This is a genomic window from Streptomyces sp. NPDC058195 (assembly GCF_042883525.1).
Lineage (GTDB): Bacteria > Actinomycetota > Actinomycetes > Streptomycetales > Streptomycetaceae > Streptomyces.
In genome coordinates this window covers 1-57,111 of the sequence record NZ_JBHVVM010000011.1, presented here as the reverse complement: position 1 = coordinate 57,111, position 57,111 = coordinate 1, and the positions used below count along the sequence as shown (strand labels likewise).

Here is a 57,111-nt window from a genome sequence, read left to right as displayed (position 1 = left end):
CCTCGTTGATCCGCATCGCGCCGAGCTGGGCGGTGAACCCGGCGCCCACGGTCGCGGAGAGCGCGAGCCCGGCGACGAGCGGGGCGATCTCGCGGGTGTTGAAGTAGGCGGAGATGAAGCCGGTGAACGCGGAGGTGCCGATCTGGTTGAGGGCCGCGTACCCCTGGAGTCCGACGACGGTGCCGGTGAAGAGGGTCATCGCGACCATCACACCGATGGTGCCGCCGATGACGCCGAGACCGCCGCTGCCGAAGGCCACCTCGGCCAGCAGCCGCTGGACCTCGCGCAGATAGCGGCGCAGGGTCCGGGGGATCCAGATCAGGGCGCGTACGTAGAAGGTGAGTTGTTCGCCGGATCGGTCGAGCCAGCTGAGCATCGACATCGGTCAGCTCCCCTTCGCGGGGACGATCTGGAGGTAGATCGCCGTGAGGACCGTGTTCACGAAGAACAGCAGCATGAAGGTGATGACGACCGACTGGTTGACCGCGTCGCCGACGCCCTTGGGTCCGCCGCGCGGGTTGAGTCCCCGGTAGGCGGCGACGATGCCCGCGATGAAGCCGAAGATCAGCGCCTTGACCTCGCTGATGTACAGGTCGGGCAGCTGGGCGAGGGCGGAGAAGCTGGCCAGGTAGGCGCCGGGGGTGCCGTGCTGGAGGATCACGTTGAAGAAGTAGCCGCCGAGCGTGCCGACCACGGAGACCAGGCCGTTGAGCAGGACGGCGACCAGCATGGTGGCCAGGACCCGGGGGACGACGAGGCGCTGGATCGGCGAGACGCCCATGACCTCCATCGCGTCGAGTTCCTCGCGGATCTTGCGGGAGCCGAGGTCGGCGCAGATGGCCGAGCCCGCGGCGCCGGAGATCAGCAGGGCCACGATGATCGGGCTGGCCTGCTGGATGACGGCCAGGACGCTGGCGCCGCCGGTGAACGACTGGGCGCCGAGCTGCTGGGTCAGCGAACCGACCTGGAGGGCGATGACGGCGCCGAACGGGATCGACACGAGTGCGGCGGGCAGGATGGTGACGCTGGCGACGAACCAGAACTGCTCGATGAACTCCCGTACCTGGAAGGGCCGCCGGAAGACCTCACGGCTCACCGTGGCGGCGAGGGAGAACAGCTTCCCGGTCTCGCGGAGCGGGGCGAGCAGCCGGCTCGGCTGCTTGCGCGGCGCGGCCCGCTGCTCCTGGGGCCTCGGTACGTCCGCGGAGGACGGTTCGGGGGGCGGCAACGGCATGGGGGCCGTCATGGGCGCTCACCGCCGGCCGCCGGGGTGTAACTCTTCATGATCGCGGTGCGGGCGGCCTCGGGCAGCTGGCCCATCATCGACATGACCCGCTCCCGGCGGCGCAGCGCGGCCTGCCGTACGGGCATGCCGGGCGAGGGCTCCAGCTGCGGGACGACGGTGCGCGGCGCGTTGGCGGAGCTGATGCCGACCCCGTAGCCGCTGACCTCCTCGGCGGCGAGGGTGGCGGCGTCCTTCTCCTCGGCCATCCCGATGGGTCCTTCGCGGCGACCGGCGAGGAACTGGGAGACGACCGGCAGATCGCTGGTGAGCAGTACCTCGCGGGGCCCGAAGGTCACCAGGTTGCGGCAGAACAGCATCCCCATGTTGTCGGGGACCGTGGCCGCGATGTCGAGGTTGTGGGTGACGATGAGCATCGTCGCGTCGATCTGGGCGTTGAGGTCGATGAGCAGCTGGGAGATGTAGGCGGTGCGGACCGGGTCGAGTCCGGAGTCGGGTTCGTCGCACAGGATGATCTGCGGGTCCAGCACGAGGGCGCGGGCCAGTCCGGCACGCTTGCGCATACCGCCGGAGATCTCGCCGGGGAGCTTGTCCTCGGCGCCGAGGAGACCGACGATGTCGATCCGCTCCATGACGATGCGACGGATCTCCGATTCCTTCTTGCGGGTGTGCTCGCGCAGCGGGAACGCGATGTTGTCGAAGAGCGACATCGACCCGAAGAGAGCACCGTCCTGGAACATGAGCCCGAAGAGCTTCCGGGTCTCCATGATGTCGCGTTCCGGACTGTTCACCATGTCGACGCCGTTGATGAGAACGCGTCCTTGTTCGGGCTTCAGCAGACCGATGATGGATTTCAGGAAGACGGTCTTTCCCGTACCGGAGGGACCGAGCATCACGCTCACTTCTCCGGCGGGCAGCGTGAGGGTGACGTCCTGCCAGATGTTCTGCTTGCCGAAGGACTTCGTGAGGCCTTCGACGACTACTTCGATTCCCATCGGCCCTCCTTCGAAGTTGTGGTGAACGAACTCATCTGTCAGCGCTCCGGCTCTGAGAAATCCAATGGCGGCTCGTCACACATGCACCAGGAGGCGCACACGCTATGTCCGTCGAAACCGCCAGGACAAGCCGTTGAGCAGCGGAAATCGACGAATCTGGGGTGCGGCGCGAAGTACTTGTCACCAAGTGACAAACCCGTTCGGCGGCTTTGTCGAAAGGTGCGCAAGCCCTCCGGCCCGCAGATAGGGGCCCGACGGCCGGCGAGGCCGGGTCCACCCGGGCCCCGAGGTACCGGGCGAGCAGCCGTGGATGCGTTTCCTCGCTGCTCAACCGGGACGCTACGACCCGGTAACCTTCTTAGCAATACTGGATCGTAAACTTTCTGTGGGCTGAAACACGTTCTCGGCTCTTTTTGTTGTCCGGTGAGCATTCGACCTCATTCGCTTATGCATAAGTGAGTGGGTTCGGTGTGCCGGCCGGAAGGCCCGTCACATACGTCCGCCCCACCCGGAAGCAGCCGGGTGGGGCGGACGAAGAGGCGGAACGGGTATTACTGGAGGAACGTGACCTGGTATTGGCCCTGGAATCCGGCAGGATCCCCGGTGTTGATGAGACCCGCGCAGCCGGAGGCGCTCGCGACTCTGATGCCGGTTCCGTTGGTCACGGCGAAACGGCTGGTCGTCTCGTCGAACGAGGCGTTGCCGAGGGCTCCTGATATCACGGCGGTACAGGTGCCCAGAATCGAGTCGAAGGCCAGGGATACCCGGAAGCCCGGCACTACCCCTTGCTGGACGCCTCCCGACGAGGACTGCGGGGAGAACGCGGCACCACCGGACAGCGTCGCCTGGCCGGTCATACCCAACGGGCCCGTACACGTCCACGCCGCCTGCGCGATCGCGTAGTCCGCACCCGACGCGGTGCTGGTGTCACAGGTGACGGCTCCGCCCGGCAGCCGGAACTCGGCCGTGGATCCGGGTAAGAGCTTCGCCGTCCAGCTCCGGGCGAGCGGCACGGGGGCCTCGCCTGCGGAGGCGGCGTACGCGGAAGGCACCGCCGCCGCGGTCAGCGCGCCGACCGCCGCCGCGCACCATAACCGTCCGGTCCGGTTCCTCATGAGCACCTCGCCCCTTCCCCGGCTACTTCGCCACGCCCGCGTGCCAGTTCTCCGACAGGAGCCGGCCCGCGTTGGGCGCCGACGCTCCCGGCAGGGCCAGGCCCGCCGTGTAGGTGGCGGCGTTGTTGAGCGTGAGGCTGTTCTTGCCGGAGGCCGAGGGGAGACCGGTCTTCAGGTTGACCGCCCAGTTCAGCTCGCCGAGGGTCAGCGGACCGCAGCCGCTCACGCCGGGCACCGCGAAGGCCGCGTCCCCCTGCGCGTTGCCGGTCAGCTCGATCCGGTTGAGGAAGCCCCCGGTGTTCGCCGTGCCGTCCGCGTCGAAGCGGCGGCTGCCGATGGCGGGCTGGGTGAGGTTGCGCGGGCTCAGCACGATGGGGTCGGAGGCGGTGCCGATGTAGCACTTCGAGCCCAGGAACGGGTTCTCCAGGTGGATGCGGACCGGGATGTTGACGATCGTCTTCCCGCTCTGCATGCCAGCCGTCAGGTCGAAGTTGGTGGGGGTACCCACCGACTGCACCGTGGCGACGACACGGTTGAGGTTGTTGTCCGTCAGCTGCTTGCAGATGTCGGAGACCACCGGGATGCCGCTCGGGCACATGATCCCGAGCAGTCCGCCGGGGATCTCCGTCGGTGCTCCCACGATCGATCCGCCCGCGGCCGGGACGACCTTGGACGCGCCGGTCGACGTGTTGCGGATGATGCCGAACTGAAGGTCGTTGGCACCGGTCGTCGCCTCGGTGTTGCCGAGCTTGATGGAGCCGCTCTCGGAGTGCGAGGACACGCACATCGCGATGTCGGTGACACCGTCCGCGGCCAGCATGGCCGGGTCGTCGACCGGACAGCGGCTGAACGGCGCCCAGTTGCCGTTCATCCCCTGCGCGGAGACGGCGCTCGCCGGTGAGGTGCTCAGCGGGATGCCGACGGCCACCGCCGCCAGCGCACCGAGGAGGGCGGGTCTCACGCTTTTCGAAGCAGCTCGCATGGTTTGTCAGCCTTTCTGGGAAACGGGGCAGCACGTACGGAGAAACGGTCGGCGCGTGCCGGGGAACGGCCGGCACGGGGTGCGGAACGTCAGCGTTCGGGGGTGGGCTTCTGCGGCTCGGGGCAGTTGGCCGGGGCCCCCTCGACGCAGAGCGGGGACTGCATCATCTTCGTGTAGTTGTCCGGGCTGGAGAGCGAGGCGATGAAGAGGTTGTCCAGGTCCTCCGTCGCCCCGCACCCGGAGAAGGGCGGCACGTCCGGGTACCCGATCAGCGGCCCTCCGTTCTTCACCGTGTAGCCCTTCGAGCCCTGCCGCCCGGTCTCGCCCTGGCCGACCAGCTCCAGCTGCATCGGAGTGGCGCTGCGGCAGTTGGGGCCGACGTCCAGCGGTTCCCCGTTGACGGACACGTCGTACAGACGCAGGCTCACCGGGACCACCGCGGTGGTCGTCTCCTTGTACTGGCCGTTCGCGTCGGGCACGGAGTCACCCATCGTCGCGATGGAGATCCGGTCCTCCAGGGACAGCTCCAGCTTTCCCGTCGTCGGCATGAAGCCGAAGGTGAGGAACGTGGCCTCGGCGGGCGGCATCTGGGGCTTGCCCTGATAGTCGAGCGTGCCGTCACTGACCAGCCAGCTCTTCATGGCCGTCCCGCACCTGAGGAAGGAGACCGAACTGTTGAGATTGAGCCGGAGGTGTCCGGGGTCCTTGAACTTCACGGCTCCGTCGAGTTTGTTGACGTTGCTGTAGCCAGCCATGTAGCCGTGCGCCGGCTTCGGCACCTGCGGGATCGGGCCGGTCACGACCGTGCAGCCGTCGGGTACGGGGACGCCCGCCGACGGGGCCGGGCCGTCCGCGTCCGCCCGAGCGGTCGCGGACCGGTCGGGGAGCACGTCGCCGGACAGCTCGGGCGACGTCCCGCCCGGAGGCGTGGCACCGGCCGGCCGGGGAACCGCGACGGAGGCCAGCTCGGCGCTCTGGTCCGGATCGGCCCGGCAGGTGACGGACCGCGGTGACGGCACGTCCCCGGAGCCCTTGGCGTCGCGGACGGTGAGGCCCACGTCCAGCTGTCCGGCGGAGAAGATCACGTCGCCGCTCGACCTCGGAGTGATCGTCGGCACCTCGCCGGTGGCCCGCAGGGCGATGTCCCCGGTGTCCGGGACGGCGGTCTCGGCGATGGCCAGCCCCTGCCAGGGCACCTCGGTGCCCTCGCCCCGCTGGGAGACCTCGGTGAGCAGCCGCGCCGATCCCGAGACGAGCGGCGACTCGATCCCCGGCAGGTCGGCCAGGGCCGCGCGCGGCAGCGCGAAGGAGAGGGACACGTCCTGCGGCTGGATCTCCGTCCCGACGCCGGAGCTGACCGGCAGGTCCGCCTCGACGTGCACCGCGACCGGCTGCGTACCGGACGGCAGGTCACAGCTGTACGCGATGTCCGCCTCGGCGGTACGGGTGTCCGCCGCCGATCCCGTGCCCGGCATGAAGCCCGCCACCAGCGCCAGCACGCCTACCGCGGCGACCCGCACGGTGGTACGGGCCGGTCCCCGGCCTTCCGCCTCGGTCCGCTCGTCGCGAGGGGCTCTGATTCTCATCTCGACATACCTGCTGTTCGTCTCGGAATACTGCGCTCGACGCGGGGAGGGCGCGCACGGAGCAGCGACGGCGGGCCGCGGAACGGAGGCGAACCCCCCGCTCCGCGGCCCTTCGTTGCCGCTGTCGGCGCGCCTGCCTCAGGAGAAGGTGATGGACAGCGGGGCGGCGACCTTGTACGTCGCGTCGAACGTGGCCGAGTCACCCGCGTTGAGCAGACCCGCGCAGTTCGTGGCGCTGTCGACCTTCAGACCGGCACCGTTGTTGATGTCGAGCTCGTTGGTCGCGTTGTTGTACGTCACGTTGCTCACGGTGCCGCTGATCACGGCGTTGCAGGTCCCGAGGATGGTGTCACCCACGAGGTTGACCTTGACCCCGCTCAGGCTTCCGGAGGTGATGCCGCCGCTGTAGGTGCTGGCGTTGATGCTGATGGTCGAGCCAGCGGCGAGCGAGGCCTGGAAGCTGGATCCGAGCGGTCCGGGACACGGGGTGGCCGCGGATCCCCAGATGACCGAGGTGATCTTCGCGATACCGGCGCCGGTGCCGTACGTGCCGTTCACGGCGGTGCCGCTGGCGGAGGACACCGAGCAGTCGACCTGCTGGCTGGTGTTGGTGTCGACCAGGGTCGCCACCGTTCCCGACTTGAGCGACGCGGTGAAGCCGCCGCCCGCGATGGAGTTGTTCACGGTCCACCCCGCGAGGGCGGTGGCCGAGGCGGACGTCGCGGCGAAGCCGAGCGCGGCGGCGGCGACGGTGGTGGCGAACAGGGCGCGGCTGAAGGTCTTGCTCACGGAACTTACCTCCGGGAAGTGGAGTTGGACGTACCCGATTACCTCGCTCCGGAGCCGGGGAATGGCTCGCTACGAGGGCGGCTCACATCGTGGAACGCAGAAGTCGATGGACTCGACTGCGTGATCGAACTCCGTGCGGCTCGAACGTTACGAGCCAGTAGACCGACGCGGCAATACCCGGCGCAGAAATTCCGTGGACGGGTCCGCAAAAGCATTCTGCCTTAGCGACAACTCAGCAGATCGCCACGATTTTCTATCCGAAAGTGAGTAGTTACGGCCGTGTCATATGCCCCTCGGGGGGTCCGACACTCATCACAGACACACTGGGCGAGGACCCGCCCGCCCTTCGAACACCCTGCTACCGGTCAGTAAGATCACGGTCGGCGCGGCCGGATCACGCTCCGGCCAGGCACGCCCCGTCCCGTCGGTGCCGTACGCCCGGCCGCCGCGGAGCCCCGGCCCTGGCGCCACCGAACCGGATGCGCCCCTTCCGGCAGAGCTCCGACGAATTACTATTCCAGCCCGTCGGCCACATCCCCGGACCGCGAATCCGGAGCATTTCCCGGGCGAGTAATTCACGGCCCCGAATACGCGCTTCCGCCGCAAGCGCAGCGGCCCGCACACCCCTTGACCGCACCACTCCGGGCGGATGCCCACCAGTCGCACGAATCCCCACCAATCCCCCGTCCGAAAGCCCGTTACCCACGGTTACTTTCTTGTCGCCCCCGGAGTAGTTGTCCGAAAAACATTGTCTTGAAGTGAGCAGTCGTGCCCCACCTGCACCGAAGCGCCACAACGAGGCCGAGATATGTTCTCCTTGCACTTCGATCTTGTCGAAGTAGTGGGCACGGCCGCTGACTTGGTCTATCTTCATCGCGGACTTGGTACGCACCTGATCGGTTCGTGGGAGCGCTCTCCCCCGCCTGACCCCCCACCGGGCGCCGGATAGACGAGGGGACAGTCATGCCAGCACTCATACAGCCGTCGGACACGGGGGATCCGCTCGGGCCGCTCCCCCAGGAGTTCGCCGCCATCATGCGGCCCGAACTGCCGAGCCTCATCAAGGAGATCGGCGTCGAGGTCACCCGGGCCTACCCGGAGTACGCCCGGCTGCTCAGCGGCCCCAACGGGCAGGCCATCCGGGTCGGTGTGGAGCAGAGCCTCTCCTCCTTCGTCGACCTGGTCGCCGAGCCGACCGCGTCCACCTCCCTGCGCGACGACATGTGCCGCCGGTTCGGCCGCTTCGAGGCGTACGAGGGGCGCACCATGGAGACGCTCCAGGGCGCCTACCGGCTCGGGGCCCGGATCGCGCTGCGGCGGGCGAAGAAGGTCGGCCGGAGCTACAACTTCTCCCCGGCCCTCATGCTCAGCTTCGCCGACGCGCTCTTCGCCTACATCGACGAGCTGGAGTCCCTGTCCCGGGAGGGCTTCCTGGAGGTGCAGTCGCAGACCGGCGAGCAGAGCGAGGCCATGCGCCGCCGGCTGCTGCACCTGATCCTCGCCGGGCGCCCCGCGCCGCGCAGCGCCATCGCCGAACTCTGCGAGCAGACCGGGTGGACGCTGCCCGAGCAGGTCACCCTGGTCGCCGTACGCCCCCCGGCCACCCTGGACCGGGCCGTGGCGGACCGCGACGTACTGGCCGATCTCAGCGATCCGCAGCCCCACTTACTCATCCCCGGCCCCTTCGACGAGGCCCGAAGACACATGCTGGACGAGGCGCTCCTCGGCACCCACGCCGCGATCGGCCTGACCGTACCCACCGCCCTGGCCTCGGACTCGGTCCGCTGGGCCCGCCGCGTGCTCGAACTCGTCGACACCCAGGTCATCGACGACGCTCCCGTCATCCTCTGCGAGGACCACCTCACCACCCTGTGGCTGCTCTCCGACCCGGTGCTGGTCGACCAGCTGGCCCAGCGAGAACTCGCGCCGATCGCCGCCATCAGCGCCACCCGCCGGGAGCGGCTGGTCGAGACCCTGCGGATCTGGCTCGACACCCGGGGCACCGCGGCCCACATGGGCGAGCTGCTGGATGTCCATCCGCAGACGGTCCGGTACCGGATGCGCAATCTGGAGTCCATCTTCGGTCACCAACTGACCGATCCCGAGAGCCGGTTCTCCACCGAGGCCGTGCTGCGGGCGCTCCAGCTGCGTTCCCGTGGCGAGGAATCGACGCCCTGACCCGGCGTTCAGCCGGAGCACGATCCTCTCCCCACGTCAACTTACCTGCGGGTAACGCGAAATAGACGGTCACTCTCAAACGGTTGCCACACGGAGACGTTCTCAACGAGAAACCCGGAACCACGTCCCGTACACATGGAGGGGTCGGCCGCCGTACCCGGCGGCCACGCCCCACACGCCTCCTGGTCGACCATTCCGAGAGGGAACCACCCATGACCGCCTCACACCTGCTCGTCCCCGTGCCGATCCCGGACCGGGTCGTCGCGCTGATCGGGTCCTGCATTCCGCCGCACATCCTCCAGGCGGAGTTCGACGCCGCGTGCGCCGCACGCGAGGCGCGCGGATACCGGGGCCCGCTTCTCTGCGACGAGGACCGGGCCGACCGCGAGCAGGCGCTCTCCGAACTGGCCCGCGCCAACAAGGTCCTCGCCGCGCACCACCCCCGGCTTCCGGTGCGCCCCGACAGCTGCTGGTGAACACCCCCCGGGGAGAATGCCGGGCATCGGTCCACCGCCCGCAGCTCCGCACCCTGGAGGAACCCTCATGCCCGCCGTACCGCGCCCGTCCGTCCTGTACGTCACCGACCTCGCCTACCCGGCACGCGGGCGGCGCTACTGCGACGAGGACATCCGTCTGACCGCACGGCTGCGGGAGGATTTCGACATCGCCCTGTGCCACCCCCAGGCCGCCGCCGCACTGCTGGACGGTTTCGACACGGCCGTCATACGCAACAGCGGTCCGGTGCTGCACCACCAGGAGGCCTACGAGGCGTTCCGCGCGCGGGCCCGGGAGCTGGGCACCCGGGTCTACAACCCCTTGCACGGCCGCGGTGACATGGCGGGCAAGCAGTACCTGGTCGATCTGAGCCGGGCCGGACACCCGGTGATCCCGACGGTGGACCGGGCGGCCGACCTGGCCTCGCTGCCCGAGGCAGCCGCGTACGTGATCAAACCGAAGCTGGGCGCGGACTCGGTCGGGCTCCGGTTCGTGACGCAGCCCGCGCTGCCGGAGAGCGAGGACGGCACCCTGCTCGTCCAGCCCCGGATCGACTTCCGCTACGAGGTGTCCTTCTACTTCATCGACCACGACTTCCAGTACGCGCTGTACGCGCCGGACCCGGAGCAGCGGTGGGCGCTGGAGCCGTACGCGCCGGACGCGGCGGATCTGGCGTTCGCCCGCGGCTTCGTGGAGTGGAACAGCCTGGACCAGGGCATCCAGCGGGTCGACGCCTGCCGCACCGCGCAGGGTGAGCTGCTGCTCGTCGAGCTGGAGGATCTCAATCCGTATCTCTCGCTGGACCGGGTGGACGCGTCCGTACGGGAGGCCTTCGCGGCCCGGATGGTGACCTCGCTGCGGGATCTGCTGGCCTGACGCCTCGTCCGGCCGTCCCCCGCATGCGCGGGGCACCGGCCGGTGTGAGGGTGCAAGCGTGACCACTGCCAGCGAGACCGCCCCCGCCGCGCGGAGTACGGCGGCGCCGACCGTGCTCGATCCGCGCCGCCGGAACATCGTCTTCGCGACGATCGTGCTGGGCATCCTGCTGGCCGCTCTGGACCAGACGATCGTCGGCACGGCGCTGCCGACGATCGTCTCGGATCTCGGCGGCGCCGCCCACATGTCCTGGGTGGTCACCGCCTATCTGCTGGCGGAGACGGTGGCGACGGTCCTGGTCGGCAAGTTCGGCGACCTCTTCGGGCGGAAGATCATCTTCCAGCTGTCGGCCGTCATCTTCATCACCGGCTCGTTCCTCTGCGGCCTCGCGACCAACATGACCCTGCTGATCGTCTGGCGCGGTCTCCAGGGCATCGGGGCGGGCGGACTGATGGTCACGTCGATGGCGCTGATCGCCGATGTGATCCCGCTGCGCGAGCGCGGGAAGTACCAGGGCGCGATCGGTGCGGTCTTCGGAGTGTCGACGGTGGTCGGGCCGCTGCTCGGCGGGCTCTTCACCGACCATCTGAGCTGGCGCTGGGCCTTCTACGTCAATGTGCCGATCGCGATCGCGGTGGTGATCGCCGCGGCCCGGACGATCCCGTCCGTCAGAGCGGCGGGCCGCCCCGTCATCGACTACCTGGGCATCGCGATGGTCACGGTCGGCGCGAGCGCGCTGATCCTGGCGACGAGCTGGGGCGGCAACGAGTACGCCTGGGGCTCGCCCGTCATCCTCGGGCTCTTCGCGGGCGGACTCCTCGCACTGGTGCTCTTCTGCCTGGTGGAGTTCCGGGCGGCGGAGCCGATGCTGCCGATGCGGCTCTTCAGGAACCCGGTGTTCACCGTCTGCTCCGTGCTGAGCTTCATCGTGGGCTTCGCCATGCTCGGCGCGATGATCTTCCTGCCGACGTATCTCCAGTACGTGGACGGCGACTCCGCGACCCTGTCCGGGGTACGGACGCTGCCGATGGTGATCGGACTGCTGGCCGCCTCGGTCTTCAGCGGCAACGTGGTGTCCAGGACCGGCCGGTACCGGGTGTTCCCCCTCGTGGGCTCGGCCGTCATGGCGGTGGGGCTGTATCTCCTGTCCCGGATGGGGCCGGACACCGGGGTGTGGCTGGAGTCCCTGTACATGCTGGTGCTCGGCGTCGGCATCGGGCTGGCCATGCAGGTGCTGACCATCGCCGTGCAGAACACGGTCGACTACACGGACCTGGGTACGGCGACGTCGGGCGTGACGTTCTTCCGCACCCTCGGCAGTTCCTTCGGCACCGCGGTCTTCGGGACGATCTACGCCAACGCGCTCAAGCCCCGTCTCACCGACGGCATCACCGCCGCGGCGCGGGCCGGCGGCGATCCGGCGACGCTGACGAAGGCCGCGCAGAGCCCGGCCGGGCTGCACGCCCTTCCCCCGGACCAGTCCGCGCCGCTGGTCCAGGCGTACGCGGACAGCCTGCACACCGTCTTCCTGTGGACGGTGCCGGTCGCGGTACTGGGGCTGGTCGTGGCGTTCTTCCTGAAGGAGGTGGAGCTGCGCGACACCGCGCGGGCGGGCTCCACGGACATGGGCGAGGGCTTCGCGCAGCCCACCACCGGTGACTCGGCCCGGCTCCTCGAATTCGCCGTGGCCAAGATCCTGCACGGGGCCGGGCCGGAGACCGCCCGCCGGATCGTCGCGGACTCGGACACCCGGCTGGACATGGCGGGCGCCTGGGCGGTGATGCAGGTGGAGCTGTTCACCCGCATGGTGGGCCACGCGGGGCTGCGGCTGATCGCGGCCCGGCACCGGCTGCCGCACGAGGTGCTGGTACCGGTCTTCGACCGGATGATCGAGGAGGGCTATCTCACCGGTGACGGCCATCTGTTCGCGCACACCGCGGCCGGGCGCCGGGAGGCGGAGGTGATCACCGAGGCGTGGGCGCGGTGGCTGGGCGAGCGCCTGGACGAGCACGGGGCGCGCCCGGACGACCAGCGGCTGCGGGCGGCGGTGGACGTGATCGCCAAACGGCTGCTGGCGGAGGATCTGGAGCAGGCGCTGTCGCCGTCGCCGGAGAAGGTGCTGGCGGGAACGGGGGGCTGACGGGGCCTGCCGGAGCAACGGCAACCGGGCGGGGCCCGGCGGCGGGGGCCCGGCCCGGTCCTCGCGCGTCAGTCGACGAACTCCCCGTCCGCGTAGACCCAGGCGCCCTCGTGGCGGACGAAACGGCTCTTCTCGTGGAGGGTGCCCGGCTGCCCCCGGTCGGTGAAGTGCGCACGGAAGGTGACCGTGCCCGTGGTGTGGAACGCAGTGCCGTCGGTCGTCTCCAGCACCTCCAGGCGCACCCAGCGCGTCCCGGGATCGAAGTCGACGGCGGGCGGCCGGGTGCCGGGGTGCCAGCTGCGCAGCAGGTACGCCTCGTCCCTGACGACGAAGGCGGCGTACCGGGAGCGCATCAGCGACTCGCAGGTCGGCGCGGCGAGCATCCCGGCGTGCAGACGGCCGCAGCACTCCGCGTACGGCGCGGGCAGGCCGCACGGGCACGGGGACTGTGCGGTGACCGCGGGGGTCCGTGCCGCAGGGGTGGCGCTCCGGCCGGATCGTGTGGTGCGTCGTGACATGCGTCCATTGTGGCCCGCGCGCCGGCCCGTCCGCGGCCCCGGGGTCAGGGCTTGCGGGCCACGCCCGCGTAGCCGGGGATCGGCTCGTCGCCGGGGACGTCGACGGCCTCACCGAGCTCGGGGTGCCAGTCCGCCGAGAGGGAGAGCCCGGGGTCGACGAGGTCGAGGCCGTGGAAGAACCCGGCGACCTCGGCGTGCGAGCGCAGCCGCAGCGTCATCCCCCGGGACCGGTACATCGCGGACGCCTCCGCCGCCCGCTCGGGGGCGAAGTCGCCCGTGGTGTGCGAGAGCACCAGGTAGCTCCCGGAGGGGAGCCGCTCGACCAGGCGGTCGACGAGTTCGGCGGCGCCGTCCTCGTCGTCGACGAAGTGGAGCAGGGCGAGCAGCGACAGGGCGATCGGCTGGCCGAAGTCGAGAACCTTCCCGGCCGCCTCAAGGATGGTCTCCGGCCTGCGGGCGTCGGCCTGGATGTACTCGGTGGCACCCTGCGGGGTGGAGCGCAGCAGCGCCGCCGCGTGGGCGAGGACGATGGGGTCGTTGTCGCAGTAGACGACGCGCGCGTCAGGGGCGGTGCCCTGGGCGATCTGGTGGAGGTTCGGCTCGGTCGGTATGCCGGTGCCGATGTCGAGGAACTGGCGGATGCCCTGCTCGGCGAGCCACCGGGTGGCCCGGTGCATGAAGGCGCGGTTCACCCGGGCCATGTCGCGCCCCCGCGCGTCGAGGGCGAGCAGCTGGCGGGCCATTTCCTCGTCGACCGGATAGTTGTCCTTGCCGCCGAGGAACCAGTCGTACATCCGGGCCGGGTGGGGCTTGGTCGTGTCGATCTCAATGCCTCGGGGGTCGTGCCCGGTCATAGCGCGCTCCATGGGTGCAGAGGTCGGCGAACAACAAGAGTCTGCGGCCGACGCGGGCCGCGCCGCTGAGGATTGGGGCAAGAAGTCCGGTCCGGTCCCGGAGACCCGCGGCACGCATCCGGCCCGTCCCGGCAGGGGACCGGTGGCTCAGGTGAACAGGAAGTCCGCCTGGCCCGACTTGGCCCCCTGGACGAAGGCAGCGATCTCCCGGGGGGTGTAGATCAGGGCGGGCCCGTCGGGGTCCGCGGACTGGCGTACGGCGATCCTTCCGTCGGACAGCTTCATCGCCTCGACGCAGTTGCCCCCGTTTCCCCCGCTCCACGGCTTGTGCCAGCCCTCGGTGCCGAGTTCGGCGGCCGGCATGCCGTTGTAAATGGGATCCATCACAGCTCCTTGCGGAAGTCCCGGAGGATTTCCTTCGTGCGTGGTGCAGTCGCGGCCTGAGCCGCCATGCGGTCCATGACTTCGAGGTAGGAGGCCACCTCGGGGCGCGCGTCGAAGTAGACGGCGCCGGTCAGGTACTCGCTGTAAACCATGTCGGGCAGTTCGGGGACGGCGAAGCGGAAGAGGACGAACGGCCCGTAGGTGCCCGGGTGGTGTCCCGTCGAGAACTGCGCGATCTGCAGCGTCACATGCGGCATCTCGGTCGCGTCGAGCAGCCGGTCGATCTGCGCGCGCATGGCCTCGGCACTGCCGACGGGGCGGCGCAGCACCGTCTCGTCCATGACCACCCACAGCTTCGGCGCGTCCGGGCGGGTGAGCAGGGACTGGCGCTCCATCCGCAGCGCCACGTGGCGCTCGATGTCCTCGGGCTTGGTCTGGCCGATGGCACCGGTACGCATCACCGAGCGGGCGTAGTCCTCGGTCTGGAGCAGTCCGGGGACGAAGTGCGGCTCGTACATGCGCAGGAGGCTCGCGGCGCCCTCCAGGCTGACGTACATGCTGAACCAGTCGGGCAGCACGTCGTGGAACCGCTGCCACCAGCCCGGCCTGTTGGCCTCCTCGGCGAGTTCCACGAAGGCGTCGGACTCGTCGTCGGACACCCCGTACGCCTTCAGCAGCACCTGCACGTAGGGGATCTTGAGCGCGACCTCGGCGGTCTCCATCCTGCGGATGGTCGCGGGCGCGACTCTGAGCACCTTGGCGGCCTGGTCGCGGCTCAGGCCGACGCGCTGCCGCAGATCCTGCAGGCGCTTGCCGAGAACGACCTGACCCACGGTCGGGGCGGACCGCGGTTCGCTCACTTCAGACCTCCCCATGCGCTGTTTGCGAGCAGTGTGCCATGCGCGGGCTGACCAGAACACAGCCACTCTGAAAATTTCAGAGTGCCCCTTGCCAAGTGTTCACGACAGGGGGAGAGTTGGTGAGTGAACCAGTTCACGAAGTCGCGCCCGCCCTCATTCGCATGGGGAAGCGGAGCGTGATACAGCCCCCACTGTGAGGAATCGGTTGTGGCACCTGGCAGTGCGCTCATCCCCCGGCTCATGGATCTCTGTCCCGGGACGGAGGCGCTCCGGTACTGCTTCGCCCTGCCCGCGCACCCCGAGTCGGTGGCCGGTGCGCGCAGACTGACCCGGGCCCGGCTCGACCAGTGGCGGCTCGACGCCGACACCCACGAATCGGCGGTCCTGATCGTCTCGGAGCTGGTCACCAACGCCGTGGTGCACACCATGAGCTCCCGGGTCGTGTGCGAGCTGCGCCGCCTCGACAGACGGCTGCGGATAGCCGTGCAGGACCAGGGGCACCAGCCGGGCGGGCCCCGGCTGCGCCATGACTCCGACGACGAGCACGGGCGCGGTCTGCTGCTCGTCGACGCGATGTGCGGTGCCTGGGGTTCGCGCGACGCGGGCAACGGCTCGGGGCGCATCGTCTGGGCGGAGCTGGCACACGGCCCGGGGTTCCCATGCTGAAGAACGCGGTGTCCCATCTGCTCGCGGGTCGGCGGGTGCCCGGACCGAGGCCGCCCAGGACGGTGCGGCTGCCGGTGCCCCCCTCGCTCTCGGCGGAGCTGGGCTGCGACGCGGTGGGGGTGCCCGCGCGGTACGGCTTCCGGCTGCTGTCCCATCTGCCGCGTACCGGCTGTGTCTTCGCGGAGGCCGACCGCTGGTGGTGGATCGTGCCCGCCGGTTCCGACCTCGACCTCGGCTGGCCCCCGCAGACGGCCTACGCGAAGGGGGCCTTCGTCCCCGCGTCCCGGCCCCGGCTGATCCACCTGCCGGACTCCCCCACGCCGTACACGCCGCCGATCCCGTTGTTCCTGATGGTGTGCCAGGTGATGGGTGTGACGCCGTCATGGGAGTCGTCGGGAGCCCCCTCGGGAGCTCCCTCGGGGGACGAGCGCGCCATCTCCGCCCTCTGACCCGACCGGGACGTCGCGGATCGACCGGCCACTTCGACCGCCCCGGACCCCGGTCACGCTGCGTTGTCAGTGGGTCGTTCTACTGTGGCACGACTGATCGAAAAGCCCGCGGCGGAGCGGGCTGCGGGCGGAAGGGGGCGGAGTCGTGCGCCGCTGGGAATATGTCGAGGGCAGTACGTCGAAGTTCTGGGAGACCGGGGCCGAGGGTGCCGTGGTGACCGTCCGGTACGGGCGGTGCGGCAGCGACGGACGTACCCAGACCAAGGAGTACGCCTCCCCCGGAGCCGCCACGGCACAGGTCGCCAGGACGATCGCCGAGAAGGAGAAGAAGGGGTACCGCGAGGTCGGGGCTCCGGCCGCGGCGCCGGCCCCCGCCGGGGCGCCCGCCCCCGCCACGGCGGCGGGCGTCCCCGCTCACGCGGACAGCCCCGCCGTTCTGCCCGACGAGGACACCTTCACCCTGCCCGCCGCCTGGAAGCGGGTGCTCCACCCGCGGCGCGGCGGAACGCGCCCCGCCCCCGCCAGGACGAAGCCGGAGACGCTCGGCCTGCTGCGGGCGAGGATCACGGACGAGGCCGCCTGGATCCAGGAGTTCATCGACTCGCCGCGTTCGGACGCGCCCTTGGCCGAGGCGCTGCGGGCCCACCTCGACGGCAGTCCCTCACCGCTCGGCGCGGCCGCGCTGACCGCGATCCTCAACGGCTCCGGCTGGGCGGAGTACTGGGCCGACCGGTACGGCCTGCCGTTCGCCGCACGGGCCGCCACCGAGGTGTTCTCGGTCGACGCCGGCTGGCGGCAGAGCGGGCGCAGCCGCACCGAGGCCCGGCTGCGGGCCCTGCCCGGCCCCCGTCCGGCCTACTGGGCCTGGCACCACCGCGCGCCGATCGACCAGGTCCGCGCCCTGCTCGCGGTGGCGGACGAGGACGTCTACCGGGCCGCCGTCGGCGCGCTCGCCCCGTGCCGTACCGACACCGTGCGCAGAATCGTCGTCTCCTACCTGGTGCCGAGCGAGACCGGCTGGGTGGACGAGCTCTGCGTGGACCCCGGAGTCCACGCGGAGCAGGACCGCACCCTGCGCTCCATGGTGTTCAGCTCGCTGTACGCGGCCGACCAGCTGGCGCTGCTCCCCTACCGTCCCGACCTCACGCTCGGTCCCGCGATGGTCGCCACGGTCGCCGAGGGGGTCGGAACGGCCATCGCCGGACCGCTGGCCACGGCGCTCGACGGCAACCACTACTACGCGGACAGCATGAAGCTCGCCGCCGACTCCCTGGCTGAGCTGCCCACCGACGAGGCCTTCCGCGGGCTGCTGGCCCACGCGGACTCCAAGCACGTGCTCCCCTCGCTCCTCGAAGCCATGCGCCGTTACCCGGTGCGCGCGGTGCGCCTGCTGGCCGCCGAGGCGGACGGCCGGCCGGCCTCGTCCTCCCGGTCGCTGCAACTGCTGCGGAGCCATGTCGGCGCCCAGCGCGAGGTGGTGTCCCTGGCACTCGGCGGCCTGGCGCCCGAGGTCGTGGAGATCGTCGAACCGCTGCTCAACCCGGTGGGCCTGATCCCGGACGCGCCGCTGGACGATCTGCCGTCCCTGCTGACGGCACCGCCGTGGTCCCGGCCCCGTACCGCCGCCAAGCCGACGGTCGTGACCGGCCTGAGCGCGGTGTCCGAGCCCTCCGTGGCCTGGCTGCCCGGGGAACAGGCCTCCTGGGCGGCCGCCTCCACCTGGTACACCAGCAAGCGCGGCGGCGACCTGGAGGAGACGCTCGACGCCGTGCGCCACGAGCCCTCCGGGGACGCCCTGCGGCCCGCCTGGGCGTTCGTCCACGGCCCCGAGGAGGCGGTCGCCCCGCTGCTCAGCGTCTGGGATCCGACCGATCTGTGGGAGGGTGAGGACACCCTCAAGCCGATCGCCGCCCGGTTCGGCCCGGCCGCGCTGCCCCTTCTGGTGCGCGCCGTACCCCGGCAGCCCGGCACCCTCGCCCCGCTGCTCCTGCCCTTCGTCGATGTGCACGTCGCCCGGCACATGGCGGACTGGGCGGTCCGGCTCAAGTCCACGGCGACGACCGCCCGTTCCTGGTTCGCCCGGCACGGTGCCGCGGCCGCCCCGCTCCTGGTGCCGGACGCCGTGGGCAAGGCGGGTGCCGCGCGGCGGGCCGCCGAGCAGGCGCTGGCGCTGATCGCCTCGGTGCACGGCGACGACGTGGTGCGCGAGGCCGCCCGGACGTACGGCGCACAGGCGGCGGGCGCGGTGGAGGAACTGCTCTCCGTGGACCCGATGGAGCGGGCGCTGCCCGTCAGGATGCCGGTGCTGCCGGGCTGGGCGAACCCGGCGGTGCTGCCGCAGATCGTGGTCCGGTCCGGTGGCGCGCTGCCGGTGTCCGCGGTGCCGCACGCCGTGATGGCGCTGGCGCTGTCGAAGCCCGGCGAGGTGTACCCGGGCGTCGACGCGCTGACCTCGACGGCCACCGCCGCCTCGCTCGCCGAGTTCGCCTGGTCCCTGTTCGAGCAGTGGCGGCTGGCGAACATGCCCGCGAAGGAGTCGTGGGCCCTGCACGCGCTGGGTCTGCTGGGTGACGACGAGACGGTCCGCCGGCTCACCCCGATCATCCGGGCCTGGCCCGGCGAGGGGGCGCACCACCGGGCCGTCGAGGGCCTCGATGTGCTGGCGTCCATCGGCAGCGACGTGGCGCTGCTGCATCTGCACGGCATCTCGCAGCGGGTGAAGTTCAAGGCGCTCAAGGTGCGGGCCCAGGAGAAGATCGCGGAGGTCGCCGCAGGGCTGGGGCTGACCGGGGACCAGCTCTCCGACCGCCTGGTCCCGGACTTCGGTCTGGACGCCGACGGCTCGACCGTCGTCGACTACGGCACCCGCTCGTTCCGGGTCGGCTTCGACGAACAGCTGCGGCCGTACGTGCTGGACGCCGACGGCAAACGCCGCAAGGACCTTCCCAAACCGGGGGCCCGGGACGACGCCGAGCTCGCCCCCGCCGAGCGGAAGCGGTTCATGGCGCTCAAGAAGGATGTCCGTACGGTCGCCTCGGACCAGGTCCGGCGGCTGGAGGCGGCGATGGTGGGCGGGCGTTCCTGGACGGCCCAGGAGTTCCGGGAGCTGTTCGTCGGAAACCCGCTGCTGTGGCACCTGGTGCGCAGGCTGGTGTGGCTCAGCGGTACGCCGGGCGCCGCGCCCACCGCGTTCCGGGTGGCGGAGGACCGTACGTTCGCGGATGCCGAGGACGAAGCCTTCGCGCTGCCGGACGACACCACGGTGCGCCTCGCGCACCCGCTGCACCTGGGCGAGGAGCTGGCCGCCTGGTCCGAGGTGTTCGCCGACTACGAGATCCTTCAGCCCTTCCCGCAGCTCGGGCGCACGGTGTTCACCCTGCCCGAGGAGGAGTCCGGCGCGTACCGCCTCGCCCGGTTCGAGGGGCTGAAGGTCCCGGTCGGGAAGGTGCTCGGGCTGGAGCGGCGCGGCTGGCGGCGCGGGGTGCCGCAGGACGCCGGGGTGGAGCGCTGGATCTCCAAGCAGCTGGCCGACGACTGCTATCTGGTCATCGCGCTGGATCCCGGGATCGCGGTCGGTGTGGTCGACATGTTCCCCGAGCAGACCCTGGACACGGTCTGGCTCGACGACCAGCCCGACGACCACTGGCGGGTCCGCGACCACGCGCACCGCTTCGCCGGGCTGGACCCGGTGACCTTGTCCGAACTCCTCGGCGACCTGGCCGATCTCACCGAGGGCGTCGCACCGTGACCGTCGACGACAGGCACCCCGCCGAAGCCTTCGGCGGGGACGCGGCCCCCGTGCAGCGTCCCCCGGCCGAGGTGCGGTACGCGGACGAGCTGGCGGCGCTGCGGGCCGAGGACCGCGACCCGCGCCCGCCCGGCTGGGAGCTGAGCCTGCGTGCGGCGCGCCGGTTCGTCATCGGTGACGCGGAGCGGGGGATCGGCCGGAAGTTCGTCGGCAATCCCTCGCTGGTGGACCGGGCACTGGTGACGCTGGCGACGAACCGCGGGCTGATGCTGGTCGGTGAACCGGGCACCGCCAAGTCGCTGCTGTCCGAGCTGATCGCGGCGGCGGTCAGCGGGGATTCGACGCTGACGGTGCAGGGCGGCGCGGCGACCACCGAGGACCAGATCAAGTACGGCTGGAACTACGCGCTGCTGGTCGCCGAGGGGCCGTCCGTCCGCTCGCTCGTCCCGGCCCCGATGCTGCGGGGCATGGCGGAGGGCAGGCTCGTCCGGTTCGAGGAGATCACCCGCTGTCCGCTGGAGGTGCAGGACTCGCTGCTGTCGCTGCTCTCCGAGCGGGTGGTGGCCATTCCGGAGCTGACCGGGCCGCAGGGCATGGTCTTCGCCCGGCAGGGCTTCAACGTCATCGCCACGGCCAACACCCGGGACCGGGGCGTCAACGAGATGAGTGCCGCGCTCAAGCGGCGGTTCAACTTCGAGACGGTCTTCCCGATCCCGGACCTGGACACCGAGCTGGCCCTGGTGGAGGCCGAGGTGACGACCCTGCTGCGGCGCTCCGGTGTGGAGCCGCCGCCGGACCGGGATGTGCTGGAGGTCCTGGTCGGCACGTTCCGGGAGCTGCGCGCGGGAGTCGGCGGGCAGGGCGGTTCCGGTGGTGGCGCCGATCGCCCCTCGGCGGTGATGAGCACGGCGGAGGCGGTGTCGGTCGCCCATGCCGTGGGCGTACGCGGCTGGTTCCTGCGCGGCGAGCCGGGCAGTGCCGCCGATGTGGTGGCCTGTCTGGCGGGGACGGCGGCGAAGGACAGCCCCGAGGACCTGGCCCGGCTGCGCCGGTATCTGGAGCAGGAGGTGCCGCGCCGCGGCGGTCCGCGCTGGAAGGCCCTGCACGACGCGCGCCATCTGCTGGCGGACTGATGTCCGCGGTGTTCCTGGGGGTGCGCCACCACTCCCCCGCCTGCGCACGGCTCGTCGAGCGGACCGTCGGTCAGCTGCGGCCCGCACACGTGCTGATCGAGGGCCCCGCGGAGATGAACGGGCGGCTGGACGAGCTGCTGCTCGGACACGAGCTGCCGGTCGCGGTGTTCAGCCACTACCGGGACGGCCAGCGGGCCTCGACGTCCTGGGCCCCGCTGTGCGACTACTCGCCGGAGTGGGTCGCGCTGCGGGCGGGGCGGGCGTCGGGTGCGGCGGTCCGTTTCATCGATCTTCCGGCCTGGCACCCGGCGTTCGCCGAGCGCAGCAACCGCTACGCCGACGCGGAGGCCCGGTACGCGGAGGCGACACAACGGCTGTGCCGGAGCTTCGCGGCCGATTCCTCCGACGCCCTGTGGGACCGGTTGTTCGAGGTTGAGCCGGACGGCACGCTCGCCGAACGGCTCGACGCCTACTTCGCGCTGGTCCGCGGTGACGCGGAGGCCGACGCGGGCGACCGGGCCCGGGAGTCGTACATGGCGGCATGGGTACGCGCGGCGGTCAAGGCCGCCGGTGACCGGCCGGTCCTGGTGGTGACCGGCGGCTTCCACCAGCCCGCGCTCCGCGCGCTCACCGCGGCCGGCACGGCGGACGGCGGGGACGGTGACGGCTGGGAGCTGGGCGCGGACGGGTGGCCGCTGGTACCCGCCCCGCCCGGGGAGTCCGACGCCGGGAGCTTCCTGGTGCCGTACTCCTTCCGGCAGTTGGACGCCTTCGCCGGGTACCAGTCCGGGATGCCCTCGCCCGGCTACTACCAGCGGGTGTGGGAGGCGGGTCCTGAGGCGGCGGCGGAGGGACTGCTGCGGGCGGTCGTCGAGCGGCTGCGGACCCGCCGGTTCCCGGTGTCCACCTCCGATCTCATCGCGGCCCGGAGCCTGGCCCAGGGGCTCACCACGCTGCGCGGCCACCCCCGCCCGGCCAGGATCGACGTGCTGGACGGCCTGGCGGGTGCGCTGATCACGGACGATCTGGACGGCCCGCTGCCGTGGACGGGCCGGGGCCCGCTGGCGGCGGGGAGCCATCCGGTGATCGTGGAGATCATCGCGGCCTGCGGCGGCGACCGTGCCGGGCGGCTCCATCCCCGCACCCCGGCCCCGCCCCTGGTGCACGACGTCGCGGCGCGGCTGGCCGCGCTGGGGCTGGACGGCGGCCCGGAGACCACGTACCGCCTCGATCTCACGGACGCCACCGGTCTGGAGCGCAGCCGGGTGCTCCACCGGCTGCGGGTGCTGGGCGTTCCCGGCCCGGTACGGACGGCCGGACCCGCGCACGGCGTGGACCCGGTGTTCACCGAACGCTGGGAGACCCGGACCACCGAGGGCCGCGAGGCGGCACTGGTGGAGGCGGGGGCGTACGGGGCCACGCTGGCCGGGGCGTCGGCGGTCGCCCTCGCCGAGCGGGCCGGGCGCGCCACGACGGATGCCGGGCTGCTGGCCGGGGTGCTGTTCGACGCCGTGCTGTGCGGCACGGACGGCGTCCCGGACGAGCTGCTCGGGGCACTCGTCTCCTGCGTACGCGGGGTGAGTCAGATCGGCCCGCTCGGTGAGGTGCTCGCCACGGCGCTCGGGCTGTGGCGGCACGACCGGGTCTTCGGCATGGCGCGTGGTCCGCTGCTCGGCGCCGTGATCGACGGGGCGGCGGTGCGGCTGCTGTGGCTGCTGGAAGGGGCGCGCGGCTCCTCGGGGGTGGACTTCGCCCGGCTGCGGGCCGTCGTCGCGGTGCGGGACGCGGCACGGTACGCACCCGGACTGCTGTCCGTCACTCCGGCGGCGGTGGCGGCCGTCGCCGGGCGGATCGCCGGTGATCCCGGGGCACCGGTCGATCTGCGGGGCGCCGCGCTCGGACTGCACCGCTCCCTCGGCCCCGTGCCGGACGGGACGGGAGACCCGGCGAAGGCGGCGCGTGCGGTGGCCCGCTCCGGTACGGACGCACTCGGCGACTGGCTGTCCGGGCTGTTCGCCCTCGCCCGCGACGAGCTGACGGGCGTCGCGGGGGACGACGCGCCGGGCGGCCGGTCCGGTTCGCTGGTCGAGGCACTGGACGGACTGGTCCGCGCGCTGCCCGATGACGAGTTCCTGGCCGGGCTCCCGGCGCTGCGTCAGGCCTTCTCGTTCTTCCCGCCCCGCGAACGGGAACGGATCGCCGCCCGCCTGATGGAGGCCCGCGGGGTGCGCGGCTCCTCGCGCGCCCTGCTGCGGACCACCGCGGACCCCCTGCTGATCGCCCGGGCCCGCGCGCTGGAGGAATCCGTCTCCCGCACGCTGGCCCGCTACGGACTGGAAGCCACTCCATGAGCACGCCCGCACGAGCGGCCGGCCAGGGGCCCGGGAACGGCCCCGGCACGGTCCCCGACGAGGGACTGGAGCGCTGGCGGCTGATTCTCGGCTCCGCCGCCGAGCGGCACACCGGCACGCCACGACCGCAGAACGCCGACCGTGACGCGGCCCTCGCATGGCTGTACGGCCGCGATCCCGACCTCGCCCGCAGGGGGGTGCGGCGTCCCGCCACCGCCAGGGAGGGCGGCGACGGGCCGTCCGCACCGAGCGCGGTCGACTGGCTGGACGACATCCACCGGCTCTTCCCGAAGGAGACCGTCGAGCGGCTGGAGCGCGACGCGGTCGAGAAGTACGGCATCCAGGAGATCGTCACCGACCCCGCGGTGCTGGAGCGGGTCGAGCCCAGTCAGACACTGCTGCGTGCCGTGCTGCGCACCAAGCACCTGATGAACCCGCAGGTGCTGGAGCTGGCCCGGCGCATCGTCGAGTCGGTGGTGCGCCAGCTCCTGGCCGCGCTCCGGCCGGATGTCCGCCGCGCGTTCCACGGCACCCGCTCCCGCAGCCCCAGCCGGGTTCCCCTGGCACGGAACTTCGACTTCCAGCGGACCGTGCGGGCCAGCCTCGCCCACTACCAGCCCGCGGAACGGCGCCTGCTGATCGAGCGTGCCCACTTCCACTCCCGTACCCGGCGCCATATGACGCGGTGGCAACTGATCCTGCTGGTCGATCAGTCGGGCTCGATGGCCGGTTCGGTCATTCACTCCGCGGTGACCGCCGCCTGCCTGTGGGGGCTGCCGGGCCTGAAGACCCATCTGGTCGCCTTCGACACCGCGGTGGTGGACCTGACCTCGGACGTCACCGATCCGGTGGAGCTGCTGATGCGGGTCCAGCTGGGGGGCGGCACCGATATCGCGCGGGCCGTCGAGTACGGCGCGGGCCTGGTGGAGAACCCGCGGCGCACGATCGTCGCGCTGATCACCGACTTCTACGAGGGCGGGGACACCTTCCGGCTGGAACGCGCGGTGCGGGGGCTGGTGGAACAGGGCTCGACCGTGCTGGGGCTGGCCGCCCTCGACGAGGACGCCGACCCGAGCTACGACCGTGCGACGGCCGGGCGGCTCGCCTCTGCGGGAGCGCGGGTGGGGGCGATGACACCGGGCCGTCTCGCCGAGTTCGTCGCTGAGAGGCTGGGCCGATGACCGGGCCGGACACCGAAGCCGCCGTCCGCCCCGACCTGCTCGCGCTGACCCCGCAGACCCTCGCGGCGCTGTCCAACCGCGGCCTGGTCAAACGCGCGACGAAGGAGCTGGACGCCGGTGCGCTGCCCGCGCTCACGACCGGCCCGGACACCACGGTGCGCGCCCGGTTCGACGACGGCACCCTCGCCGCGCTGCCGCCGGGCGCCGGTCTGGACGCGGGCGAGTGCAGCTGTGCCGCACCGGGCGTGTGCCGCCACCTCGTCGCCCTGGTCCTGGCCCACCAGCGCGCGGCAAAGGCCGGTGCGGGCGACGTCCCGGACACGTTCACCGACTGGTCCCCCGGCGCCACGGACGACACCGCGCTCACCGAGGCCGTGGGCGGCCGCGCGCTCGCCGCGGCCCGGCGCGCCTTCGAGCGGGGGTACGCCGCGGTGGTGCACCGCCCCGGACCCGGGCACCCCGAGCCCCGGGTGGAACTCCCCACCTGCACGGTGAGCTTCCCGGTGCCCGGCGGGATCGCCTTCGCCCTGACGGACGCGGCCGCCGCGCTGCGGGGCGAGACGGTGGCGCTCGCGGTATGGGCGTTCCGGGCGGCCGACGCGGCGGGCGGCGGCGGCGCGCGCACCGTCCCGGTGCGGGTCGGCGGCCCCCGCACCGCCGCGCCGGTCACGGCCGGTCCCGCGCTGGACACGGCCGCCGGGCTGGTGGACGAGCTGCTGGCGGAGGGCGTCGCCCACGTCGGGCCGGTGCACGGCGCCGCCCTGGCCCGCGCCGCCGCCGCGCTGAGGGCCGAGTCGATGCACTGGCCCGCGGGCGCGGTGGGCGAACTGGCGGACCAGCTCTCCGCGTACGCCGGACGCGGCGCGCGCTACCGCCCGGAGTCGGTCGCCGCCCTGCTCACCGAGGTGCACGCCCGTCGGCGGGCCGCGGCCCATCCGGGGGTGCTCGGCACCCGCGAGGCCGGGGAGACCCCGCTGCGCCGGGTCCGGCTCGTCGCGCTCGGCTGCCGGGTCCACCGCACGGGGCGGTCCCTGGCCTGCGAGGTGTACTTCGCCCACCCCGGCGCGGGCACCGTGCTCGTCCTGCACAAGACCTGGGAGGACCCCGAGGGCAAGGAGCTCTCCGCCCCCCAGCTGGCCACCCGCCGTCTCCTGGCCACCCCGCTCGGTTCACTGGCCACGGCGAGCGTGGTCAGCGAGAGCGTCCGGCGCACCCCCAGCCACGCGCTGGCCATCACCCGCGGCAGGATCGGCACGACCACCGTGACGCCGGTCGGCGGCGCCTGGGCGGAGCTGCCCGAACCCCTGCTCGTACCGGACGTGGCGGCTCTCGCCGCGAGCTGGGAGGGCAGACCGCCCCGGCTGGTCCGGCCCCGGCTGGAGACGGCGGAGGTCCATGTCGTCGCGCTGTCCGGGGTGGAGCGGGTGGGGTACGACCCCGCCGAGCAGCGCCTCCACGCCGTGGTGCGGGACAGGGCCGGGGGCCGGGCTCTGGTGGTCTCGGAGTACCGGCCGGAGTGTCCCGGCGCACTGGACGCCCTGGCCGCGGCGCTGGAGGGCGGTGCGACGCACCTCAGCGGTGTGCTGCGCCGGTCCGCCTCCGGGGTCCGGATCGATCCGCTCGCGGTGCTCACCCCGGCGGGTACGGTCGTGCCCGATCTGGCCGCCGGGGACGGTCCGGCGGTACTGGCGGCGGTGGAGCGGGGGCCGTCCGATCCGCTGACGGCGGCACTGGACGAGGCGCTGTCCGCGATGGCGGCGGTGCCGCACAGCGGGCTGCGGCGGCTGGGCGCCCCCGCCCGTGCCCGGATCGGCGATGCGGCGACCGCGCTGTCCCGCACCGGGCTGGCCCGCGCAGCGGCCCTGCTGCGTGCCTTCGTCGAGGCGCTGGACGACGGGGCCGCCTCCGGCGAGGAGGCGCTCGCCGCCGGTTGCGGCGCGTGGCTCCGGGCCCAGCTGCACCTCCTGGTCAGCAGCGAGCTGCGGTTCTCCGGCGCCGGGTTCCCGGAACCCTCGTGACGAAGGGCCTCAGGGCCGGTCGAGATAGCCGAGGCCGGGGTGGACCTTGGTGTAGCCGTCGAGGAGCCGTCTGGCCACGGTCACCGAATCGACCAGCGGGTGCAGCGCGAAGGCCTTCACCGCGGCGGCACGCGAGCCGCTCTCCGCCGCTTCCAGCACCGCGCGTTCGACCGCCTTGACCGCGGTGACGAGTCCGACGGCGTGATACGGCAGCGGTTCGACGGCGACGGGGCGGGCGCCGTTGGCGTCGACCAGGCAGGGCACCTCGATCACGGCGTCGCCGTCCAGCACCGGGAGTGTGGTGCGGTTGCGGACGTTGAGGATGAGCGAGGTCCGTTCGTTGCGGGCGACGGCCCGCATGAGGGCGAGCGCGACCTGCTCGTAGCCGCCGGACTCCAGGTCGCTCTCCTCCCGCTCGCCGGCCCCGGCGACCTCCCGGTTCTCCGACATGTAGGTGGCCTCCCGTTCGGCCCGGGTACGGTCCCAGGTGCCGAGGGCGGGGGTGGCGGGATTCTTCACCCGGGCGTAGAAGCCCTCCTGCTGTTCGCGGAGGAAGGCGCCGCGGGTCTGCTCGGCGTCCTGATAGGCGCGCACCGCCTCCCGGTTGAAGTAGTAGTAGTGCAGGTATTCGTTGGGGACGGCGCCCAGCGACCGCAGCCAGTCGGCGCCGAAGAGCCGCCCCTCCTCGAAGGATTCGAGGAGTTCCGGATCGGCGAACAGCCTCGGCAGCTCGTCTCGGCCGTCGACGTACAGGCCTCTCACCCAGCCCAGGTGGTTGAGCCCCACGTAGTCGATCCGGGCCCGGTCCGGATCGGCGCCCAGGACCCGGGCGATGCGGCGGCCGAGGCCCACCGGGGAGTCGCAGATGCCGATGACCCGGTCGCCCAGGTGGCGGGACATGGCCTCGGTGACCAGGCCCGCCGGGTTGGTGAAGTTGATGACCCAGGCGGCGGGGGCGATCCGGGCGATGCGCCGCGCCAGGCCGACGGCGACGGGCACGGTGCGCAGCCCGTACGCGACGCCGCCCGCGCCGACCGTCTCCTGGCCGAGTACGCCCTCGTCGAGCGCGACCCGTTCGTCGGCGGCCCGGCCTTCGAGGCCGCCGACCCGGATCGCGGAGAAGACGAAGTCGGCGCCGCGCAGCGCTTCGTCGAGTTCGGTGGTGGCGGTGACGGTGGGCGCGTCGGGCACCCCGGCGGCCTGTTCGGCCAGGACCCGGGCCACGGCGGTGAGCCGGTCCCGGTCGGTGTCGTAGAGGGTGACCGCCGATACGCGGCCGTCGGCCCGGTCGGCGAGCAGCGCCCCGTAGACGAGTGGAACCCGGAATCCGCCGCCGCCCAGAATTGTCAGCTTCACGCTTCCGCATGGTACGGGGAGAGCCGGGAGCGGGGGCGGAGCTCGCCGGAGCGGGCGGGAACGCCGCCCGGCCCGGCTCCCGCGGACCGAAGGGTCCAGGGGAGCCGGGCCGGGTGCCGTTGGCCGTACCGCGTCCCGGGCGGGTGTGGCGCGGCGGGTCAGCTGCCGCTCCACCAGCGCGAGACGGCCCGCCACAGCCTCACGGGGGCGGATCCGCCGCGCTGCTGCGGGATGTGCCCGACGGTGGAGGCGCCGAAGGCGGTGCTCGTGCCCGGGGCGACGGTGGTCGTCGCCGTGACCGTCTCCGTCTCCGTCGCGGCCGCGGGGGCGACGGGCGGTACGGGGGCGCGTCCGGGGGCGGGGGCGGTGTGCCGCACGGATGACTGCACTTCCCAGTCCGTGCGCTGCGGGTTGGGCCTGCCCATGGACGGCGGTTCCTTGTCGTCCTGCGGCGGGCGGGCGGCGAAGTCCGCCGGGAGCTCCACCAGGTGCCGCCCCATGAGGTTGCCGACCCAGCGCAGTTCGCTCTCCTCGACGGCGAGTTCGAGGTCGGGCAGGCGCATCAGCAGGGCGTCGACGCCGACGTCGGCGATGGCTCGTCCGATGTCCTGCCCGGGGCATTCGTGCGGGCCCCCGCTGAACGCGAGGTGGGCGCGGTTGCCCGCCATGTCCGCGCTCAGGTCGGGCCGGACCTCCGGGTCCATGTTGGCCGGTGCGATGCCGACGATCAGCGCGTCACCGGCCTTGATCTGCTGGCCGCCGAGTTCGGTGTCGCCGACCGCCCAGCGGCCGAAGACCGAGGTGAACGGCGGCTCGTCCCAGAGGGTCTGCTCGACCGCCTCGGGCACCGTCATGTGCCCGCCGCTGAGCCTGGCCCGGAAGCGCGGGTCGGTGAGCACCATCCGCAGCACGTTGGCGATCAGGTTGGCGGTGGCCTCGTACGCGGCGATCAGGACGAGCCGGAGGTGCTCGCTGACCTCCTGGTCGTTCATCCCGGCGTGGTGTTCGACGAGCCAGGTGGCGAAGTCGTCCGAGGGTTCGCGCCGACGGCGCTGGACGAGCCGGGTCAGCGCGTCGAGCACGTAGGCGTTGCTGGCGACGGCGGTGGCCGTACCGCGGGTCATGTCGCGGGCGGCCTGGACCATCCGGTCGTTGTACTCCTCGGGCATGCCGATGATCGCGCACATCACCATCATCGGCAGCCGCTCGGCGAACTGGGCGACCAGGTCGACGCGGCCCTGCTGGCAGAAGTCGTTGACGAGCCGGTTGCTGTAGCGGTTGATGTGGCGGCGGACACCGCGGGTGTCGATCCGGCCCATGCTGTCGGTGACCGCGCCGCGCAGGCGTTCGTGCGCGGCACCGTCGGCGAACACGCACATCGGCTGCCAGGTGAAGATCGGGGCCAGCGGGTGGTCGGGGGCGACGCTGCCGTCCTGCAGGGCCCGCCACCGCCGGGAGTCGCGGGAGAACTGCGAGGGGGTGCGGGTCATGTGCAGGTTCTCGCTGTGCCCGAGAACCAGCCAGGCGGGCACGTCCCCGTGCAGCAGCACGGGGGCCACGCTGCCGTGTTCGGCGCGCAGCTTGTCGTAGAGCCCGTGCGGATCCCGCTCGGCCTCCGGGCCGTAGAGCCGGCGCAGTCCGCCGGGGCCGATGCCCAGGCCGTGGGCCGGGCATTCGGGGGGCGGGACCGGCCCCTGGGCCGCTCCGGGCTCGTATGGGAAAGGGGTTGTCACGATCGCTCCAGGGATCAGGTTTCCGGAAACCAGACGGGTGGGGATGCGCGCGGGGGTGGTACTGCGGTCAGGCGAGCGGGAGGGCCAGACTGTGCAGATAGCGCATCAGGGTCATCAGCACGTCGCGGCTGGAGCCGCGCAGCCGGGCGTCGCAGTCGATCATCGGGACCTCCTCGGGGAGGTCGAGAGCGCTCCGCAACGCCTCGACGGGGTGCTTCGGGGCGTCGGGGAAGGTGTTGATGGCGACGACGAACGGCACGCCGCGCTCCTCCAGCCTGCCGATGACGTCGAAGCTGACTTCGAGCCTCCGGGTGTCGATGAGGACCACCGCGCCGAGGGCACCTTCGAACAGGCCGTTCCACAGGAACCAGAACCGCTCCTGGCCCGGGGTGCCGAACAGATAGAGGATCAGCTCCTCGCTGATGGAGATCCGGCCGAAGTCCATGGCCACGGTGGTGGCGGTCTTGTTCTCCACCCCGTAGTTGTCGTCCACGCCGACACCGGCCTGGGTCATGGTTTCTTCGGTGGTCAGTGGCCGGATCTCGCTGACGGATCCGACCATGGTCGTCTTGCCGACCCCGAACCCGCCGACGATCACGACCTTCACCGCGGCTGTCGCCGTGGTGGGAAGGACGTCCTCGCTCCGGGGGCCGGTGATCGTGTCAGAGCTTCTGAAGTCCATGCATCACCGCTTCGAGAAGGGACCTGTCCGGGAGGGTGGCGCGGACGATAGGTGCGCGCGATTCGATGAGTTCGGCCGTGAGGAGTTCGGTGAGCAGTGAGGTCACCACGCTGAAGGGCAGCCCGAGGTAGGCCGAGAGCTCGGCGACGGATAACGGCGCCTGGCAGAGCCGGAGGATCACGGCCTGCTCGGGCTGGACCGTCGGGGACGGCAGTGCCTGTGCCACGATCATCGTGACCAGGTCGAGGTGGGCCCGCTCACTGCCGTCCAGATCGCCGGTGATCACGTACAGCCGTTCCGGATCGCTCAGCGCCGGGTCGGCCGTCCGCCGTTCTCGTCGTGGGTGACTCATCCTGTCTGCCCGCCGTGGCGGGGCGGACTCGACAGATGAGCCCCGATCCTGACGACCATGTCGCGCATCCGCGAGCCGACGAGCCCCGCGTCGACCGTCTCACCGGCGAGGACCGCGAGGTACGCGCCGGTGCCCGCGGCCATCAGGTAGAAGAAGCCGCCGGTGACCTCGATGACGACCAGCCGCATGATCCCGTCGCTGTAGGGGATCTCGGAGGCGACGGCGGCGGCCAGGCTCTGCAGTCCGGCGCAGGCCGCCGCGAGGCGGTCGCCGACATCGGGGTCACCGCCGTGCTGGGCGATGCGCAGGCCGTCGGCGGAGAGCACCACGATCTGGTGGATGTCCGGTACGTCCTCGGCCAGCTCCTTGAGCATCCAGTCCATGTTTCCCCGCTGCTGGATCACTTCAGGTCTCCCTTGTCCCACGCATCATCAGAGTCTTCGTCGGTCTTGGGGTCCTGCGGCACACCGTTGACCGCGTTGGTGAAGGCTTCCAGCCAGAGGCCCGGCGGCTGTTCCTTGCCGCCGGAGCCACCGGGGCCGCCGGGGCCGTGTCCGTTGGCGTGGCCGTTGGCATGGCCGTTCGTCCGGCCCGCGGTGGGGTCGACGGGCTGGGCCGGAAGGTTGTGCGAGCCCAGCGGTGCCCGGCCGCGGCTGCGGCGCTGCGGGAGTCCGCCCGCGGTCCACTCGGTCACCACGGGGACGTCGTCCTCCAGGGCGGCCGCGGGAGTGACGGGCGCGGGCCGGGCGGCGGGAGCGACGGGCCCGGTGGCGGGCCGCTGGGCCACGGGGGTACGGGGCTTGCGGCGGGCCGGCACCACATGCTTCATCGCCTCCTGGTCGATGTCGCTGGTGGGCCTCGACGTGGCGCCGATGCCGTGCGCGATGCCGGGAGCGGGCCCGGTGGTGATCATGGCGCGGGGCACGATGAGCACGGCGCGGACGCCGCCGTACGCGGACTGCCGCAACGAGACCTGGAGGTCGTACATCCGGGCGAGGCGGCCGACCACGGCCATGCCGAGCCGGGGGGACTCGCCGAGGTCGTTCATGTTGGAGCCGGCCTGGGCCCTGGCGAGCATGTTCTCGGCCCGCGAGCGGGCCTCCTCGCTGAGCGAGACGCCGCCGTCCTCGATCTCGATGGCGATGCCGGTCTGCACCTCGACGGCGGTGACGTGGACCCGGGTCTGCGGGGGTGAGTAACGGGTGGCGTTGTCGAGGAGTTCGGCGCAGGCGTGGATGAGCGGTTCGACCGCGGTGCCGACGATGGCGACCTTTGCGATCGAGTGCAGATCGACGCGGGGGTACTCCAGGATCCGCGACATGGCACCGCGCAGCACGCTGAACAGCGGTACGGGCTTGGGCCACTGACGGCTGGGGCGGGCGCCGCCGAGCACCGCGATGGAGTCGGCGAGGCGGCCGATCAGCGCGGTGCCGTGGTCGATGCGGAGCAGGTCGTCGAAGACGTCGGGGTTGCGCCCGTGGTGCTCCTCCATCTCGCGCAGTTCGCTGGCCTGGCGGTGGACGATCGCCTGGACGCGCCGGGCGACGTTGACGAAGGCGCGCTGCGCGGAGTCGCGCATCGCCTCCTCGTTGTCGATGATCGTCAGCACCGTGTAGACGAGGCTGCGCTGGGCGTCGGGGAGTTCGCGGTACGCCTCGTCCGCGTCGACGACGTCGCGGAGCACCTCTTCGGGCGAATTGCCCACGCGCAGCCGGTGGATGGCGGCGGGCAGAAGCTCCTTGCTGATGCGCACGGTCTCGTCGTCGTGGGTGGCGATGCGCCGTTCCAGGTCGGCGAAGCGCCGTTCGTAGGTCGCGCGCTGGGCGCGCAGGTCGCGGTTCCGGCGGGCGAGTTGGACGCTCAGCACGACGGCCACGACGGTGGCCACCGCGCCGCTCCAGACGACCGGTATGCGAGCGGCCCCGGAAGCCAGTGCCACCGCGGCGGCGGTGGCACCGCCCATCAGGAGCACGGGCAGGAGCACGGCACGGGCGACGGGGAAGCCCCGGCCGCTCGGCGGTGATTCAACACGAACCATCTAAGACCTCTGGCGATTGATTCGGGAGGTAAGCGCGCTTGCAGGACAGTCGGGAACAAGCGCTCGAATTCATATCAACTCGACTTCACTCCGCGTGAGCTTAGTCAGATCGAATCAGTGCTTCGGCATATTCACCCAACCCCCTGCGCGAGCACGCCAGCGGTAATACACTCACCAGTTTTTACACGCATAGCTTTCATCCGCATACAAGGAGTTACTTTCGGCCTGATGTGGCGAGAACTCAGGGCACTCACACCGGAGAGCGGGACGAAATGCGGCAGTTCGAGCGAGACCCTTCGCCCGGGGCGGTACCGTCGGGACGGTGACCCTGCGTCAACGCTTCCGCGTACGTCCGCCCCGACGTCCCGCAGAGCAGGACATGCGTACATGCGAGCGAACCAACTCGAAAGGAGCAGCTTCATGACGCGTACCCAGGTGGACGCCGCAGGCGCCGAACTGACGAGCGGTACGGCTGCCGCCGCAGGCGCGCTCACCGCGCACCGCACCGCGATCCGCAGGGGCGGCGGCACGGACACCGCGGGGGCGAACCGGGGTTACACCATCGAGTCCCTGGACACCGGGCTGCGGCTGATGCGGCTCTTCCTCACCCATGACGCGCTCACCGTCTCCGAGGCCGCCGCGCTCCTCTCCGTGGGCCGGTCCACCGCACACCGGGTGCTCAGCACCCTGGAGGGACGTGGCTTCGCGGTCCGGGACCTCTCCGGCCGCGGCTATTCGGCCGGTCCTGAACTGGTGCGGATCGGCCGCCCGGCCGGGTTCGGCGCGGGGGTCCGCGAGCGGGTGGCGGCGGTCCTGGCGGACGCGCTGCGGCGCACCGGCGAGACGGTGCAGTCCACGGCGCTGTTCGGCGACCTGATCCTGGTCACCGACGGCCGCGAGTCCCCGCACCTGGTGCGGGTGGCCCCCCAGGTGGGCGGTACGCACCCGGCGCACGCCACGGCGGGCGGCAAGATGCTGCTGGCCCGGATGACGCCGGAGCAGATCCGCGCCCTCTACCCGGGCGAGGCGCTGCCCGCGGCGGCCCCGGCCGCCGCGGGTTCGCGCACCGCGCTGCTCGCCGAGCTCGCCGCGATCCGGTCCCGCGGCTACGCGGTCGGCCGGGGGGAGGCGGTCCCGGGCCTGAACACCGTGGCGGTGCCGCTGGCCGGGGCGAGCTGGCGCGACCGGCTCGCCCTGATGGCCTCGGTGCCCGCCGACCGCGGCGACGACCCGGCCCTCGCCCGCCTCGCCGGGGAACTCGCCGAGTCCGCCGGCCTGCTGGGCGAGGTCTGAACAGGCGCCTTCACTCCCCGAGTTCGATGGCGTACGCGTCCACCTGGGCCGCGATCCAGGTGAGCGCCTCGTCCACGGGGAGCGGTTCGAGCCGGGTACCGTCGCGCAGCCTGAGGGCCACCTTCCCCTCCGCCGTCTCCCGCGCCCCGATGACCCCCTGGCAGGGCGCCAGACGGGCCTCGCGGACACGGGCGCCCAGGGTGCCGCGCCCCGGCCCGGCGATCCCGGCGCGCAGCCCCCGTTCCACGCACCGCCGGGCGAGCGCCTCGGCGGCGGGAAGTCCGGCGTCGGAGACCGGGAGGATCACGAGCTGCGTGGGGGCGAGCCAGGCCGGGAGGGCTCCGCCGTGTGCCTCGATCAGATGGGCGACGGCCCGCTCCACACTGCCGATGACGCTGCGGTGGACCATGACCGGCCGGTGCTTCGCGCCGTCCGGGCCGATGTAGCCCAGATCGAAGCGGACCGGCTGGTGGAAGTCGACCTGCACGGTGGACAGGGTGGACTCCCGGCCCGCTCCGTCGGCCACCTGGACGTCGATCTTGGGGCCGTAGAACGCGGCCTCGCCAGCGGCCGGCTCGTACGCCAGCCCCGAGCGGTCGAGTACCTCCCTCAGCACCGCGGTGGACCGCCGCCACATCGCGGGGTCGTCGACGTACTTGCCTCCCGGGCCGGGCAGGGAGAGCCGGTAGCGGGCCGGGGTGATGCCCAGCGCACGGTACGCCGCGCCGATCAGTTCCAGTGCGGCCCGGATCTCCCCGGCCACCTGGTCCGGGGTGCAGAAGATGTGCGCGTCGTTGAGCTGGATGGAGCGGACCCGGGTCAGTCCGCCGAGCACGCCCGACAGTTCGGAGCGGTACATGCCGCCCAGCTCCGCCAGGCGCAGCGGGAGTTCGCGGTAGCTGTGCGCACGGGAGCGGTAGATGAGCGCGTGGTGCGGACAGAGGCTGGGCCGGAGCACGACCTGCTCCCCGCCCAGCTCCATCGGCGGGAACATGTCGTCGTTGTAGTGCGACCAGTGCCCGGAGATCTCGTACAGCTCCCGTTTGCCCAGGACGGGTGAGTACACATGGCGGTATCCGGCCCGGCGTTCGGCGGACCGGATGTACTCCTCCAGGGTGTGGCGGACCGCGGCGCCGTCGGGCAGCCAGTAGGGCAGGCCCGCGCCGATCAGTGGGTCGGTGTCGAACAGGCCGAGTTCACGGCCGAGTCTGCGGTGGTCGTGCATGGCGGTTCTCCTCGCGGTCGCCGGACGGGCGGCCCGGGAACAGCACGAAGCCCCGGGGCACTCGCCCCGGGGCTTCTCACTGGACAGCTGTCAGCGCGCCGGGACACTCTCCGGCGTCGTCGTCATGGCAGCGCGCTTCATGCGTCGGACGGTAGCAGTGGCACGCACCGCACGCGCGGGATTATCCGTGCGCCGCCGCGCCCCGCCCCGTCCGCCGCGCCCCGTTCAGCGCCGGGCGCCGCCGATGCGTCCCTCCAGTTGCACGAGCAGTTCGCTGAGCTGGGCGCTGAGCCGGGTGCGGGACGGCTCGTCGAGGCCGGACAGCACCGTGCGCTCGTAGGCGAGCTGCCGGGGCAGCAGCATGTCCACCAGCTCGCGGCCCTCCTCGGTGAGGCGGACGTGGTTGACGCGGCGGTCCCGGTCGTCGCCGCGCCGGTCGAGCAGGCCGCGCTCCTGGAGGACCCGCAGGCGTTTGGTGACCGCGGCTCCGGACGAGAAGGTCTCCCTGGCCAGTTCGCCGGGGGTGAGTTCGCGGTCGGTACGGCGTACGGCGCCGAGCAGGTCGAACTCGGCGCGGGTCAGACCGGCGGCGCGCAGCGGGGCGTCCTCCGCCTGCTGGAGCAGGGCCGCGCAGCGGTTGATGCGGCCGATGAGTTCCATCGGTCCGGTGTCGAGCTCCGGGTTGACGGCCTGCCACTGCCGTACCACCGAGGCGACGATGTCGTCGGTCACACCGCTCCGTTCTCCAGGGTGCGGGCCATCGACGCCCGCCGTGTCGCTGTCGCGGCGAGCGTACGGTGTCCGGCCTGCTCGGCGGCGCGCACCTGTTCCTGGGGCAGGGAGCGCTGCCACCATTCGCCCGCCGCGGCGTCGTCGGCCTCGCGGAGTTCGACGAGTGTTCCGGTCAGCCCGCGGCGGGCCGCGTCGAGCGCGTCGGGGCCGGTCTGCGGGGCGGCCAGCGCGTGTACGGCCCGGTCGCGGGCCCGGTCGGTCGCGGCCAGGGCCCGCTCCAGGCGTCCGGCGGCCCGGCGGTTGGTGACCAGCATGGTGGCGAGCAGGCCCGCCGCGGCGCCGATGACGGTGTCCAGGACCCGGTCCCCGATGAGCTCTCCGGCCGGGTGGGTACCGGCGAACTCCAGGACCAGCAGGGCCATCGGGGTGACGGCGATGGAGCCGAGCCAGTAGTTGCGGGTGATCAGCGCCTCGGCCATGAAGCCGAAGAACAGGCAGAGCCCGATGAGGGCGAGCGGGGTGAGGCGGCTGAGCGGGAGGACGGCGGCGAAGACGAGCACACCCAGCAGGTTGCCGAGGGTGCGCTGGACCGCCCGGTGCCAGGACAGCGTCACGTTCGCCTGGAACAGGGCTGCGGCGGTGACGATCGCCCAGTAGGGGCGGCCGACACCGACGGCCTGGGAGGCGTATCCGGCCAGGGCGCAGCCGAGGAGCGCGCGGGCGCCGATGGGCAGCAGCGGGGAGCCCGGCGTGAGCCGGTGCAGCAGGGCGCGACGGGCCTCGCGGCGGCCGGTGCCGCGCGGGGCGGCCCGGTCAGTACCGATGCCGGAGAACTCCTCGGAGGTGCCCGGGACGGGGCCGCGGGCGCGGGTCTCCCGGGCCCAGGCGCGAAGCTGCCCGGGGGTGCCGGGGCCGGACGCGGTGGCGAGGGCCGCTTCGGCGTGGAGGACCAGGCGTTCGAGGGCGCGGCGCGCAGGGGTGGGGCGGCCGGTGCCGAGGAGGGTCTGCCAGGCCGCGTGCACGGCGACGGCCGCCGCGTGCCGGGTGCGGGGGCCGGGGTGGGTGAGGTGGGCCGCGGCGGCGTCCAGGGCGCGGGCGGTGGCCCGGCGCTCCGGGCCCTCCCGGCGCAGCAGCGCGGGACCGGCCGTGACCAGCCAGGCGACCGCGCCTCCGGCGAGGGTCAGCGCGAGATGGCCCGGCACCTCGCCGAGGTGCTGCGGGGCGAAGAGCGCGGCGGAAGTAACAAAGGTGAAGATCACCGGTCCGGGCGGGCCGATCCGGGTGGCGTCGCAGAGCGTCTTCTGCACCGCCGCGAGCAGCGCGCCCACCGCGATCAGGACGGCGGTCGATCCGGTGAGGGAGGCGGCGACCAGGGCGGCGGCCATACCGATGACCATGCCGAGGACGACCCCGGCGACGGCACGGGCGCGGCGGGCGTAGGGGAGGCTGTGGCCGTACAGCGCGCAGAGCGATCCGGCCATCGTGTACATCACGAGGTCGAGCCGGTCGACGGCGTACAGCAGCAGGTCCGGAACGGCGGTGGCGACGACCACGCTCAGTGCCGGTTTGAACCACATGTCCGAGGGCCGGGCGAGGCGCAGCGGGGCGACCAGCGGGAGCCTGCGGACGGAGGGCTGCCGGGGCCAGGTAGTTGTATCACTCACTCAGATACCTTAGCAGGTATTACACCCGTAAAACATCTCCTCCCGTTGGCCGCGCGCCGCGCGAGGCCCTAGCGTGCGGAATGCGCACGGAGAGGTGCCCGGCACCGGTGCCCCCACGGAGCCACGGAGGAACCCGCATGCAGCCCACCGACCCGGCCGCCGAGAGCGACGCCGGGCTGCTCGCCCCCGGCCGGGCGGGATACCCCGCCGAAACCGCCACCGGCGACCGCGCCTTCCTCCAGGCGATGCTCGACGCCGAGGCGGCGCTCACCCGCGCCCAGGCCGACTGCGGGCTCGCCCCGGCCGAGGCCGGGCGGCTGGTGACCGAGGCCGCCGACGCGGACCGCTTCGACGTACGGGCCCTGGCCCTGGCCGCACGCGCGGGCGGCGACCCGGTCCTGCCGCTGGCCCGGAGCCTCGCCGCCGCGGTGGCGCCGGAGGTCCGGCCCTACGTGCACCGGGGCGCGAGCGGTCAGGACATCCTGGACACGGCCGCCATGCTCGTCGCCGCCCGGACCCTGGCGCCGGTCCTCGACGACCTGGCGCGGGCCGCCGAGGCGGCGGCGGGGCTGGCCGCCGCGCACCGCAACACCCCGATGGCGGGCCGGACGCTCACCCAGCAGGCCGCGCCGACCACCTTCGGGCTCAAGGCCGCGGGGTGGCGCTCGATGATCCTCGACGCCCGGGACCGGCTGCTGGCCGTACGGGAATCGCTCCCCGCCCAGCTCGGCGGCGCGGCGGGCACCCTGGCGGTCTTCGCGGCGTACACACCGGCCGAGGACCTGGACGGGATCGATCCGGGGCTGCCGCTGCTCCAGGCGTACGCCAACGAACTCGGCCTCGCCGAACCGCTGCTGCCGTGGCACAGCCTGCGCACCCCGGTCGCCGACCTGGCGGGAGCGCTCGCCTTCGCGGCGGGGGCGCTCGGCAAACCGGCCGCCGATGTGCTCAGCCTGTCCCGTACCGAGATCGGCGAGGTCTGCGAGGGGCGGGGCGACGGCCCGCCCGTCATGGCGCACCGGAGCGATCCGGTGCGGGCCACGCTGATCACGGCTGGCGCCCGGCGCGCCCCCGGCCTGGCGGCGACGCTGTACGGCTCGCTCGCCGCCGAGGACGAACGGGCGGCCGGGGCCTGGCACGCCGAGTGGGAGCCGCTGCGCGAGCTGCTGCGGCTCGTCGGCGGGGCCGCGCGGAACACCGCCGCGCTCCTCGACGGGCTGCGTGTCGCCCCCTACGCCATGCGGGAGAACCTCCAGCTCACCGGCGGGCAGATCGTCGCGGAGCGGCTCGCGGCGGTGTTCGCCGAACGGATCGGCCGCAGACGTGCCGAGGAGGTCCTGGTGAACGCCGCCGACCGGGCCCGCGCGGAGACCACGGACCTGTCCGACATCCTCGCCGACGTGCTCGACGAGGAACCCGGGCTCGCCGGGCTCGACCTGCGTGACCTCACCGACCCCTCCCGCTACACCGGCTGCGCGGGCCCCCTCACCGACCGCGCGCTCGACCGGGGCTGACCGCCCCGTACCGCCTCAGCCCCTCCGGAGCAGCCGGCCGTCGCGGGCGATGATCCGGCCGCCCCGCACCACCAGGGACGGCACCGGCCGGTCCACCACGGCCTCGGCCACCGACCCGGCGTCCACCAGGACGAAGTCCGCGGGGTCACCGGTCTCCAGCCGGGAGGCGGGCAGTCCGAGCAGGGCCGCGCCCTCCTGGGCCACCGCCTCGTAGCAGGCCGCGAGCCCGGCGTCGGTGCGGGCGTCCGTGCGGTAGGCGAGCAGATGGGCCCGCGCGATCATGTCGCCGTCGCCGAACGGCGTCCAGGCGTCGCGCACCCCGTCCGAGCCGACGCCGAGCCGGACCCCGTGCGGGGCGAGCCGCGCGGGGTCCAGGACCGGATCGGCGCCCAGGGCGCAGGTGACCAGGGAGACGCCCGCCTCGGCCAGCAGCCGGGCGACGGCGTCCAGTTCCGCACCGGCCAGCTCCGCCACGGCGAAGGCGTGGCCGAGGGTGACCCGGCCGCCCATCCCGGCGGCGAGGGTGCGCCGGGCGATCTCGGTGACCTGGCGGATGCCCTCGGGGCCGCCGTCGTGCAGATGGATGTCGAGCGGGGCGCCCGTGCGGGCGGCGAGGCCGAAGACGAAGTCCAGCTGGCCGTGCAGATCGCCGTCGATGCCGACCGGGTCGAGGCCGCCGACCACGTCGGCCCCTTCGGACAGTGCCTGTTCCATCAGTTCGGCGGTGCCCGGCTCACTCAACAGGCCCAGCTGCGGAAAGGCGACGATCTGGACGTCGAGGAGGTCCCGGCGGGCGTCGGCCGCCGCCCGCACCCCGCGCACCCCGGCCAGGCCGTGGACGGGGGCGACGTCCACGTGGGCCCGCATGGCGCGGGTGCCGTGGGCGACAGCCCGGTCCATGAGCGCCCCGGCCCGCTCCTCCACCGGCGCGGTGATCGCGGCCCTGGCCCGTACGTCGCCGTCGATCAGGTCACGGAGGGTCGCCGCCGGCTCCCGGCTGAGCCAGGGCCCGCCCCAGGTCGACTTGTCGGGGTGGATGTGCGCGTCGACCGGCGAGGGCAGGGCGAGGGCCCCGGCGGCGTGCACGGTCACACAGCCCCCGGGCAGCTCCGCCGGGTCGTGGGCGGCGATCCGCCCTCCGGAGACCAGCAGGTCGCCGGTGCTCCCGTCGGCGCGGCGGACCGCGGTGAACAGGACGTGCGGGGAGGCGGGGGCGGGCGTCGCCATGGGTACGGGGTCTCCTTCGGTGGTGCGGGCGGGCCGGTCAGGGGCAAAGGCGGGCGGACTCGGCGCACTCCGCGGCGGCGAGCATCCGCAGCGCGGTCTCGCGCGTCCCGGCGACATGGCTGCGGGCGATGCGCTCCGCGGCCTGCGCGTCGCCGCTCCGGATCGCCGCGTAGAGCTGTTCGTGCTCGCCGCACATCACGGGACCGTCGCCCGGCTCGGAGGTGAGGCTGAAGAGCCGGCGCAGCCGTCCGTCGAGCGGCGTCATCAGGCCCTGGAGCAGCGGGTTGTCGGACATGAGGACGATCTGCTGATGGAAGTCGGCGTGGACCGAACCCAGCTCGCGGGTGCGGCGCGGGGAGTCCGCGACGCGGCGGGCGCGGTCCAGGAGGCGTTCGAGGGTGCGCAGCCCGTCCCGGTCCGCGCGGCGGGCGGCCAGCGAGGCCGCCAGTGCCTCCAGGTGTTCCCGGATGTCGAAGAAGTCCGCGGCCTCGGCGGGGCCGAGCGGGGCGACGAACGCGCCCCGGCGTGCCCGGGCGGTGATGAAGCCCTCCGTCTCCAGCCGCTGGATGGCCTCCCGTACCGGGATGCGGGAGACCCCCAGCTCGTCGGCCAGCTCCCGCTCGACGACGCGGTGGCCGGAGGGGTAGCGGCCGTCGATGATCCGCTCGCGCAGCTCTCCGTAGACCTGGTCGCCCAGCGACTGGTGGGCCGCACCGATCGTGCCGCTGCCGGCCGGGCCGACGGTTCGGCTGCTGCTCATGGACGCGCTTCCTGTCCTGCCGTGGGGCCGGTTCCTTCCGGCTCCCGTACCGCGATCATCGCAGATTCCAGAAAGCTTCCGCACCCCCTTGCCTGGTATTCGGTATACCAGATAGCTTGAGCGCCGCGCCCCGTCGGGCCGCTCTGAACTGGTCTTTTCTTCTGACCCTTGCCTTAAGCAGGCATCGGCTTCGGTATCTGGTCGCCCGTTTGCACCTGAGGAACCACCCATGAAGCAAGCCCCTGCGGCTGCCCCGCCGCACACCCCCGCAGCCCCTCCCGCCTCCGCTCCCCCGCAGCCCGCCGCGTCGGCCGGGCGCCTCGCCAAGGGGCAGATCGGCACCTTCGACCTGGTCTTCTTCGTGGTGGCGGCGGCCGCCCCGCTGACGGTGCTGGCCGGGGTCGCGCCGTTCGCCATCGGCATCGGCGGTCCGGGCACCCCGCTCGGATATCTGCTCTCCGGCGCGCTGCTGGTGCTGTTCGCCGCCGGGTTCACCGCGATGAGCCGCCACGTACGCAACGCCGGTGCCTTCTACGCGTACGTGGCCCGGGGGCTCGGGCGCACGCTCGGTGTCGCCACGGCCTACCTGGCGACGCTCTCGTACAACCTGGTCGCTCCCGGGGTCGCGGCCGGGTTCGGCTACTTCGCCTCCACGACCCTGAGCGACCTCACCGGTGCGGAACTGCCCTGGTGGCCGCTGTCGCTCCTGTGTGTGCTGGGCACCGGGGTGCTGGGCTGGCTGCGCGTCACGCTCAGCGCGAAGGTGCTGGGGGTGGCCCTGGTGCTGGAGGTGCTGGTGCTTCTGGTCATGGATATCGGAGTGCTGGCGGACCGGGGAACCGCCGCCCTGGACCTCACCTCCTTCGACCCGTCGGTGCTGGCCTCCTCGGACGGCATGGCGGGGATGTTCGTCCTGGTCATCGGCGCGTTCACCGGTTTCGAGGCGACCGCGATCTACGCCGAGGAGGCCCGCGACCCGGCCCGTACGGTGCCCCGCGCCACCTTCGTCGCCATCGGGTTCCTGGCACTGTTCTACGCGGTCGGGGTCTGGATCCTGATGGGCGGGCTCGGCACGGAGGAGTCGGTGTCGGCGGCCCGCTCCTCGGACGGCCCGCAGCTGACGTTCCACGTGGCGGAGCGGTTCGCCGGTCCCTGGCTCGCCGACTCGATGCACGTGCTGATCGTGGTCAGCGCCTTCGCCGCGACGCTGGCCTTCCACAACGCGGCGGCCCGCTACCTCTACGCCCTGGGCCGGGAGGGTCTGCTGCCGCGCCGCCTGGGCCGGGTGTCGGACCGCCAGGGGTCGCCGGTGGCCGCGGTCCTCGTCCAGACCGCCGTGGGCCTGGTGATCGTCGGGGGCGGGGCGCTGGCCGGCGCCGATCCGTACGGCGAGATCTTCCTGTGGACCAACAGCACCGGCGTCCTCGGCATCATGATCATGCAGGCCCTGGCCGCCCTCGCCGTCTGCTTCTTCTTCCGGCGCGACCGGCAGGGCATGTCCCGCTGGCGGGTCGGGGCCGCTCCGCTGATCGCATCGGTGGGGCTGACGGTGCTGTCGGTGCTCGCGGTGCTCCACTTCGACCTGCTGACCGGGCGCACCGGCGCGGTCAACGCGGCGCTGCTGGTACCGCTGCCGGTCGCCCTGGCGGCGGGTGCCGCGGTGGCCCTGCGCATCCGCCGCACCGACCCGGAGCGGTACGGGCGGCTCACCGAGGTGGACGTCGAGCGGGGCTGAACTCCGGCGCCGGCCGATCGGCGCGTACAGGGCCGGGGCCGTGCCGGTGCCGGCTCCCGGCACGGCCCCGGCCCCGGCCCTGTTCCCTCACCCGGCACCAGGTCCGGACCGGCGTGCGCGCGAAGCGGGTGACCGTCCTCGTCGTCCCTCTCGGCCCGTGGCCGCGGTCAGCGGCTCCCGGCCGTGATCCGGTGTGCGTACCGGTGCCCGGGAGCGATGGCTAGGACAGCTGGCCGGGCCTCGCCCACCCGGCTCGTCCCGCACCGCGGCCGGACGAGGGCGAACCGGGCGGCGTGGTCACCGTCTTCGGCCCGGCCGCGCGGCGCCGGCTCCCTGCCCGGCCCGCCGGGCGTCCGGTCGGGTCTCCGGCGCGCGCGGCCGTCCGCGTGAGCGCGTTCCGCGAGTTCCGTGAACCGCTCGCCCCGGCAGGCAGACCCCTGTGCCGCGGAGGGGTGCCGTGCGGCCCGACATCGCCGGAACAGCACGCGGCGCGGGCGCTCACCAGCGCGATCGCCACATCCAGGACCCGTGCCCGTTCCGGCGTACGCGCGCGCTCGTACCCGTCCGTCGGGCCGGTATGGAGTGGCGCCCCGGGCCCTGCGGAACGGATGCGGGCCGGAGCCCGTCCAGTCGCCGCAACCACCTCTCATTGAAACTTCACACACCAGTAGGATGACGGGATGGAAGGGCTGAGCGAGCGCACGCGCCGACGCACCCGGGGCATCCGTGCCTCGGCCGTGCTCGGCTGGCTGTTCGTGCTGCTCGCCATGGTCTCGTGCTGTTCGATCGCCGCCCCGGGCGCGCACGGTCGCGCCACCCACCAGACGACCGCCAGTCAGGCCCTCACCACCGTCCACCTGGAACCGGTCCGGATCGTGGTGGCCCATGCCCCCGAGGACCGGGGGGCGGGCAGCTCCTGCCACGGCAGCTCCGAGCACGCGACCCCGGTCATCCTGCCCACCCCGAGCGCGCCGATGGCCCTGCCCTGCGCGATCGCCACCGCCCCGGTCGCCCCGCTCACCGGCGCGGCCGTCATCCGCGGCCCGTCCAACGACGCCGTGCACGACGTCGACCGGTTCCGTCTGCAGGTTCAGAGGATCTAGGAGCAGGGCCCCGTTCCCCGGGCTCCTCGGGGACGGATCACGCATGCCCTGTCTCTCTTCTCCCTTTCCTCCGCCGAACCCAAGGACACCCATGGCCAACGCCAAGCAGCAGAACTCCGCCGCCCGCCGCGCGAAGCTGGAGGAAGCCCGCCGCAAGGAGCGGGCCCGCGACCGGCGCAACCGCATCATCACCATCACCGCGTCCGTCGTCGTGGTCGGCGCGCTCGTCGCGGGCGGCGCGTATCTGATGTCCGCCGCCGACGACAAGGACAAGGCCGATACCCAGGCCAAGTCCTCGCCGGTGACGGGCGAGCGGACCTGGGACAAGCTCACCCAGAACCATGTCGAGAAGAAGGTCGACTACCCGATGAACCCGCCGGTCGGCGGCGATCACAACCCGGTCTGGATGAACTGCGACGCCGATGTCTACAGCAAGGCGATACCGAAGGAGAACGCGGTCCACTCCCTCGAACACGGCGCGGTCTGGGTCACGTACACCAGCAAGGCGAAGAAGGCCGACCTCGACAAGCTCCGCGAGCGCGTCGAGTCGACGCCCTACTCGCTGATGAGCCCGGTCGAGGACCAGGCCGCTCCGCTGATGCTCAGCGCCTGGGGCACGCAGGTGACGGTGAAGGACTCCGCCGACTCCCGGGTCGAGCAGTTCTTCACCAAGTACGTGCAGGGCGCGCAGACCCCTGAGCCCGGCGCGGCCTGCACGGGAGGGATCGCCCAGTGACATCGCCCGAGCCCCGCTCCTCCGCCCTCTCCTCGCGCCCGATGGTGCTGGCCGGCGGCGCGGTGCTGCTGCTGGCCCTGGGCCTGGTCGTGCTCATGCTCGTACGGCCCTCGTCGTCCGCGGGCCCCGGCGCACCCGCCTCGGCGTCCGCGCCCGCGGACCGTTCCGTCGATGCCGGGTTCGCCCGCGACATGTCGGTCCACCACCAGCAGGCGGTCGAGATGTCGTTCATCGTCCGGGACCGCACGTCCGACGTGGCGGTGCGGCGGCTCGCGTACGACATCATCAACACGCAGGCCAACCAGCGCGGCATGATGCTGGGCTGGCTGGAGCTGTGGGGGCGGGCGAAGTCGTCCAGCGCCCCGCCGATGCAGTGGATGGGGCACACCTTCGAACCGCGGGGCGACGGTTCGCTGATGCCCGGCATGGCGACCGACACCGAACTCGACGCGCTGCGCGCGGCGAAGGGCGAGGCCGCCGAGGTGCTGTTCCTGAAGCTGATGACCACGCATCACCGGGCCGGTGCGGAGATGGCCCAGGCGGCCGCCAACTCGGCGGACACCGCGGCGATCCGCGGCCTGGCGGCGGGCATGGTGCGCGGCCAGGAGTCCGAGATCGCGCTGATGGCCGACATGCTGAAGGAGCGCGGCGCGAAGGCCTGAGCACCGCTTGGCCAAAGCCCCTGTACCCCGCCGGGACGGGGGCTTTGGCACACCGGGCCGCCCGCACCGGCGATCGCATAGGCTCGGCCCGAGATGAAGAGGAACGCCACCCCGCTGGGGCCCAAGGCCGACAAGGACACCGTACGCCGGAGCAATCTCAGCCTGGTTCTGCGGGCCGTCCGCGACGAGTCCGGCGGCGGGGCGACCCGGGCCGCGGTCGCCGCCCGGGTCGGGCTGACCCGGGCCGCGGTGTCCTCGCTGGCCGAGCAGTTGCTCCGGATCGGATTCCTCACCGAATCGGGCAAGACCTTCAGCGGCCAGGCGGGCCGCCCCGGCACCCCGCTCAGGGTGGCCCGCACCGGACCCGCCGGGCTCGGCGTGGAGGTCAACATCGACTACGTGTCGGTGTGCGTCGTCGATCTGGCGGGCACCGGACGGGTACGGCTCACCGAACACCTCGACAACCGGGGCGTGCCGCCCGGGGAGGTCCTGGCGCGGGCGGCCGCCATCGCGGCGCGCACCCTGGAGTCCGCGCGCGAGCAGGAGTTGTCCCCGGTGGCGGTGACACTCGCGCTGCCCGGTCTGGTGTCCGGGGGCACGGTGCGCCAGGCGCCCAATCTGGGGTGGAACGGGGTGCCCGCCGACGAGCTGTTCGCGGCCGCGCTGGCCGCCGCGCGTCCCGGCCGTCCGGCGCTGCGGGTGCGGGCGGAGAACGAGGCCAATCTGGCGGCGCTGGCCGAGCTGTGGTTCGGCGGGCTCGGGCCGGTCGGCAGCTTCCTCTACCTGACCGGGGAGATCGGTGTCGGCGGAGCCCTGGTCGTCGACGGTGAGCTGTGGCGCGGGGCGCACGGGTTCGCCGGGGAGATCGGGCACGCGGTGGTGGACCCGGAGGGCCCGCGGTGCCGGTGCGGTTCGCGTGGCTGCCTGGAGCGGTACGCGGGTCAGACGGCGCTCCTGCGGGCCGCCGGGATCGAGGACGGCGGGGGCGGGGCCGGGGTGGCCGAGCTGGAGCGGCGGGCCCGCGCCGGGGACGGGCCAGCGGTGGCCGCGCTCGCGGAGGCGGGCCGGATGCTGGGCCGGGTGCTGTCGGGAGCGGTGAATCTGCTGGATCCGGACGCGGTGGTGCTCGGCGGGATCTACCGGAACCTGATGCCGTGGCTGGCGCCGCCCGCCGACGTGGAACTGACCGGCCGCGTGGTCTCGGGGCTCTGGTCGCCGGGGAGCGGGCGGCTGCGCCCGTCGTCCGGCGCGGGGGACGCGGCACGGGGCGCCGCCGCCCTGGTGCTGACGGAGGTACTGGCCGACCCGGTGGCGTACGCGGTGGACCGGCCGGGCTGACCCGGGCGACGAGCCTCAGGCGACGCCGAGCAGATGGTCCATCGCCAGCTGGTCCAGGGCCTCGAACGCCATGCCCCGTTGTGCCGCCGCGTCCACGTCGAACTCCTCGAAGGCCGAGCGGTCGGCCAGCAGTCCGCGCAGCCCGTCCCCGGCGGTGGGGCGGGCCAGCTCGTCGAGCCGGGAGACGCGCAGCGCCTCGCGGACGGCCGGATCGGCGCGGAAGGCGGCGGCCCGCTCCTTGAGGATCAGGTAGTTGCGCATGCAGCCCGCGGCCGACGCCCAGACACCGTCACGGTCCTCGGTGCGCGGCGGCTTGAAGTCGAAGTGGCGCGGGCCCGCGTAACCGGCCGTCTCCAGCAGGTCGACGAGCCAGAACGCCTGGCGCAGATCACCCGCGCCGAACCTCAGGTCCTGGTCGTACTTGATGCCGGTCTGGCCGTTCAGATCGATGTGGAAGAGCTTGCCCGCCCACAGCGCCTGTGCGACGCCGTGCGGGAAGTTCAGTCCGGCCATCTGCTCGTGCCCGGTCTCCGGGTTGACGCCGAACAGCCCGGGGCGCTCCAGGCGTTCGATGAAGGCGAGGGCGTGGCCGACGGTGGGCAGCAGGATGTCGCCGCGCGGCTCGTTCGGCTTGGGCTCGATGGCGAACCTCAGGTCGTATCCCTGCTCGGTGACGTACGCCCCGAGCAGGTCGAAGGCCTCCTTCATCCGGTCGAGAGCGACCCGTACGTCCTTGGCGGCGCCGGACTCGGCGCCCTCGCGGCCGCCCCAGGCGACGTAGGTGGTGGCGCCCAGTTCGACGGCGAGGTCGATGTTGCACAGGGTCTTGCGCAGCGCGTAGCGGCGTACGTCGCGGTCGTTGGCGGTGAACGCGCCGTCCTTGAACACCGGGTGGGTGAAGAGGTTGGTGGTGGCCATGGGGACGACCAGGCCGGCCGCGTCCAGGGCCTGCCGGAACCGCTTCACGGTCCCTTCGCGCTCGCTCTGCGTCGCGCCGAACGGGATCAGGTCGTCGTCGTGGAAGGTCACACCGTACGCGCCCAGCTCCGCGAGCCGTCGTACGGATTCGGCCGGGTCGACCGGCGCGCGGGTCGCGTCGCCGAACGGGTCGCGTCCCTGCCAGCCCACCGTCCAGAGCCCGAAGGTGAACCGGTCCTCGGGGGTGGGCGTGAAGCGTTCCGTCATCGCCTGGCCGCCTTCGCTGCGGTCGGGCCGGGGAGTCGCCAAGGCGCCCGGCCCATATTTGTTCAGTGCCATGACTAATGATGCACAGGGCAGCTCCGTCACGTAACCCCCAGAGGGCTGTCCCGCCAGGGATTGCGGGACAGCCCTAAGGCCCGGGGGCTGTTCGGCGTTCCCCCGCTCCCGTAATTTGTTCCGCGCGCGATCGAATACCGTGTCCCGGACCGCACAGGAAAGAGGAGCCCATGCCGCCGCGTACCGTCGTCATCGGCGTGGACAGTTCCACCCAGTCCACCAAGGCCGTCGTCGTCGACGCCGGCAGCGGCCGGACGCTCGCCGTCGGCCGGGCGCCGCACACCGTCGCGGGGGAGGCGGGCGCCCGGGAGAGCGATCCGGAGCAGTGGTGGGCGGCTCTGCGCACCGCCGTCCGCGCCGGGCTGGCCGAGTCCGGCGCCGAGGCCCGGTCGGTGGCCGGGATCGCGGTCGCCGGGCAGCAGCACGGGCTGGTCGTGCTCGACGCCTCGGGCCGCCCGCTGCGCCCCGCGATGCTGTGGAACGACACCCGCTCCGCCCCGCAGGCCGCCGCGCTCACCGCGGAACTCGGCGGCCCGGCCGCCTGGACCGCGCGGACCGGCTCGGTGCCGGTGGCCGCCGTCACCGCGTCCAAGTGGCGATGGCTTCGGCAGCACGAGCCGGACACCGCCGCCTCGGCCGCCGCGGTGCGCCTGCCCCACGACTTCCTGACCGAGCGGCTCGCGGGCACCGCCGTCACCGACCCCGGCGACGCCTCGGGCACCGGCTGGTACTCCACGGCGAGCGGCGGCTACGATCCCGCGCTCCTGGAACTCCTCGGGCTGGACGCCGCGCTGCTGCCACGGGTGGCAAGGACCGGCGCGGTCCGTGCCGGTGCGCTGACCGCCGAAGCGGCCGGAGCACTGGGCCTGAACGCCGGGACCGCCGTGGCCGCGGGCACCGGGGACAACATGGGCGCGGCCGTCGGTCTCGGCCTGGGCGCGGCCGGGCTGCTGGACCACCCCGTGCTCAGCCTCGGCACCTCGGGCACCGTCTTCGCCGCCTCCCGGACCCGGCCCGCCTCACCGGCCCTCTCCGGCTTCGCCGCGACGGACGGCACCTACCTCCCGCTGGCCTGCACGCTGAACTGCACGCTCGCCGTCGACAGGGTCGCCGCCCTGCTCGGCCTGGACCGCGACGACGCGGTCCCCGGCGGCGAGGCGGTGCTCCTCCCCTACCTCGACGGCGAACGCACCCCCGATCTGCCCACCGCCTCCGGGCTGCTCACCGGGCTCCGTCACGACACCACGCCCCAGCAGCTGCTCGGCGCCGCCTACGAGGGCGCCGTCGTCACCGTACTGCGTGCCCAGGACGAGCTGGCGCGGGCCTGCGGGCTCGACCCGGCAGACCCCTCGGTGGCCGCCCGCCCGCTCCGGCTGATCGGCGGCGGGGCGCGGGGGCGCGTCTGGGTGGACACGGTGCGGCGGCTCTCCGGGCGTCCGGTGATCGTGCCCGGCGGCGACGAGCCGGTGGCGGTGGGTGCCGCCGCGCTGGCCGCCGCCGCGGCCGACGGAGGTGACCCGGTGTCGATCGCCACCGGCTGGGGCACCGGCGGCGATGACCAACTTCCGCCGCTGCCAAGGGACTCGGCCGCATGGGAGCGGATCTGTTCGGTGCTGGACCGGGCGTTCGTCCCTCTGCTGGGCGGTTCCTGACGGACCCACGGACGGGTCCGGACCGGTTTGGGAATGCGAAGCGATCTTCACTAGTATCCGGCGATGATCATAAGAAAAAGGCTGACGGTCAGGGTGGGCATTCTGCTCGCCACCCTGACCGCCGGGCTCGGTTCGGCGCTCCCCGCCGCCGCCGACGAAGCCCCCGCCCCAGCATCCCCCAAGGTCGAGCTGGTGCTCGATGTCAGCGGCTCCATGCGCACCCGCGACATCGACGGCCAGTCCCGGATGACCGCCGCGAAGCAGGCGTTCAACGAGGTCCTGGACGCGGTGCCGGAGCAGGTGGAGCTCGGCATCCGCACGCTCGGCGCCAACTACCCGGGCGACGACCGCAAGGTCGGCTGCAAGGACACCAGGCAGCTCTACCCGGTCGGCCCGCTCGACCGCACCGAGGCCAAGACCGCCGTCGCCACCCTGGCACCCACCGGCTGGACCCCGATCGGCCCGGCCCTGCTCGGCGCCGCCGACGACCTCAAGGGCGGCGACTCCACCCGGCGGATCGTCCTCATCACCGACGGGGAGGACACCTGCGGTCCGCTCGACCCGTGCGAGGTGGCCCGCGACATCGCGGCCCGCGGCATCCACCTGGTCATCGACACCCTGGGCCTGGTGCCCAACACCAAGATCCGCGAGCAGCTGACCTGCATCGCCGAGGCCACCGGCGGCACCTACACCGCGGTCCAGCACACCGATGAACTCTCCGGCCGTGTCAAGCAGTTGGTCGACCGTGCGGCCGAGCCCGTCATCACCCCGGTGGCGACCGAGGGCGCGGACAGCTGCACCGACGCGCCGCAGCTCAAGCCCGGCCTCTACACCGACCGCGAGACCTTCGGTCAGCACCGCTGGTACCGGGTGGATGTACTGCCCGGTCAGGAGCTGCGCGCCTCGGTCAGCGTCTTCGCCGACCGCGCCGTGAACAACGACTACGGCGTACTGATGCGGGCGCTGACCGTGCACGGCCGTGAGATCGTACGGGGCTCGGAGTCCGGCACCGGCCGTACCGACGCGATCTCCTCCGGTCTGCGCTACCCGAAGCCCGAACTGGAGGGCACGGACAGCGACAAGCCCGCCGCCGAGACGGTGTGCCTCCAGGTCGGCAGCTCCTTCTCCGCCCCCGCCTCCGTGAAGACCCAGCCCGGTCTGCCGGTCGAGCTGACCATCGACGTGGTGGACGGCCCGGACAACGCCTCCGACCCCGCCGCCTTCGGCCTCGGCCGCGGCTGGTGGCTGCTGGCCGTGCTCGTGCTGACCGGACTGCTGGCCGGTCTGGTCTTCGGCTGGATCTCGCGCTGGCGCGTCGCCGTCTGGAGGACCAACTGATGACCAGAACGAACCGACTGCTCGCGGGCGCCCTGCTCACCGGGCTCGCCCTGCTCACCCCCGCGGGTGCGGCGCTGGCCGACGACCCGTCGGCGAGCCCGAGCCCCGGCGCCTCCGGTGACGGCTCCGGCCCCACCGAGGCCGGGACCACCTTCCGTACGGCGACCGCCCTCCAGCCGGGCCAGCGTGCCACCGCCGAGGCGTCCACGGGTGACTACCTGTACTGGGTGTTCCCCGCCGACGCGGGCGAGCGCGCCACCGTCGACGCGACGATCACCCTGCCGCAGAACGCCGCCCGGCACGGCACGTCGACCTGGCAGGTGGACGTGTACGACGGGCTGCGGCGCCGTCAGGCCTGCATGTACGGGCGGCAGACCGGCAAGGCCGTGGCCGACGCCCGGACGGTCGAGCTGAAGTGCGTGCTGCGGACCGTCCGCGCCTGGTCCGAGCCGTGGGCCGACGACCCGCTGCCGGGCAGCTACTACGTCCGGCTGACGGTCGTGGACCTGCCGTCGGCGGACCTCGGTCTGCCGGTGCGGACCGAGGTGGAGGTCACGTCGTCCGACAGGGGCGGCTCCGCCGATGTGGACGGCACGCTGTCGAAGCCGCTGGTGCCCGGCGTGTCCTCGGTGGCGCAGACCACGGACGGTTCGGCGGACGACGGCGATGGCGACGGCGACGGCGACGGCTCCACGCGGACGGTCGCGCTCGGCGGTGAACCCGAGGACGGCTGGGCCTCCGGCTGGTGGACCGACCGCTGGCTGTGGACGGTCGGCGGTGGCATCCTCGGAGCGCTCGCGGGCGTCTTCGGCTACTCCCTCACGCGCGGGCGCGGGCGCCCGTCCCACGTACCGCCGCACGCCTGACCCGCGGTTCCGTGACCGCCGGACGGCTCCGCTCCCCCACCGTCCGGCGGTCACGGACCGCCCTTTCTCCGCCACCCGCCGCCCGCCCCGTCCCCAGGCGGGCGACGGGTGGATAGGCTCGTCAACTCACGTACCGCATAGGGCCGATGGCATATCCAGACGGCGGGCGGTACGACTGAGCCCAGTCGCCGCGCACCGGTTCGGGTGCGCCATGAGGGAGCGGAGACCTCCATGTCCACGGAGACCGGCCCGGCCGTCGATGCCCGGCCGCGCAGCCACCGGATCGTGCCGGGCCCGAAGGGGCTGCCGTTCCTCGGCAGCCTGCCGCAGTTCGGGAAGGACCCGCTCGCCTTCTTCGGGCGGCTGCGCTCGTACGGGACGATGGTGAGCTGGCGGTTCGGCCCGAACCGCTGTGTGTTCATCGCCGATCCGGAGTGCGTGGGCGAGCTGCTCACCGAGACGGAACGCACCTTCGACCAGCCCGCCCTGGGCATCGCCTTCCGCACGGTGATGGGCAACGGCGTGGTGGTCGCCCGTGGTACGGACTGGCGGCGCAAGCGCTCCCTGGTACAGCCCTCGGTGCGGCCCAGGCAGGTGCGGTCGTACGCGTCGACGATGGCGGGCAGCGCGGTGGAGCTGGCGGACAGCTGGTCGGACGGTGACCGGGTCGACGTCAAGCGGGAGATGGCGGCGCTGACCCAGCGGATCGCGGTGCGCACCATCTTCGGGGTGGACACGGCGGCCGACGCGGAGGCGATGGGCCGGGCGATGGACGTGGCGCAGCTGGAGATCGGCAAGGAGTTCGCCGGGCTCGGCGCCATCCTGCCGGACTGGGTGCCGACGCCCGGCCGGGCCAGGATCAAGAAGGCCGCCGCGGTCATCGACGCCGAGGTGGCCCGGGTCGTCGCCCGCCACCGCGACGGCGGGGACGAGCGCCCCGACCTGCTGAGCAGGCTGCTGACCGCGGTCGACGGGGCGGGGGCCCGCCTCACCGACCAGGAGATCCGTGACGAGACGGTCACGCTGTACATAGGCGGGCACGAGACGACCAGCTCCACCCTGGTGTGGGCCTGGTACCTGCTGGCGCGCGAGCCCCGGGTGCGTGCCGCGCTGGCCGAGGAGCTGGACCGGGTGCTCGGCGACCGGGAGCCCGGTTTCGAGGACTACGCACAGCTGACGTACACGCAGTCCGTGGTCAAGGAGACACTGCGCCTGTATCCGACGATCTGGCTGGTCACGGGGGTCGCGAAAGAGGGGGCGCGGATCGGCGGCGTGCCGATGCCGCGGGGCACGCGGGTGTGGAGCAGCCAGTGGGTGACGCACCGCGACGCACGGTGGTTCCCCGAGCCCGAGGAGTTCCGCCCCGAGCGCTGGGATCCCGAGACCGGCGACGACGTCCCGGAGTACGCCTGGTTCCCGTTCGGCGGCGGCCCGCGGGTCTGTCTGGGCACCCGGTTCGCGATGGTCGAGGCGGTGCTGGTGCTGGCCGTGCTGGCGCGCCGCTTCGAGCTGGTGGTGGACCCGGGTGTCGTCAGCCCGGTGCCGTCGTTGACGCTCCAGCCCGACCGGGAGGTCATGGCGACGGTCCGCAGGCGGTAGCGGACGCCCCGACGGGCGCGCGCGGGGAAGCGAGGTCCATGCCCTGTCGATGTGGTGGCGGAGAGGACCCGATTGACGGCTGAGCGCACCCGCCGGGCGCGCGGGGATGCGAGCGGGGCGGGAGACGCCGGGCACGCGGGGAAACGAGCGGGGCGGGAGACGCCGTGGCGAGGTGGCCGGGACCGCTGAGCGAGGAGCCCGTTCTCTCGCGGAGACCGGGTCGTACGGTTCACACTGTCCATGTCGGCCGCGCCGGTCGGCGGACCGCACGAGCAGGCCGTCGGCGCACGTCGGCGGATGTCGATGCACGCCGATCGAAGGGGAGAACCACCATGCGCCTCCGCTCCGCCCTCACGCCCGCGCTCTGCGCCGCGGCAGCCCTGGCCCTGACCGGCACCGCGGCGGCGGCCACAGCCGGGTCCTCGCCCGCCGCTGCCGCCCCCGCGACCTGCCAGGAGAAGAACCTCGACGTGCGTGCCGCGCCCGGCGGGCAGCGGAACGTCGCCCGGATCAGCGTCACCAACAACGGCGGCCGCACCTGCGTGGTGGACCGCATCCCCACCATCACCTTCCGGGGGCTGGACGGCTCCGCCGGTCCCGTACCGCCGTCCGGGAGCGCGCCTTACACGCTGTCCGCCGGTGAGCGGGCCTACGCCGCCGTGCGCACCGCGGACCCGGCGGCCACCGAGGGCCGTGTGGTCGACAGCCTGTCCGTCGCGGCGGACCCCTCCCACTACGGGGTGACCTTCGGCGCGGCGGCCGTGGGCATGCCCCGGGGCGTCCATGTCTGGGAGCCGGTCACCACCCTGTGGCAGGAGTCGAGCGCCGCGGCGGACAGCGCGCTGGCGAACGCGCTGGGCTGACCGCGGGGGCTCAGCCGTTCAGCAGGACGGGGAAGGCGGCCATGTCGTTCTGCGTCATGACCGGCAGCTTCGTGAGGTCCTCGTCCGGTACGGCGGCGCGCAGGGCGGGGAAGCGGCGGAACAGCGCGGGCAGGGCGATCTGGGCCTCGACCCGGGAGAGCGCGGCACCGGGGCAGATGTGGGGGCCGTGGCCGAAGGTCATGTGGCGGATCGGGGCCGGCCGGCCGGTGTCGAAGGAGTCGGCGTCCGCGCCGTGCTGCCCGGTGTCGCGGCCGATCGCCCGGTAGGAGATGACCACTCCCTCGCCCCGGGGGATCGTGGCGTCGCCGACCTGGATGTCCTCGGTGGCGAATCGCATCAGCAGGTGTGTGGTGGGCGTGTCCCAGCGCAGGGTCTCCTCGATCACGGTCTCCCACGGGATCTCCCCGTCGAGGACCCCGCGCAGTTGTCCGGGGTGGGTGAGCAGGGCGCGTACGGCGTTGAGGATCAGTCCGATGGTGGTCTCGTGCCCGGCGGCGACCATCGCCTTGAGGTTGCCCACGACCTCCTCCTCGGTGAGCGGTTCGCCGCCCTCCTCGGCGAGGATCAGCGCACTGGTGAGGTCGTCGGCGGGGTGCGCGGTCCGCTCCCGTACGAGTGCGGCGTAGAAGACGTCCAGGTCGGCGAGGAGCGCGAGCCGTTCCTCCTGCGGGGTGAGCATCGAGAAGAACGCCTTGTAGCGGCGCAGCAGCATCGGGTGTTCGGCCTCGTCGACGCCCATGAGCATGCCGACGACCCGCATCGGCAGCGGCTGGGCGAACACGGACTTGAGGTCGACCACGCCGTCCTCGCTCCGCGCGGCCTGCTCGGCGAGGGCGTCGAGGAGCTCCTCGGTGAACTTCTCGATGCTCGGGCGGATCTCCTCCAGCCGACGTGGGGTGAGCGCCTGGGAGATCTTGGTGCGCAGGCGCCGGTGCTCGGCGCCGTCCACGGTGAACATGGACCGTCCGGCGTCGATCATGCCGATCAGGGGCCAGGCGTGGGTGACCTCGCCGCGCTGCCAGAGCCCCCAGGCGTCGAGGTCCTTCACCAGGCGCGGGTCGACGAGCAGTTGGCGGGCGAGGGCGTGCTGGGTGACGGCGAGGGCCGGTACGCCGAGGAGTTCGATCCTGGCGAGCGGGCCCGCGTCGCGCAGCCGGGCCGTCTCGCCGTCGAGGTCCTGGACGAGGGGGTCGATGACGACGGCCCCGTTGGCGGCGGCGTGCGGGCAGTTCACAACGGGTCTCCTGTCGGGCGTACGGGGGCGAAGCTCACGGGCAGCGCGGTCATCCCGCGCAGAAAGGCGGACTGCCGCCGTACCAGTTCCGGTACGGGTACGGAGAGTCCCAGGTCGGGAAGCCGGTCCAGCAGCACTTCGATGCCGGTGCGGGCGATGATCTCGGCGATCTCCTGTGCGGGGAAGGGGCAGCGGTATTCGCCGTGGCTGAAGGCGAGGTGGGCGCTGTTGCCGCTGTGGCCGGACGGGCCGTGGGCGGTGGCGAGGTGCTGGCGGATGTGCGGATCGGCGTTGGCCGCACCCAGGCCCAGCAGCAGCATGTCACCGGCGCGGATGTTCCGGTCGGCGAGCCGGGTGTCGCGGGCGGCCCAGCGCCCGGCGAGGATCTGGGTCGGTCCCTCCTCCCAGAGCACTTCGTTCATGGCCTCGGCGACGCTGTGCCGGCCCCCGGTGAGCGCGACCGCGAACTGGTCGTCGGTCATCATCAGTCTCAGCGAGTTGCCGATCCAGTCGGCCGTGGTGAGGTGCCCCGCGGCCGTGATGGCCATCAGGTCGAGCACGTACTCCTCGTCGGTGAACTCTCCGGCGTACGCGAGCATGCGTGAGGTCACGTCGGTGCCGGGCGCGGCCCGCCGGGCCTCCAGCAGCCGGCGCATGTGCTCGCCGAACCGGAGATGGGCCTGCTGGGCGCCGGGGCCGCCGTCGGCCAGGTCCCTGAGCACCCCGGCGATCAGGGGGCCGTCCTCGTCGGGGAAGCCGAGCAGCCGGGCGAGGACGAGCACCGGGAGCGGGACGGCGAAGTCGGCGATCAGGTCGGCGGTGCCGCGCTGGCAGAAGCCGTCGACGAGACGGTCCGCCAGCTCTTCGCAGACCCTGCGGAGTTCGAAGTGCTCGACCTCCTCCAGCGCCTGGCCGACCATCGCGGCGTGGCGCCGGTGCTCGGCACCGGCGGTGAAGTAGATGGACGGCATCGGGCGGCCGACCATGGGCAGCAGCGGCCAGTCCTCGGGGATGCTCCCCCACTGGTTCCACAGCCCGACGTCCCTGGGGAACAGCTCGCCGTCGCTGGTGACCTGGTGGAGTTCGCGGTAGCCGATGACCAGCCAGGCGGGAACCGCGCCGGGCAGCTCCACGGGTACGACGGGACCGTACCGGCTGCGCATGGAGCGGTAGACGGTGTGCGGTTCGGTGTGGAATCCGGGCCCGCTCAGGGGCACGCGGGACAGGTCGCCGCCCATCGGGCAGCGTCCCTCGGCGGGCGTCGGGACGTCGGAGTGGCGCTCGGGCACCGCGGATGCGGGCGTCGTCATCGTACGGAATCTCCTGCAACGAAGGCTTCGCTCGGTCTGCGGTGGTCGGCCGATCAACGCGGCTTCACTATAAGGACGTTCGGTGACTCTTCATGTGCCGTTTCCGATCATTCCTCTTATTTATTCGCCCGAAGAAGCCCGCAGACGCCCGCACTTCGCCTCGTGGGGAGGAAAAGCGGCGGGGCCCCCCCCCGGGGGCCACCCGGGGCCGCACCCCGCGGGGGGCCCCCGGCTGCGTAGAAGCCAGAACCCCCAGCCAC

General features: G+C 72.7%; 47 protein-coding genes and 1 pseudogene (1 of these 48 only partly in view). 23 read left to right on the top strand and 25 right to left on the bottom strand.

Translation table 11 applies throughout. The features are described 5' to 3' along the window. The 7 genes from ACFVWY_RS16000 to ACFVWY_RS15970 all read right to left on the bottom strand — a co-directional run. A protein-coding gene (locus ACFVWY_RS16000) for an MlaE family ABC transporter permease (protein ID WP_389872092.1) crosses the window boundary here: on the bottom strand, positions 1 to 382 show its 5' portion. Its footprint begins 422 nt before the window's first position; only the first 382 of its 804 coding nucleotides appear in the window; it begins with the start codon at positions 380 to 382; its stop codon lies off the left edge, out of view. Positions 383 to 385: 3 nt separating this feature from the next. Further along, positions 386 to 1,246, bottom strand: coding sequence for an MlaE family ABC transporter permease (locus ACFVWY_RS15995; protein ID WP_389872090.1), 861 nt, complete (start codon positions 1,244 to 1,246; stop codon positions 386 to 388). Further along, positions 1,243 to 2,238: an ABC transporter ATP-binding protein gene (locus tag ACFVWY_RS15990; RefSeq protein ID WP_389872087.1), complete on the bottom strand. Its 996-nt coding sequence runs from the start codon at positions 2,236 to 2,238 to the stop codon at positions 1,243 to 1,245. The genes ACFVWY_RS15995 and ACFVWY_RS15990 overlap by 4 nt, the downstream gene beginning before the upstream one ends. 551 nt (positions 2,239 to 2,789) lie before the next feature. Then, positions 2,790 to 3,353, bottom strand: a complete 564-nt coding sequence (locus ACFVWY_RS15985) for a hypothetical protein (protein WP_389872084.1) — start codon at positions 3,351 to 3,353, stop codon at positions 2,790 to 2,792. Positions 3,354 to 3,375: 22 nt separating this feature from the next. Then, on the bottom strand, positions 3,376 to 4,335 hold the full coding sequence (locus ACFVWY_RS15980) for a hypothetical protein (RefSeq protein WP_389872081.1): 960 nt from the start codon (positions 4,333 to 4,335) through the stop codon (positions 3,376 to 3,378). A gap of 89 nt (positions 4,336 to 4,424) precedes the next feature. After that, positions 4,425 to 5,921 carry a DUF6801 domain-containing protein gene (locus ACFVWY_RS15975; protein ID WP_389872078.1) on the bottom strand — a complete coding sequence of 499 codons (1,497 nt, stop codon included), beginning with the start codon at positions 5,919 to 5,921 and terminating at the stop codon, positions 4,425 to 4,427. A 138-nt stretch (positions 5,922 to 6,059) separates the two neighbouring features. Next, positions 6,060 to 6,710 (bottom strand): hypothetical protein, encoded by a 651-nt coding sequence (locus ACFVWY_RS15970; RefSeq protein ID WP_389872076.1) that lies wholly within the window; start codon positions 6,708 to 6,710, stop codon positions 6,060 to 6,062. Between the two features lie 963 nt (positions 6,711 to 7,673). Between ACFVWY_RS15970 and ACFVWY_RS15965 the strand changes: the two genes are divergently transcribed. From ACFVWY_RS15965 to ACFVWY_RS15950, 4 genes are all read left to right on the top strand, one after another. Further along, positions 7,674 to 8,888: a helix-turn-helix domain-containing protein gene (locus ACFVWY_RS15965; protein WP_389872073.1), complete on the top strand. Its 1,215-nt coding sequence runs from the start codon at positions 7,674 to 7,676 to the stop codon at positions 8,886 to 8,888. A 212-nt stretch (positions 8,889 to 9,100) separates the two neighbouring features. Then, positions 9,101 to 9,364 carry a hypothetical protein gene (locus ACFVWY_RS15960; RefSeq protein WP_389872071.1) on the top strand — a complete coding sequence of 88 codons (264 nt, stop codon included), beginning with the start codon at positions 9,101 to 9,103 and terminating at the stop codon, positions 9,362 to 9,364. 67 nt (positions 9,365 to 9,431) lie between these two features. Then, entirely contained in the window at positions 9,432 to 10,259 is an 828-nt protein-coding gene (locus ACFVWY_RS15955) for a hypothetical protein (RefSeq protein WP_389872068.1), read from the top strand. 58 nt (positions 10,260 to 10,317) lie between these two features. Continuing rightward, a complete protein-coding gene (locus ACFVWY_RS15950) occupies positions 10,318 to 12,399 on the top strand; it encodes an MDR family MFS transporter (RefSeq protein ID WP_389872066.1) in 2,082 nt (693 codons plus the stop codon). A 68-nt stretch (positions 12,400 to 12,467) separates the two neighbouring features. Here the strand turns inward: ACFVWY_RS15950 and ACFVWY_RS15945 are convergent, their stop codons facing one another. The 4 genes from ACFVWY_RS15945 to ACFVWY_RS15930 form a co-directional block, all read right to left on the bottom strand. Beyond that, the gene (locus ACFVWY_RS15945) at positions 12,468 to 12,917 is read right to left on the bottom strand and encodes a YchJ family protein (protein ID WP_389872063.1); all 450 of its coding nucleotides are present in this window, start codon (positions 12,915 to 12,917) and stop codon (positions 12,468 to 12,470) included. Positions 12,918 to 12,961: 44 nt separating this feature from the next. After that, positions 12,962 to 13,771 carry an SAM-dependent methyltransferase gene (locus ACFVWY_RS15940; RefSeq protein WP_389872061.1) on the bottom strand — a complete coding sequence of 270 codons (810 nt, stop codon included), beginning with the start codon at positions 13,769 to 13,771 and terminating at the stop codon, positions 12,962 to 12,964. Between the two features lie 147 nt (positions 13,772 to 13,918). Further along, positions 13,919 to 14,155 (bottom strand): DUF397 domain-containing protein, encoded by a 237-nt coding sequence (locus ACFVWY_RS15935; protein WP_389872059.1) that lies wholly within the window; start codon positions 14,153 to 14,155, stop codon positions 13,919 to 13,921. Then, positions 14,155 to 15,015: a helix-turn-helix domain-containing protein gene (locus ACFVWY_RS15930; protein WP_389872056.1), complete on the bottom strand. Its 861-nt coding sequence runs from the start codon at positions 15,013 to 15,015 to the stop codon at positions 14,155 to 14,157. Before ACFVWY_RS15930 ends, ACFVWY_RS15935 begins: the two co-directional genes overlap by 1 nt. A 207-nt stretch (positions 15,016 to 15,222) precedes the next feature. On the opposite strand from ACFVWY_RS15930, the gene ACFVWY_RS15925 reads away from it, so the two are divergent. The 7 genes from ACFVWY_RS15925 to ACFVWY_RS15895 all read left to right on the top strand — a co-directional run bounded on the left by ACFVWY_RS15925 (position 15,223) and on the right by ACFVWY_RS15895 (position 26,561). Next, on the top strand, positions 15,223 to 15,681 hold the full coding sequence (locus tag ACFVWY_RS15925; RefSeq protein ID WP_389872054.1) for an ATP-binding protein: 459 nt from the start codon (positions 15,223 to 15,225) through the stop codon (positions 15,679 to 15,681). After that, entirely contained in the window at positions 15,675 to 16,130 is a 456-nt protein-coding gene (locus ACFVWY_RS15920) for a hypothetical protein (RefSeq protein ID WP_389872051.1), read from the top strand. Before ACFVWY_RS15925 ends, ACFVWY_RS15920 begins: the two co-directional genes overlap by 7 nt. 145 nt (positions 16,131 to 16,275) lie before the next feature. Further along, the gene (locus ACFVWY_RS15915; protein ID WP_389872049.1) at positions 16,276 to 19,878 is read left to right on the top strand and encodes a WGR and DUF4132 domain-containing protein; all 3,603 of its coding nucleotides are present in this window, start codon (positions 16,276 to 16,278) and stop codon (positions 19,876 to 19,878) included. Beyond that, positions 19,875 to 21,011 (top strand): AAA family ATPase, encoded by a 1,137-nt coding sequence (locus tag ACFVWY_RS15910; RefSeq protein ID WP_389872046.1) that lies wholly within the window; start codon positions 19,875 to 19,877, stop codon positions 21,009 to 21,011. Before ACFVWY_RS15915 ends, ACFVWY_RS15910 begins: the two co-directional genes overlap by 4 nt. Next, positions 21,011 to 23,362 (top strand): DUF5682 family protein, encoded by a 2,352-nt coding sequence (locus tag ACFVWY_RS15905; protein WP_389872044.1) that lies wholly within the window; start codon positions 21,011 to 21,013, stop codon positions 23,360 to 23,362. The genes ACFVWY_RS15910 and ACFVWY_RS15905 overlap by 1 nt, the downstream gene beginning before the upstream one ends. After that, positions 23,359 to 24,543, top strand: a complete 1,185-nt coding sequence (locus tag ACFVWY_RS15900; RefSeq protein WP_389872042.1) for a VWA domain-containing protein — start codon at positions 23,359 to 23,361, stop codon at positions 24,541 to 24,543. The genes ACFVWY_RS15905 and ACFVWY_RS15900 overlap by 4 nt, the downstream gene beginning before the upstream one ends. Next, entirely contained in the window at positions 24,540 to 26,561 is a 2,022-nt protein-coding gene (locus ACFVWY_RS15895) for a hypothetical protein (protein WP_389872038.1), read from the top strand. Before ACFVWY_RS15900 ends, ACFVWY_RS15895 begins: the two co-directional genes overlap by 4 nt. Positions 26,562 to 26,570: 9 nt before the next feature. Here the strand turns inward: ACFVWY_RS15895 and ACFVWY_RS15890 are convergent, their stop codons facing one another. The 6 genes from ACFVWY_RS15890 to ACFVWY_RS15865 form a co-directional block, all read right to left on the bottom strand. Next, positions 26,571 to 27,917: a 6-phospho-beta-glucosidase gene (locus tag ACFVWY_RS15890; RefSeq protein WP_389872036.1), complete on the bottom strand. Its 1,347-nt coding sequence runs from the start codon at positions 27,915 to 27,917 to the stop codon at positions 26,571 to 26,573. A gap of 158 nt (positions 27,918 to 28,075) precedes the next feature. Next, positions 28,076 to 29,650, bottom strand: coding sequence for a cytochrome P450 (locus ACFVWY_RS15885; RefSeq protein ID WP_389872033.1), 1,575 nt, complete (start codon positions 29,648 to 29,650; stop codon positions 28,076 to 28,078). A 67-nt stretch (positions 29,651 to 29,717) separates the two neighbouring features. Beyond that, positions 29,718 to 30,332: an ATP/GTP-binding protein gene (locus ACFVWY_RS15880; RefSeq protein ID WP_389872031.1), complete on the bottom strand. Its 615-nt coding sequence runs from the start codon at positions 30,330 to 30,332 to the stop codon at positions 29,718 to 29,720. Beyond that, entirely contained in the window at positions 30,313 to 30,684 is a 372-nt protein-coding gene (locus ACFVWY_RS15875) for a DUF742 domain-containing protein (protein ID WP_389872028.1), read from the bottom strand. Before ACFVWY_RS15875 ends, ACFVWY_RS15880 begins: the two co-directional genes overlap by 20 nt. Then, on the bottom strand, positions 30,681 to 31,088 hold the full coding sequence (locus ACFVWY_RS15870) for a roadblock/LC7 domain-containing protein (RefSeq protein ID WP_389872025.1): 408 nt from the start codon (positions 31,086 to 31,088) through the stop codon (positions 30,681 to 30,683). The genes ACFVWY_RS15875 and ACFVWY_RS15870 overlap by 4 nt, the downstream gene beginning before the upstream one ends. Beyond that, a complete protein-coding gene (locus ACFVWY_RS15865; protein WP_389872023.1) occupies positions 31,085 to 32,722 on the bottom strand; it encodes an ATP-binding protein in 1,638 nt (545 codons plus the stop codon). The genes ACFVWY_RS15870 and ACFVWY_RS15865 overlap by 4 nt, the downstream gene beginning before the upstream one ends. 420 nt (positions 32,723 to 33,142) lie before the next feature. Between ACFVWY_RS15865 and ACFVWY_RS15860 the strand changes: the two genes are divergently transcribed. Then, on the top strand, positions 33,143 to 34,015 hold the full coding sequence (locus tag ACFVWY_RS15860) for an IclR family transcriptional regulator (RefSeq protein WP_389872021.1): 873 nt from the start codon (positions 33,143 to 33,145) through the stop codon (positions 34,013 to 34,015). A gap of 10 nt (positions 34,016 to 34,025) precedes the next feature. Here the strand turns inward: ACFVWY_RS15860 and thrS are convergent. The 3 genes and pseudogenes from thrS to ACFVWY_RS15845 form a co-directional block, all read right to left on the bottom strand. Then, positions 34,026 to 35,246, bottom strand: a pseudogene (gene thrS, locus ACFVWY_RS15855) (threonine--tRNA ligase); the annotation flags it as partial. Positions 35,247 to 35,465: 219 nt separating this feature from the next. Beyond that, a complete protein-coding gene (locus ACFVWY_RS15850) occupies positions 35,466 to 35,972 on the bottom strand; it encodes a MarR family winged helix-turn-helix transcriptional regulator (protein WP_389872018.1) in 507 nt (168 codons plus the stop codon). Continuing rightward, a complete protein-coding gene (locus ACFVWY_RS15845; RefSeq protein ID WP_389872016.1) occupies positions 35,969 to 37,636 on the bottom strand; it encodes an FUSC family protein in 1,668 nt (555 codons plus the stop codon). The genes ACFVWY_RS15850 and ACFVWY_RS15845 overlap by 4 nt, the downstream gene beginning before the upstream one ends. 137 nt (positions 37,637 to 37,773) lie before the next feature. Between ACFVWY_RS15845 and pcaB the strand changes: the two genes are divergently transcribed. Next, positions 37,774 to 39,150: a 3-carboxy-cis,cis-muconate cycloisomerase gene (gene pcaB, locus ACFVWY_RS15840; protein ID WP_389872013.1), complete on the top strand. Its 1,377-nt coding sequence runs from the start codon at positions 37,774 to 37,776 to the stop codon at positions 39,148 to 39,150. Between the two features lie 15 nt (positions 39,151 to 39,165). Here the strand turns inward: pcaB and ACFVWY_RS15835 are convergent, their stop codons facing one another. After that, complete coding sequence (locus ACFVWY_RS15835) at positions 39,166 to 40,377, bottom strand: amidohydrolase (RefSeq protein WP_389872011.1); 1,212 nt, start codon at positions 40,375 to 40,377, stop codon at positions 39,166 to 39,168. 37 nt (positions 40,378 to 40,414) lie between these two features. After that, positions 40,415 to 41,137: a GntR family transcriptional regulator gene (locus ACFVWY_RS15830; protein ID WP_389872009.1), complete on the bottom strand. Its 723-nt coding sequence runs from the start codon at positions 41,135 to 41,137 to the stop codon at positions 40,415 to 40,417. 229 nt (positions 41,138 to 41,366) lie between these two features. On the opposite strand from ACFVWY_RS15830, the gene ACFVWY_RS15825 reads away from it, so the two are divergent. From ACFVWY_RS15825 to ACFVWY_RS15805, 5 genes are all read left to right on the top strand, one after another. Further along, complete coding sequence (locus ACFVWY_RS15825) at positions 41,367 to 42,872, top strand: APC family permease (protein ID WP_389872007.1); 1,506 nt, start codon at positions 41,367 to 41,369, stop codon at positions 42,870 to 42,872. Between the two features lie 680 nt (positions 42,873 to 43,552). Beyond that, positions 43,553 to 43,975, top strand: a complete 423-nt coding sequence (locus ACFVWY_RS15820) for a hypothetical protein (protein ID WP_389872005.1) — start codon at positions 43,553 to 43,555, stop codon at positions 43,973 to 43,975. A 91-nt stretch (positions 43,976 to 44,066) separates the two neighbouring features. Continuing rightward, positions 44,067 to 44,711 carry a DUF3105 domain-containing protein gene (locus tag ACFVWY_RS15815; RefSeq protein ID WP_389872003.1) on the top strand — a complete coding sequence of 215 codons (645 nt, stop codon included), beginning with the start codon at positions 44,067 to 44,069 and terminating at the stop codon, positions 44,709 to 44,711. A gap of 41 nt (positions 44,712 to 44,752) precedes the next feature. Beyond that, positions 44,753 to 45,373: a DUF305 domain-containing protein gene (locus tag ACFVWY_RS15810; RefSeq protein ID WP_389872444.1), complete on the top strand. Its 621-nt coding sequence runs from the start codon at positions 44,753 to 44,755 to the stop codon at positions 45,371 to 45,373. Positions 45,374 to 45,466: 93 nt separating this feature from the next. Next, positions 45,467 to 46,711: an ROK family protein gene (locus ACFVWY_RS15805; protein WP_389872000.1), complete on the top strand. Its 1,245-nt coding sequence runs from the start codon at positions 45,467 to 45,469 to the stop codon at positions 46,709 to 46,711. A gap of 15 nt (positions 46,712 to 46,726) precedes the next feature. On the opposite strand, the gene xylA is transcribed toward ACFVWY_RS15805, so the two are convergent. Beyond that, a complete protein-coding gene (gene xylA, locus ACFVWY_RS15800) occupies positions 46,727 to 47,896 on the bottom strand; it encodes a xylose isomerase (protein WP_389871997.1) in 1,170 nt (389 codons plus the stop codon). A gap of 242 nt (positions 47,897 to 48,138) precedes the next feature. Between xylA and xylB the strand changes: the two genes are divergently transcribed. The 5 genes from xylB to ACFVWY_RS15775 all read left to right on the top strand — a co-directional run bounded on the left by xylB (position 48,139) and on the right by ACFVWY_RS15775 (position 54,286). Beyond that, positions 48,139 to 49,620 carry a xylulokinase gene (xylB, locus tag ACFVWY_RS15795; RefSeq protein WP_389871994.1) on the top strand — a complete coding sequence of 494 codons (1,482 nt, stop codon included), beginning with the start codon at positions 48,139 to 48,141 and terminating at the stop codon, positions 49,618 to 49,620. A gap of 63 nt (positions 49,621 to 49,683) precedes the next feature. Continuing rightward, on the top strand, positions 49,684 to 50,958 hold the full coding sequence (locus ACFVWY_RS15790) for a VWA domain-containing protein (protein WP_389871992.1): 1,275 nt from the start codon (positions 49,684 to 49,686) through the stop codon (positions 50,956 to 50,958). Then, entirely contained in the window at positions 50,958 to 51,824 is an 867-nt protein-coding gene (locus ACFVWY_RS15785) for a hypothetical protein (protein ID WP_389871989.1), read from the top strand. The genes ACFVWY_RS15790 and ACFVWY_RS15785 overlap by 1 nt, the downstream gene beginning before the upstream one ends. Before the next feature lie 231 nt (positions 51,825 to 52,055). Next, positions 52,056 to 53,423 (top strand): cytochrome P450, encoded by a 1,368-nt coding sequence (locus tag ACFVWY_RS15780; protein ID WP_389871986.1) that lies wholly within the window; start codon positions 52,056 to 52,058, stop codon positions 53,421 to 53,423. Positions 53,424 to 53,755: 332 nt separating this feature from the next. After that, a complete protein-coding gene (locus tag ACFVWY_RS15775; protein ID WP_389871983.1) occupies positions 53,756 to 54,286 on the top strand; it encodes a DUF4232 domain-containing protein in 531 nt (176 codons plus the stop codon). A 10-nt stretch (positions 54,287 to 54,296) separates the two neighbouring features. Here ACFVWY_RS15775 and ACFVWY_RS15770 read toward each other — a convergent pair whose 3' ends face one another. Beyond that, positions 54,297 to 55,541 (bottom strand): cytochrome P450, encoded by a 1,245-nt coding sequence (locus ACFVWY_RS15770; protein ID WP_389871981.1) that lies wholly within the window; start codon positions 55,539 to 55,541, stop codon positions 54,297 to 54,299. Next, positions 55,538 to 56,851 (bottom strand): cytochrome P450, encoded by a 1,314-nt coding sequence (locus tag ACFVWY_RS15765; RefSeq protein ID WP_389871978.1) that lies wholly within the window; start codon positions 56,849 to 56,851, stop codon positions 55,538 to 55,540. Before ACFVWY_RS15765 ends, ACFVWY_RS15770 begins: the two co-directional genes overlap by 4 nt. Positions 56,852 to 57,111 lie beyond the last annotated feature (260 nt).

Excerpts from the sequence above, each read along its gene's own strand:
- ACFVWY_RS15995 (WP_389872090.1), bottom strand. The coding sequence starts at position 1,246 with ATGACGGCCCCCATGCCGTTGCCGCCCCCCGAACCGTCCTCCGCGGAC.
- ACFVWY_RS15990 (WP_389872087.1), bottom strand. The coding sequence starts at position 2,238 with ATGGGAATCGAAGTAGTCGTCGAAGGCCTCACGAAGTCCTTCGGCAAG.
- ACFVWY_RS15985 (WP_389872084.1), bottom strand. The coding sequence starts at position 3,353 with ATGAGGAACCGGACCGGACGGTTATGGTGCGCGGCGGCGGTCGGCGCG.
- ACFVWY_RS15980 (WP_389872081.1), bottom strand. The coding sequence starts at position 4,335 with ATGCGAGCTGCTTCGAAAAGCGTGAGACCCGCCCTCCTCGGTGCGCTG.
- ACFVWY_RS15975 (WP_389872078.1), bottom strand. The coding sequence starts at position 5,921 with ATGAGAATCAGAGCCCCTCGCGACGAGCGGACCGAGGCGGAAGGCCGG.
- ACFVWY_RS15965 (WP_389872073.1), top strand. The coding sequence starts at position 7,674 with ATGCCAGCACTCATACAGCCGTCGGACACGGGGGATCCGCTCGGGCCG.
- ACFVWY_RS15960 (WP_389872071.1), top strand. The coding sequence starts at position 9,101 with ATGACCGCCTCACACCTGCTCGTCCCCGTGCCGATCCCGGACCGGGTC.
- ACFVWY_RS15955 (WP_389872068.1), top strand. The coding sequence starts at position 9,432 with ATGCCCGCCGTACCGCGCCCGTCCGTCCTGTACGTCACCGACCTCGCC.
- ACFVWY_RS15945 (WP_389872063.1), bottom strand. The coding sequence starts at position 12,917 with ATGTCACGACGCACCACACGATCCGGCCGGAGCGCCACCCCTGCGGCA.
- ACFVWY_RS15940 (WP_389872061.1), bottom strand. The coding sequence starts at position 13,771 with ATGACCGGGCACGACCCCCGAGGCATTGAGATCGACACGACCAAGCCC.
- ACFVWY_RS15935 (WP_389872059.1), bottom strand. The coding sequence starts at position 14,155 with ATGGATCCCATTTACAACGGCATGCCGGCCGCCGAACTCGGCACCGAG.
- ACFVWY_RS15920 (WP_389872051.1), top strand. The coding sequence starts at position 15,675 with ATGCTGAAGAACGCGGTGTCCCATCTGCTCGCGGGTCGGCGGGTGCCC.
- ACFVWY_RS15905 (WP_389872044.1), top strand. The coding sequence starts at position 21,011 with ATGTCCGCGGTGTTCCTGGGGGTGCGCCACCACTCCCCCGCCTGCGCA.
- ACFVWY_RS15900 (WP_389872042.1), top strand. The coding sequence starts at position 23,359 with ATGAGCACGCCCGCACGAGCGGCCGGCCAGGGGCCCGGGAACGGCCCC.
- ACFVWY_RS15895 (WP_389872038.1), top strand. The coding sequence starts at position 24,540 with ATGACCGGGCCGGACACCGAAGCCGCCGTCCGCCCCGACCTGCTCGCG.
- ACFVWY_RS15880 (WP_389872031.1), bottom strand. The coding sequence starts at position 30,332 with ATGGACTTCAGAAGCTCTGACACGATCACCGGCCCCCGGAGCGAGGAC.
- ACFVWY_RS15875 (WP_389872028.1), bottom strand. The coding sequence starts at position 30,684 with ATGAGTCACCCACGACGAGAACGGCGGACGGCCGACCCGGCGCTGAGC.
- ACFVWY_RS15865 (WP_389872023.1), bottom strand. The coding sequence starts at position 32,722 with ATGGTTCGTGTTGAATCACCGCCGAGCGGCCGGGGCTTCCCCGTCGCC.
- ACFVWY_RS15860 (WP_389872021.1), top strand. The coding sequence starts at position 33,143 with ATGACGCGTACCCAGGTGGACGCCGCAGGCGCCGAACTGACGAGCGGT.
- pcaB (WP_389872013.1), top strand. The coding sequence starts at position 37,774 with ATGCAGCCCACCGACCCGGCCGCCGAGAGCGACGCCGGGCTGCTCGCC.
- ACFVWY_RS15835 (WP_389872011.1), bottom strand. The coding sequence starts at position 40,377 with ATGGCGACGCCCGCCCCCGCCTCCCCGCACGTCCTGTTCACCGCGGTC.
- ACFVWY_RS15830 (WP_389872009.1), bottom strand. The coding sequence starts at position 41,137 with ATGAGCAGCAGCCGAACCGTCGGCCCGGCCGGCAGCGGCACGATCGGT.
- ACFVWY_RS15825 (WP_389872007.1), top strand. The coding sequence starts at position 41,367 with ATGAAGCAAGCCCCTGCGGCTGCCCCGCCGCACACCCCCGCAGCCCCT.
- ACFVWY_RS15820 (WP_389872005.1), top strand. The coding sequence starts at position 43,553 with ATGGAAGGGCTGAGCGAGCGCACGCGCCGACGCACCCGGGGCATCCGT.
- ACFVWY_RS15815 (WP_389872003.1), top strand. The coding sequence starts at position 44,067 with ATGGCCAACGCCAAGCAGCAGAACTCCGCCGCCCGCCGCGCGAAGCTG.
- ACFVWY_RS15810 (WP_389872444.1), top strand. The coding sequence starts at position 44,753 with ATGGTGCTGGCCGGCGGCGCGGTGCTGCTGCTGGCCCTGGGCCTGGTC.
- ACFVWY_RS15805 (WP_389872000.1), top strand. The coding sequence starts at position 45,467 with ATGAAGAGGAACGCCACCCCGCTGGGGCCCAAGGCCGACAAGGACACC.
- xylA (WP_389871997.1), bottom strand. The coding sequence starts at position 47,896 with ATGACGGAACGCTTCACGCCCACCCCCGAGGACCGGTTCACCTTCGGG.
- xylB (WP_389871994.1), top strand. The coding sequence starts at position 48,139 with ATGCCGCCGCGTACCGTCGTCATCGGCGTGGACAGTTCCACCCAGTCC.
- ACFVWY_RS15790 (WP_389871992.1), top strand. The coding sequence starts at position 49,684 with ATGATCATAAGAAAAAGGCTGACGGTCAGGGTGGGCATTCTGCTCGCC.
- ACFVWY_RS15785 (WP_389871989.1), top strand. The coding sequence starts at position 50,958 with ATGACCAGAACGAACCGACTGCTCGCGGGCGCCCTGCTCACCGGGCTC.
- ACFVWY_RS15780 (WP_389871986.1), top strand. The coding sequence starts at position 52,056 with ATGTCCACGGAGACCGGCCCGGCCGTCGATGCCCGGCCGCGCAGCCAC.
- ACFVWY_RS15775 (WP_389871983.1), top strand. The coding sequence starts at position 53,756 with ATGCGCCTCCGCTCCGCCCTCACGCCCGCGCTCTGCGCCGCGGCAGCC.
- ACFVWY_RS15765 (WP_389871978.1), bottom strand. The coding sequence starts at position 56,851 with ATGACGACGCCCGCATCCGCGGTGCCCGAGCGCCACTCCGACGTCCCG.